Genomic DNA, 56,589 nt, shown 5'->3' with positions numbered 1-56,589 from the left:
ACACCGCCGCGCTCGCGGACGCCGTCGCGGCGGACCTGGTCGCGAACCCCGTGGTGCACGCGGTGCGGGTGGTCGTGGGGGGGGGCGCGCCCCCGCCGCGGGGGGCGCGCGCCCGGGGGGCGGGGGCCGCCGGCCGGTCGCGCTCGAGAACCCCTTCCGGGACATGGGCCTGCCCGAAAGCAGCTCGGGCTCCGCCGACGGCCGCGACCACGAGGTCCCGACCGAGGCCACCCAGGCCGTCGAGGCCCCGGACCCGGCGGCGGTCGACAAGGCCGTCCCCGATCTGCCGGGCGCCGTGCCGACCACGCCGGGCCTGGGCGACGTGAGACTCACCGACCCGCGGGCCTCGCTGGCCCCGTCCGCGCCGCCCAAGCCTGCCGTCGGCCCACCCGCCGCGGCGCGACCAGGAGGGGCGCTCCGCGCGGAGTTCGGGGAGTCCCGGATCGTCAAGCCCGATCCAGGCCCCGGGCGCCGTGACGGCAAACCGCAGGCGGGACGCACGGAGATCGTGCAGAAGCGTACGGAGAGCACCCGCGAGTTCCGAAACCCCGACGGGACGTTCACGACCGAGTCGACGACGGGCCCCGTCCGGTTCCAGGACGAGAAGGGCGCCTGGGTCGACATCGACACGGCGCTGGAGCAGGCGGAGCCGGGCCGGCTCCGCGCGGCCGAGACCGAGCACCCGGTCGAGGTCGCGCAGACTGCGACGGACCCTGAACTGGGGCGCGTCGAGCTCGGCGACGGCATGTCGCTGTCCTTCGGCCTGGCGGACTCCGCGCCCGCCACGGCGCGGGTCGACGGCTCGAAGGCGACGTTCGCCGGCGTGCGTGAGTCGGCCGACCTGGAGCTCGGCCCGTACCCGAACGGCCTGAAGGAGGTCATCGTCCTCCGGTCACCGGAGGCACCGACCACGTGGGAGTTCTCGCTCGCGCTGGAGGGCCTGACCGCCAGGGTCGACGACCGGCAGGTCGTCCTGGAGGACAAGGCCGGCGAGCCGCGCGCGGTGATCCCACCGGGGTGGATGGAGGACTCACGCACGGAGGGCGGCATGCCCGCCACCTCCACCGGCGTGACCTACAGCCTGGCCGAGGGCGAGGACGGCGCCCAGATCCTCCGGGTGGACCTCGACCGGGAATGGCTGTCGGATCCCGCCCGGGTCTTCCCCGTCCGGGTGGACCCCACCTTCAACGTCGTCGGCCAGACGATACGGGCCAACACCGACGACACGTACATCTCCTCCCTGCAGCCCAACACCAACTTTGCCGATCTCCCCGGATGTACGCGGGCAAATACCAGACAGACGTGGTGCGGGGCTATCTGAACTTCCCCGGGGAGGACGGTTTCACGGGCGTCCACGTCACCAATGCGCAGGTGCGGCTCGTCAACTACCAGTCGGCTGGTGGCTGTACACCGTATCCGGTCAGTCTGCGCCGGGTGATGATCCCCTGGGTCGGCACCACGATGACCTGGCCCGGCGCGACCCTGGGCCCGGTTGTCGCCGAGTCGACTTTTGCTCATAACCAGGGCAGCAGTGCTTGTCTTCCCGCAGAGGAGTTCATCGGCTTCGGTGACGACAGGCTGCGTGATCTGGTCCATGTCTGGACGCACGACAAATACGCCAACTTCGGTATCGCCATCACGGCGTCGGAGACGAACGACGCGGCACGCAAGGCGTTCTACACGAGTGACTGCTGGTGTAACCCGGCGGTCCCGTCGACCGACTACCGTCCGATGCTGCAGTTCAACTGGTCCTCGTCCGGTGCGCAGTACTCGTACCCCAACGGGGCGGCACAGTGGGCGACGCAGCCAACGGCGACCACGCCGGGAACCGTCGTCGTCCGGGTGAAGAACTCCGGTCAGACGGCGTGGCCGGCGAATGGCAACTTCAAACTCTCCTACCACGTCTACCAGAACGGTGTTCTCTACGACCAGGAGGGCGCCGAGACCAACATGCCGGTCACGGTGAACCCGGGCCAGACGATTGATCTGACCGCGACGGTCGACCCGCTCCCGGCCGGGGTCTACGAAATTCGCTGGGACATGAAGGAATCGGGCGTCACCTGGTTCTCCACGGTTGGCGTCGATTACATGTCCACCCCGGTGACCCTTACGGGAGCCGAGCCCATCGTCACCGGAGTCGCCCCGCCGAGCGGTACCGAGGTCGCCTCGTTGCGGCCCACGCTGACCCTCGCCGGCTCGGATCCGGACAACGCCCCGAACCCGCTGACCTACCAGTTCCAGCTCTGTACCGGTACGGACGCGGCGTCGGGCCAGTGCTGGGATTCCGGCTGGCAGGCGGGGACGACCTGGCAACCGCCCGCCGGGGCGCTCAACTGGGGTACCTCGTACTACTGGCGGGGCCGGGTCACCGACGGTGCCTACCAGAGCGCCTGGATCGGTCCGATCCTGATCCGGCCCGCCCTCGTCCAACCCGCCGCCGAGGCGACACTCGGACGAGATCCCTACGTGCCCCCGGTCTCGCACGTCCACCCGCTGGCGCAGAACTACAGTTCCACGGTCACCGACGCCTCGGTGTCGGGCGCCGGCCCCGCGCTCTCACTGTCACGCACCTACAACAGCCTGAGCGCTGCCGACGGCCTGTTCGGAGCCGGGTGGACCTCCGAGTTCGACATGGCCGCCAGTCCGGACACGGCCGGCGACGGCACCATCCTGGTTCGCCATCCCGACGGCCGACTCCAGCGGTTCGGCCGGAACGGCGACGGCTCCTTCGAACCGCCGTACGGCGTCTTCTCGCTCCTCCAGGCGCCGTCACCGAAGGTGGCTTCCTTCACGGCCCCGAACTCGACGACGTCGCTGGGTCTCGCCGACACGGGCGAGAGCTGGCAGGTGCTCGACGGGACCTGGGGAATCTCGAACAACGACGCCTACCTGATATCCGGTTCGATCTGGCAGCGCAACGCCGCCGTCATGCCCGCCGCCGCGGACGGCACCATCCGCTTCACCGCCCCGGTCGCGCAGGACGGGATCGGTGTCGCGTTCCGCGTTCAGGACATCGACAACATGTGGATGCTGTACGTCCAGCCATCCACCAACTCGCTCGTCCTGGCGAAACGTGTCGGTGGTAGCGAGACGCAGGTGACCACGGTCGCGAACGCGTGCTGTTCGGCCACCGACACGTATGCCGTCACGACGTCGGGCAGCCTGATCTCGATCCTGCGCAACAACCAGGTCGTCGGCTCGGCAAGCGACAGCGCGTTCAGCACGGTCACCCGCGCCGGCCTCTACGTCGCGAGTGCCGGCTCGGGGCGCATCGGCTCGATCACCATGATCGACGACCAGCACCGTGACTCCGTCACCCGAGGGAACTCGACGGCCACGCTCGGAACCACGGACAACGGCGAGAAATGGCAGCCGGCCGGTGGGTCCGTGTGGGGAGTGAACGGAAACGCCGCCTATCTCGCGACGGCATCGGGAAACCGCAACGTGGCCACGGTGTCCGGCGCCTCCGACGGGGCTTTCTCGTTCACGATGCCGGTCGCCCAGGCCGGGCTGGGGCTCGCGTTCCGGTACGCCGACCCCAACAACTACTGGCGGCTCGTGGCGCAGCCCGGCGCCGGTACCTGGCAGCTGATCAAACGCGATGACGGTGTGGAGACGACCGTCGTCACCTCGCCGGCCGGCAGCTGCTGCACCGCCGCGGACGTGCTGCGCGTCGAGACCAACGGCCCGCAGATCCGGGTGCTGCGCAACGGCGTCCAGTTCATGTCGGCGAACGACCCCGCCGTGTACTACGGCAGCCGGGTCGGGCCCTTCGCCGAGGCCACCGGCTCCGGGCGTCTCGACAACATCATCTCCACCGCGGGGACGACCCTCACCGAGAAGGGCGGCACCTCGTACTCCTTCCGTTCCGACGGGCGGCTGACGAAGGTCACGGACGTCGCGGGACGCCAGCTCCTGGTGAACTACGACGGCAGCGCCCACCTCACCTCCGCGGTGAACCCGACCAGCGGCCGGTCGCTGACGTTCGGCTGGTCCGCGGGGCACGTCAACTCCGTCTCGACGCCCTCCGTCGCGGCTCACGGCGGAGCCCTCACCTGGTCCTACGGCTACACGTCCGGGAAGCTCACCAGCGTCACGGCGCCGCACACATCGACGGCGACGACCTACGGCTACGCCGCGAACGGCAAGCTGAACCAGATCACCCTGCCCCGGGGCAACATCGACACGAAGGTCGGCTACAACACCGACGGGACCGTGGCCTGGCGTGAGGACGGCCTCGCCCAGCGCACGTCCTTCGCCGTCCAGGCGACCGGCGCGACCACCACCATCCGCATCACCGACCCGCGTAACCACACCACGGACTGGGAGTACAAGAACGGCCAGCTGATCTCCCGGCGCGACGGCGCCGACGAGCGGACGTTCAGCTACAACGACCGCGGGTTCCTGACCCAGGTCAAGGACGAGAACGGCAACCTGCTCAAGCTGCAGGTCGACACCCGTGGCAACGTCCTGGGCCGCACCACGGTCCGGGCGATGATGGGCACCACCCCGATCCAGTTCACGGAGTACTACAGCTACTTCGTCGGCGCCCCCGGCGACCCGCGTAACGACCTGATCACCGCCGTGCGGGATGCCCGCTCCGCCTCCCCGACCGACGACACCTACCGGACGAGCTACACCTACAACGCGTCCGGTGACCTGATCCAGACGCGAACACCGTCCACCCCCGACTTCCCGACCGGACGGACGACCAGCTCGGCGTTCACCACCGGCGTCGAGACCGCGATCGGCGGCGGCACCATCCCGCGGGGCCTGCTCGCGAGCCAGACCGACGCCCGCGGCAAGGTCACGACCTTCGGCTACGACTCGAAGGGCGACCTGCGCCGCGACCAGGACCCCGCCGGGCTGGTGCACGAGTTCACCTATGACGAGATCGGCCGCCGGCTGACGTCGAAGGAGATCTCGGACACCTACCCGTCGGGCCTGACCACCACGACGACGTACGACAAACTCTCCCGGGTCGCGACGGTCACCGCGCCCGGGGTCACGAACCCGATCAACTCGGTGGTCCACACCGCGGTCACGACGAACAGCTACAACCTGAACGGCAACATCACCCAGACCGTCGTCTCCGACTCGACCGGCGGCGACCAGGCCCGGACCACCACCTACGCCTACGACAACGCCGACCAGCAGACGTCACAGACCGTCGGCTCGGGCAGCTCCGCGGCGGCCACCACCTCGGTCACCTACGACGCCAACGGCAACATCGCGACGAGGACCGACGGGAACGGCACCGTCACCTCGTACACGTACACGGCGAAGAACCTGCTCGCGACGACGACCGTCGAGGACTTCGTCGACGACCCGGTCGCCGGCTCGACCCCCCGTGACCTGCTGGCCGAGTCGCGCGCCTACGACCCGGCGGGCCGGCTCGCCTCGGTGACCGACGCCGAGGGCCGCACCACCGACCACACCTACTGGCTGGACGACCTGCCCCGGCAGGAGATCCGCCGCGGCTACCGGCCGCCGGACCTGACCAACGGCGTGCTCTCCAGCTCCGGCGCCTACGACGTCACCGTCGTCGACCGGTCCTACGACCCGGCGGGCAACCCGACCTCGACGTCCGCCGGCGGCGGGCTGCGGACCGCGCAGACCGCCTACGACGCCGCCGGGCGGGTCACGTCGAACACCGTGGCCCCCGGTTCGGTGGTCCGCACGTCCACCTACACCTACGACGCGAACAGCAACGTGACCTCGACCGTGTTCGGCGCCGCGGGGACGACGGCGACCGAGCGGGTCGACGTCGCCTACGACGACGCGTCCCGGCCGACGTCCGAAACGGTCTTCGGAGACGGTACCGCCACGTTCGTCACCAACTACCAGCACGACCAGCGGGGCTTCGTCACCGCGGTCACCGACCCCCGCGGCTATGTGGCGGGCGGGCCGCCGAACGCGGCGTTCACGACCACCGTGGCGACCAACCAGATCGGGCTGACGTCGCGGACGACGTCGCCGCCGGTGGCCGTCGAGGAGTGGGGCGCCGCACCCACCGACCAGCAGCAGACCTCCGACGGGATCCTGAACACCTTCGGCGAGGTCACGCGCAGCCGCGACGCCCGCGGCAACGTGACGGCCATCGTCTACAACGCCGTCGGCCAGCCGACGCAGCGTTCCGGGCAGCCGTACACGCCGCCGGGCGGCTCGGCGATCACGCCCACGGAGTCGTGGACGTACGACGACAACGGCAACGTGCTGACGCACACCGACCGCCGCGGCGAGACGACCACGGCGGTGTACGACAAGCTCAACCGTCCAGTGGCGATCACCGACCCGCAGGTCGGCACGGCCACGGCCGGTGTTCGCCGGATCAACTACGACGACGTCGGCAACGTGCTGTCGACCGTCGACCAGCTGGGCGCGTGGACGTTCTTCGCCTACGACGACCTGGACCGGGTGTGGGCGACGACGGACACCGAGCGGACGCCGGCGGCGACGTTCACCACCTACACCGTGCACAACGACGCCGGTGACGTCGTCCGGGTCCGCATGCCGGCGAACGCGACCGGCGGCCAGACCCACACCGCCGTCTACAACCAGGCCGGCGACCTGACCGAGAGCCGGGACGAGGGCAACAACCTCACCACCTACAGCTACGACCTCGCCGGCCGGCTCGCGGAGGTCACCGACCCGCTCGGCCGCTCCACCCACACCACCTACGACCGCGCCGGCCGGCCCGTGCGCGCCGCGCAGCTCTCGCCGACCGACGTCGAGCTGCGCGCGGCGTCCACGGCGTACGACGCGGCGGGCAACCCGGTGTCGGAGACCGACGCGCTGGGCTGGACGACGACGTCCACCTACGACGCGCTCAACCAGCTCCGCACCGTGGTCGAGCCGGTGGACGCCTCGACGTCCATCACGACGGCCTTCGGCTACGCGAAGGCCGGTGTGCTCACCCGGATGACCGACGGCCGGGGTAACCGGGTCGTCTACACCTACAACCCGATGAACCTGCGGGAGTCGGTGATCGAGGCGTCGACGACGGCGCACCCGAACACCGCCGACCGGGAGTGGAAGGTCTCCTACGACGCCGGTGGCCTGCCGGTCAGCGAGACGGCCCCTGGCGGGGTCGTGCGGACACGCACGTTCGACGAGCTGGGCCGTCTGACGGCGGAGACCGGTTCAGGTGGCGGGTCGGTGGCCGCGGCGCGGTCGTTGACCTACGACCTGGCTGGCCGGGTCACGTCGATGTCGCATCCGCAGGGCACGCAGAACGTCACCTACAACGACCGCGACCTCGTCACCGGCGCGTCCGGCAACGGTGGGACGACCACGTTCACCTACGACACGAACGGCCGGATGGCCTCCCGCGGTGACCCCGGTTCCTTCAGCTCGTTCGGCTACAACTCCCGCGGTGACCTGAACCTCGTCACGGGGACGGCGACGGGTGGGTCGCGGAGCCTGAACTACGACCCGGCGCGGCAACTCACCTCGGTCACCTACACCAACCCGGGTGCGACCCGCACGTTCGGTTATGACGACCTGGGTCGGACGACGTCGGACACGTTGGCTGGGCCGGGTGGGACGTTGCGGGCGCAGACGTACGCCTATGACCTGAACGACAACCGGCTGTCGACGGTGATCAGTCCGGGGACGGTGGCGTCGGCGGGGACGCAGTCGTACACCTACGACCGGGCGGACCGGTTGACGTCGTGGACGGATCCGGCGTCGGTGACGACGACCTACGGCTGGGACGCGGCGGGTAACCGGACCTCGATCAACGGGGTGGCGGCGACGTTCGACCAGCGGAACCGGCTGCTTTCGGATGGCACGGCGACGTACTCGTACACGCCGCGGGGGACGTTGGCGACGCGGGTCGAGGGGTCGACGACGACCACGTCGGTGTTCGACGCCTTCGATCATCTGGTGTCGGATGACACGGGTGCGGCGACGACGTATGGCTATGACGGGCTGGGTCGGTTGGCGGCGCGTAACGGCACCCGGTTGATCTACGCGGGTCTGGAACGCGAGCCGGTGACGGACGGGGCCTCGGCGTATTCCCGTGATCCGGACGGGGATGTCATCTCGGTCGGGACGTCGGCGGGGAACTGGGCGACGCTCACCGATATTCATGGTGATCTGGTGGGTGCGTTCACGACGAGTGGTGCGTCGTTGACGGACAGCCGGTCGTATGACCCGTTCGGTAAGCCGGTGGTCGCGGGTGCGGCGAGTGTGCGGGTGGGTTATCAGGGTTCGTGGACGGACCCGACGACGGCGAAGGTGTCCGCGCAGGCCCGCTGGTACACCCCCGGCACCGGCACGTTCATCTCCCGAGACCCGATGGACGTCCCCTTCGCCGGTTCGGTAACTGCCAACAGATACACCTACGCAAATGCAAACCCGTTGGCCTACAACGACCCCACCGGATCCTGTCCTTTCTGTGTCGTTTTCGCCGCACCGCTTCTCGCGCAGGTCGTTGTCGACGGGGTTGGCCTGGCTGCGGTCGGGTTGTGCGCAGCATTCTGTGACGACGCGGTCGATGCTGTGAAGTCGGATAACCCGAAGCCTGTCGCCGAGCCGGATCAGAGTTTTGATGAATTCTGGTATCTCTACGACCTGTATCCAGCCGTCCCGGACCCTGGGCTGGATCCGGAACCTCCAGCGACTCCCGCGACCGTCGCTGATCCTGCGCCGGTCTACAACCCACCGCCTCCTCCGGCATCAAATCCTCGCTACGACCCCGCCCCTGCAATCGTGCCGAGAACGACTCCGAAACCCGCCACCGCGCCGGAAACAGGAGGGAGCCCGGCGGCGGCTGCGCAGGGTCCGGATCTCAGCTGGCTTCTTGTTCCTCTGGTGATGGCGACTGATCCGGGTACTGCTGCTGAGCGGGATCGTCCTGCCCGGCCGAATTCGAGCAGTGGTGGTCCGGGACTCTTCGCTGATCTCGACTGTGATGCTCCCGCGGCTCCGTTCCGGGTCCCTGTATGTGGTCCTCCTCTGCGGTGTGTCGGGGATCCGCTTCCTGCCGTCCAGGGGGATGCGGGGAATGCTGCTCCCGCGGTGGGTGCTGATGGTTCGGCGGATCCGGTGGGGCGGGATGCTTTCGAGAATCCGTGTGCTTCGGTGCCGGGTGGTGGTGGCCTGGTGGAGACGTGCCGGCCGGCGATGCCGGACGAGACGTGCTCGCAGGTCGGGAATCCGTTCTCGGATCGGTATTCCCTTGGTGGGAGTCGTGTCTGTCAGCGTGGTGTGGACTCTCTTGCTGACGAGTTGGCGGAGCAGCTCGGTATCCGTTCCTCGGAGGGTGGGAGCTGCGAGCCGAACAGTTTCGATGGTGACACCGAGGTCCTGATGGCTGACGGGTCCCGGAAGAAGATCCGCGACATCCGGGCCGGCGACCAGGTCCTGGCTACCGACCCGCAGACCGGCCAGACCGGCCCACGCACCGTGACCGCGCTCATCGTCGGCCACGGCATGAAGGATCTTGTCGACATCACCGTCACCACCCCCGACGGCCCCGCGGTCCTGACCGCCACCGACGGCTACCCCTTCTGGGACCAGACCGACCACGCCTGGGTCGACGCTGGCGACCTCACCGCAGCCGATAGAATTCGTACCCCTGCCGGGCAGCTGATGCCTATCGCAGGAGAGAACGAGTACCAGCGGGTCGACACCGTCTCGGAGGGCACGGTCGAATCCTCCTCGGGAATTTTTCTGGCTCGCGCTCGGCAATTGGATTGACGGTCTTTGTCGAAGATGGTGGGCTTTCTGTGAAATGGTTGTCGAGGAGCGTGAATGGTCGCAATTTCGGGGACCCGATGGTGCCGGTCGGGTCGAGATCTGAAACCCTAGAGGCGATTGAGCCTGCAATCGGAAGGAAGGCGTGGGCCCGGTGGGTGAAACTGGACCGACTGTAATTCGCGGGTTTCCTCTTCCGGTCGTACTTGTTGCGGCAATTTCTAGAGGGAGATGGAGTGTTCCTTCTCTGGATATCCTGAAGAGGGTATTCTATGAAGATCCCGTTAGGCTGGAATTCTATGGTGTCGACTCGATCAGGGCTCATAGTGAGACGTGGCGGAGCGGGTACCCGGGTCCGGCGTTCCAAGTAGAGTATCTGGGGTTGGCTAGCTTGGAGAAGCCTCCGGGGAACCTAGCGCCTGGCCGTTCGCTGTTCATTGGCTGCCTTGGTCCTGGCATGCCGATAGCGCTCGATTATAGGGATTCCATGATGCGACCTACCGTAGTTGAACTGACGATCTACGATAACTGGCGTGTGGTTGCGCGAGACATTGAATCATTGCTCGTAGCTCTTGGCTTGGATGATTGAGGCGGTCGCAGCGTTCAGGCAACCGGAGCGGTCATGGTTCCGGTGACGGTCATGGGAGAGCCGGTCTTGTCGGCGAATCCGACGAAACAGGTGGTGCGGCGACTCCCCGCGCGCCAGCTTTCCGGGGCGATGAGATTGAACCGCGGCTCCACGAGCGCGCCGCCGAAATGGCCGATCGCCAGGTATGGATCGGCGAGGTTGTCGCACCGCGTTCCGAGCTGCTCGTTGAGCCATGCGTCGGACGGCACCGCGCCGTCCGGGGTCTCCGGCGCGCTCACCACTCCTATGCTCTGTACGTGGTGGGGGGTGTCGCAGGGAGCCTCGACGAACCCGTCCTCGCCGGCATCGGGAAGGCAGGTTCCGGCGGCGTGCGTCACGGACGGGTCGGCGCCGCGGGCGCTGCCTTCGAACGGGCGGAACGCGGGCGGATCAAATTCGATCATGCCGGCGGTGATGCCACAGGTGACCGTGCGTTGGCCGATATTCCAGCCGGGTTCCTGAGGCCGGATCAGACCGGCGGAGAAGCGCCCGGTGGGGTCGAGCGGGTGGCCCAGAAATTTCTCGATCATGGGTAGGCAGTACTTCTCAGTGACGGCGTCCCACTCCTCGGGAGTGGGATAGGCACCGGCGCTCGGGTGATCCGACCGGATATTGATGTCGCCGACCGCCTCGAAGTAGTGGACACCCGCGCAGGGAACGTCCTGGGTTGAGGTCGAGTCGACATGCTGTTGCCAGGAGTAGCACCGGCCGGGCTGGTAGTGCTGCTGCGGGAACTCGACGACGGCGTCGGCGTTCGGGGATGCCGTCGTCGACGGCCCGACCGGGGCGATGGTTGCTGATGCGGCCTGCTCTGCCTCGGCGGCCTCACGGTCCGCGGTACGGTTTCCGAGGACCACGACAAGCCCGCAGATCACGGCGCCGAGGAGAACGACGTTGATCGCGATGGTGGTGAGGTGATCGCGCCACTCGGCGGCCCGCGGCCGTCGGAGCCGCCGGATGAACCGGGCCGCTCGGTTGGCCACCGAGGTGAACCTGCTGCGGTTGTTGCTTCCGGGCACGCCGGCTACTCCTTTGCGCACACAGGATCAGAATGCGTCGCGACTGGTCGCGGACGTCCGCAGCAGGCCCAGAGGCTCAGGCCAACGTCTGCGCGATGCGATGAACCGGCTACTGATGGGTGCGTGGCCGGCCCGTCACACGTCTACGTGGTGAACGTCCCCGAGTGGTCCGTGGGGCTGAGGGGGCCGGTCGTCTCGAGTCTGTTGCCTGCCTGGTCGACGAGGCTGACCGTGCAGGTGGTGGATCGTGTTCCCGCATTCCAGCTCTCGGGGCGGATCAGATGCCATCCGGTCTGCACGGTTGCCCCGTCGACGCCCTGGGTGCGGTAGGGGGCGACCTGGGGCGCGCACGCGGCTTCCACAAGGTCTTCGAGTACTTCGGACGAGGGCGGGGCGCCGTCGGCGGTGTCGGGCAGGGTGATCGTGCCGACCGTCTGCGCGTGGTGCGGCTCCTGGCATGAGACCTGCTCCTGGCTGTCGTCGGCCGCGTCGCGGAAGCAGGTACCCGGTTGGTAGGTCATGGCCTGGTCCGCGCCTCGAACGCCGCCGGAGAAGGTGCTCATGAGCCATGGCGTGTCGCGGGGGGCGTCGCTCCGAATGATCAGTCCGCAGACGACGTCTCTGTCGCCGGTCTCCCATTCCGGTCGTTGCGGATGGATGGTGCTTGCCGCGTAGCGCCCGAATGGGTCGACCGGGTGGCCGAGATACTGATCGGCCGGCGGGCCGCAATGACGTGCTCCGATATCATCCCATTGGGACCCCGACGGGTACGGGGCGTCCCGTGGGTAGGCGGGGCTCAGGTCGAGTGGACCGACCGCTTCGAAAAGGTGTGGTTCGGCGCAGGGAACGTCGTCGACGGGGACGTCCGTGTTCACCTGGGGCCAGCTGTAGCAACGCCCGGACTTCCAGTCCCACCGGCGTAGGTCCGGACTGTGGTCGTCGTACGCGTCGGGGCCGCCGGCCGGATCGCCGGGGGCGGAGCCGGGCGCGTCGGCGGACACGGTGGTCGGCGGCGCATCGTTGATCTTCGACATGACGAACGGGTAGACCACGCTGCCAAGCAGGACGAGACTGATCAGTGCCAGGACGATCCGGCCGCGCGACCCTGTTCGGGGCGCGGCGTCCGGAAACGGCCGGGTGGACCGCAGCCGTGACCGCCGGGCTCGTGGATGCGGTCGCCAGGCGGTCCTGCCGTCCTCGACCGGTCCGAAGCGCGCGATGGCGGCCCGGGTGCGGGCGGGTGCCTCGTATCTGGTGGCCCCGGCGACGAAGCTCTCGTCGAGGACGAGACCGGCGAACGGGTCCGGCTGGTCGATGTCGTTCTTGCGGCGGTCGCCGCCGTCGCTGCTGCGGTTGTCGCTGTCGTCGTTCTTCGGCGCGGGCGGCGCGCTGTCCCCGGGCATGCCGGCGTCTCCTCGGGAGCTGGGATTTTCGGTGGTTTCGCGATCAGAGGAGCTGGGGGCGTCGCGACTGGTGGCCGACGACCGCAACAACCACCGTCGTCCAGATCGGCTGATGCCCAACGCGATGATCTGAGTACTGGCGGCCGTGCAGCCGACCATATTAGGGCAGGGTGCGAAGAAGTCCCCCGCGGGTCCGCTCCGCGGTCCAGGCGCTGTGGGGTGGATGGTCTGCTTTCTCTTTGCTTGGACAAGAGTTGAGAGTGTCCGGGGCCCAAAGACCCCTGCTCTCGGCTATCCGAGAGCCTGTGCTGGAACAGCACCGACTATTCTGCTGAGCTTTCCGTCCTCTTCGTGCGGATCACCGCTGGAAGCCGGAAGCCACCGTTCACGGCGTAGCTGACCAGGTGATTCCTGGTACGGAGAAAGGGTGCTGGTGCAGGTGTTCTCCTTCGGCGCGTCCCCGCTACGGGCCGATTCGCTCGCGCAACGTTCGCCCAGATCGTGCTCGTCCACTCCTCGCCGGCTCGGCCGAGGTCGTGCCGGGCTCATCGCCGCCGGGCTCGGGCTTGCCGGGCTCGCGTTGAGCGGCTGTCAGCCCGCGTCGGGTGGCCCCGGTGGCCCGGCGCAGACCAGCGCACCGCCAGTCACGGCGACTCCGGAGACACCGACTCCGACCGCGCCACCCGCCACGGCGACCCCGACCCCCGGGGATCCCGAGCCCACACCGAGTGCCGACTCCACCTCGACACCCACACCGCCGGCGGACGAACGTCTCAGCCCGATGGGAATGATCACCCCGGTCCAGGAGCGCGAGGGTGAACCGGTATCAGTTCACATCGCTCTCAGCATGGTCGGGTCGCGCCGTCCGACCATGTCCGGGACGGTCGAGATCGTCATCAACGACACCCTCCGCAACACCGTGACGTTGAAGCCCGGCCCCGGCTCCGCCACGGGCGAATGGGTGGTCCGGCTCGAACCCGGAGTCCAGCGCATGTCCGCCACCTACAGCGGCAACGAGTTCTACCAGCCGATCAGCTTCAAGGGCGGGACGACGATCCAGAACGGCCGGATCGAGGTCACGCCACCGGACCGGATCGTGGCCGGTCAGCCCTACACCGTCCGGGTGAGGATCGTCCCGATCAACGGAGCCACCGGAACGCCGGCCGGCACAGTGGTCATCTCCCACGGATTCTGGCCCGACCAGGCAACAGTGACCCTGGACGAGACCGGAAGCGCCTCCGCCACCATCACGGCGTCGTTCCCCTCGGGAAACGTGCCATCCGCGCTCATGATGTACGTCGAGTACAAGGGTGACGGCACCTTCCTACCGACCACCTGGACCGCCGTGCCCGCCATTCCGTACTCACTGCCGGACGCCGACCCGGCCGAAGGGCCGCAGCCAGCCTCGACGGCTACGACGGCCGCCAGCGGGGCCTGAGCGGGCAGCGGGTCGGTGAGGCCTGCGGTCCCGGGGTCGGCGGTCAGCACGTAGTCCTCGAGGCGGAGCGGTTTCGCCGTCGCCGTCGCTGACGGCCTGGGTGAGCTCGTGATATCCGCGCCGCCCGGGGTCGCGTCGGCCTCGGAGCCCGATCCACAACCGGCGAGGAGCGGGAGCGTCGCCGCGAGGAGGACGGATCCGGCGAGGCCGCCGATCCGCGTTCGGCGACAGCCCGATGTAGCCATGAAAAGTCTTTCAGTTTTCGGCGTCTCATCCGGAGGTGATTCGCGACGCTGGACAGATGCGCCGCCGGGGCTGGCCCGCCACGGGACCGCGCCGGCTGAAAAGGACGTGAGCTCCGTCGTCACGTCCGCGCCTGATCGGCTCCGCGGACCTGCCCTTCCAGGTCGGGCACCTCGTTCGGCGTCTCGGGTGCGGGGCGGAGCGACAGGCCGCAGACGATGTCCCGCTCGCCGGCGTTCCACTCGGGTTCCCCGGGGTGCAGGATGTTCATGGCGAAGCGCCCGGACGGGTCGAGCCCGTAGCCGAGATACGCGGTGACGAGCGGTTCGCAGTGCCATTCGCCGAGCGCGTACCACTCCGCGGGTGACGGGTACGGCTCCCCGCCGGGGTACGTGGATTCGACGTCGAGCGGGCCGACCACCTCGAACAGATGCCGACCGGCGCAGGGGACGTCGTCGACCGCGCTCCCGGCGTCCCGCTGGAGCCAGGTGTAACAGTGGCCGGCCGTCCAGTCCCGCCGGTGGAGATCCGGCAGGGATTCGGCGGCGGCGTCGCGGCCGGGATCATTCCCGGCCGCGGGCGGCGGGCCCGCCGAGAGTGTGGTGGACGGTGGACTGTCGCCGGCCGAGGCCACGAACCCGTAGACGGTGGTCACGAACAGGACGGCGCTGAGCAGCGCCAGTACGATCCGCGCCCGGGACCGCGGCGGGGGCGAGAACTCTGGGAACGGCCGGAACATCCGCCCGTGGGCCAGCGGCTGACCGGAGGTACCACCAGCCCGCCTCGGCCGGCCGGCGCCGGACGAGCACCAGGGCGTCGAACCGTCCTCGAGCGGCCCGAAGCGGGCGAGGGCGGCTCTCGTCCGGGCCGGGGCCTCGTAGCGGGTGGCTCCGGCGATGAAGGCCTCGTCGAGGACCAGATCGGCGAACGGATCGGGTCTGCCGTCTTTCGGTATGTATGCGCTGTTTCCGGGCACGCCGACTGCCCCCTCGGGCACGCAGGATCAGGACGCGTCGCGAGTGGTCGCCGACGTCCGCGACAGCCGACGGTCGGTAGATCAATATGCGCGCAACGCGATGATCCGGACACCGAGGGATGTGCAGCCGGCCATATTAGGGCAAGCTGTGAAGAAGTTGTCACCTGGGTCGGGTCGGCGGCGTGCCGAAAAACCCGGTCGCTGGAGCGCCGTGACGGAAGGCGATGGCGTGCCGCGCGCGCCCGCTCCGTCCTGCCACGTCAGGGTTCCGGGGCCTGAATGAAAACCAGCCGGCCGCGGGCGACGTCGTTACTGACAGTCGTCACCCACGGCCGGCTGGCCTAGGTCCACCTGGCTGCTGTTCACCTGGCGCGCCGCCGGCTGGCGCGCGGCCGGCGGTGGCTCAGGAGCGGCGGTAGTGCTTCAGGAGCGCAGGCGCCGCGCCGGCTCGGGCTCCCCGTTCACCGTGAGGGGCTGGGTGGTGGCGAGCAGCGGTTCGGTGGACGGCGCGACGATCGGCGTCCGAGCGCGCCGCGGCGCGGTGCCGCGGGCGTTCACCCACGCCGGCCGGCGGCGCTGCACGGGCCGCTCGACGAAGTAGTAGGACGCCGACGCCAGCCCGAGGCTGACGACGAGCGCGGCCCCGGCTGATGGGACGCGGCCGAACCGGGGGACGAGCGAGTCGTTGGCGACCCCGGTGACGGGGAAGTGCCACAGGTACAGGCTGTACGAGATCCGCCCGACCCAGGCGGCTGGACGGGCGCTGAGCACCCGGTCGTACCAGCCGGGCCGGTGCTGGTCGGCCCCCAGGACCGCGACCGCGGCGAGGACGGCGACGAGCAGGTAGCCGCCGCGGGCCATCCAGTTCGGGTCGCCTTTGAGGCCGGGGCCGGTGAAGAAGAGGATCACCAGGCCCAGTAGGCCCACCGGGCCGAACGACGCGGCGCGGGCCAGGAGCTGTGCGGTGCGGCCCGTGGCACGGGAAAGGTCGCCGTCCAGGACGCGGCTGCCCGCCGACGACCGCAGCGCCTCATAACGCCAGGTGGCGAGCAGGCAGCCGACGAGCAGCGAGTCGCAGCGGGTGTCCGGCGCGTAGTAGATGCGGAAGTTCGCCACGCCGCTGCCGATCAGGATCTCCCGCCAGATCAACACCAGGATCACGGCGCTGATGAGGATCTCCGGCAGGCGCCGCCGCCAGCGCTCGCTGCGGCAGATCAGTACCAGGGCGATCGGCCAGAGCAGGTAGAACTGCTCCTCGAGGGAGAGTGTCCACACGTGCCCGAACCATGCGCCGCTGTCCGGAGGATTCAGTGTGCGCTGGATGTTGGCGACGTAGAAGACCGCGGCGAGACCGTTGCGTAGGAACTGCCACTGGTCGTCGGTGTCCTTGACGAGAAGGACGAGCGGAATGCCGGCTGCTACAAAGATGTAGAAGGCGGGAAGGAGCCGGAAACCACGGCGGGCCCAGAAGGCGCGCAGCGAGATCCAGCCCTCCCGGTCGCGCTCGGCCAGCAGCAGGCCCGTGATGAGGAACCCGCTGAGTACCAGGAAGAGATCGACGCCCAGGTAGCCGCCCGGCACCAGGTCCATGTGGTGGAAGAGCACCGTCAGGACGGCCAGGGCACGCAGTCCGTCGAGCGCCGGGTTATGGCCGCCGATGGTTGCTCGTCGAACCTTCCGTGCCGGCGGCGCCGGTTCGCGGCTCGCATCTTCGGTCAGCTTATCCACGATGGTTCCCCCCACAGGTCCCAGTAGTACGGGTAGCACTGACTGGAAACGATAGACGGGTCTTTTTCGATCAGTGGTGCCCACCTCGCCGGGGGTACCGGAAGGTGCTGCGCAATAGCCGGCGCAATGTCGTCGCAGATAACCTGGTCCGCCGCGTGCGCGAACCGAGTCGTGACACGCCATGCGAGCCGTCGAGCCCTCGGCGCGTCGAGCCGGCGGGGTGGCGGCACGTCGAGCCGGCGGGGTGGCGGGGCGGCGGTGGCCGGCACCCGGCCCGCCCGCGTCCCCGGGATGTCGCATCAACCGCCCTGGTGACAGGCCTGCCGCGCCGCCGCGAGCGGTGGGTGGTCTGCGGAATGCGGAGATTCGGCGTTGTCCGGCGCGACAATCCCTGCATGAGGTTCAGCGTGGAACGCGACGTACTCGCCGACGCGACGGGCTGGGCCGCCCGGTACGTGCCGAAGCCCACCGCCGGCGCCCAGCAGGTGCTGACGGGCCTGCTGCTGGAAGCCACCATGCCGACCCCGGACCAGGCCCCGGACCAGGCCGGGGATCAGGCCGGGGATCAGACCCAGGCGCGGGGCCGGGCGCCGGGCCCGGCGCTCACCGTCTCCGCGTTCGACTCCGAGGTCGCCGCGCGGGCCCCTGTCGAGGCCGTCGTCACCGAGCCCGGCCGGGTCGTCGTGCCCGGGCGGCTGCTGGCGGACGTCGTGCGCAACCTGCCCGACGCGCCGGTGGTCGTCGAGGCCACTGAGACCAGGGTGATCATCGAGTGCGGGGCGGCCCGGTTCCGCATCCCGGCGCTCGCCGCCGAGGACTACCCGGTGCTGCCCGCGTTCCCGCCGCCGGTCGGCGAGGTGGACACGCTCGGCTTCGCCGCGGCGGTCGCGCAGGTGGCCCCGGCCGCCGGCCGGGACGACGCGCTGCCGGTGCTCACCGCCGTCCGGCTCGAGATCGCCCGGGGCGGGCTGACGATGGTCGCCACCGACCGGTACCGGCTCGCCGTCCGGACGATCCCGTGGCAGCCCACCGTCGACGAGCCGGACGCGGTCGCGCACGTGCCGGCCCGGCTGCTCGCCGACATGGCGAAGCTGCCGACCACCGCGTCCCGGGTCGCGCTCGGGATGGGCGTCGACGAGGCCGGGGTCCTGCGCTTCGGGCTGTCCGTGAATGGCCGGCAGACGATCGTCCGACTGCTGGAGGGAAGCTTCCCGAACTACCGCCGGCTGCTGCCGGAGACGTCGGAGCTCACCGTCACGGCGCCGACGGCGGTGCTCGCGGCGGCCGTCCGCCGGGTCGCGCTGGTGGCGACGCGCACGGCGCCGCTGCGGTTCACGTTCTCCGCCGGCCAGGTCGTGGCCGAGGCGGGGGACGGCGGGGGTGCCCAGGCGTCCGAGCTGGTGCCGGTGGAGTACGACGGCCCGGAGTTGTCGGTGCTGTTCAACCCCGCGTTCCTGCTGGACGGCCTGGCGGCGGTCGAGGGCGACGAGGCCATCATCGGGTTCGCCACCGCCGACCCGGAGATCGCCTCGAGCAAGCCGGCGGTCCTCACCGGCAAGGACGACGGTGAGGACTACCGCTACCTGCTCATGCCGATCCGCACCGGCACCGCCTGACCGCTCCGGCGCGCCCCCGAGCGCGCCGGAGCACCGCTCAGGGCGCGGTCGGGGCCTGGGTCATCGTGCCGGCGCCGGGAACCACCCCGCCGGCGGCCGCGGCCGCCGGGTCGATCGGGCCGTCCTCGGTGACGTTCAGAGTCCCACCCGCGGCCCCGGATTCCGCCGCGGTCGGCGAGTCCCAGGTCACGCCGTCGAGCGGCGGGTTCGCCCACTTCTTGACGAACTCCTTCACCACGTCGGCGGAGACGGTGCCGCAGCGCTGGGTGCGGTCCCAGCCGGTCAGCACGAAGTGCTGGTCGCCCGCGAAGTCGTTGCGCGTCCACGGCACCGCGATGAAGCGGTTCCCGGCGTCGGCCGCGACCGTGCGCAGCTTCTCGACCTGGTCGGTGGGCAGCTTCGCGTCGTACCAGCCGACCACGAAGCCGTGCTCCAGGTTGTGTACCGCCCGCTCGACGCGGATGCCCGAGTCCGGGTTGTAGAACCGGATGGCGTCGGGCAGCGGGTCGGACTCGTGGTTGCCCGACGACGGCGGGGAGTCCTTGTACTCGACCGTGTCGGTGGCTCCCACATGCTGGTTGCCGTACGACTGGTCGTTGCGGATCCCGGTGCAGTTCGCGGTGACCGCGGCCGGGGAGGCGGCGGCGACGTAGCCGACGCTGCGCTCCTTGTTCTTCGACCGATTGTCGAAGACGCTGTAGACGATGATCCCGGCAAGGAGGGCGAGCGCGACGAAGCCGGAGGTGCCGTAGATCAGCAGTGCCCGCCGGCGCTCCTTCCGCTTCTGCTCGCGGCGGAGCTCCTCCAGGCGGGCGTTACGCGCGACGCTCTTCTTCCCCACGGGGCCCGATCCTACGAAGTGTCGAACACGCCTGAGCCGCCGCGGTCCGCCCGACCCGCCGCCGACCGCCACTATCGGCGAGATCGGGGCCTGTCCGCCGACAGGCGGAGATCGCGCGAACCGGACGTCCTATGAACCGGACGGTAGCCGTACGTAGTTCAACATGACCATTAAGTGAATGCCATCGTAGCCTTCCGGCCGGCGAGCGGAAGACCCCCGCGCCGTTGACCACGGCCCCAGCCGCTCCGCGCCGGCGGACGCCGGCGGACGCCGGCGGACGCCGGTGGACGTCGGCGCGGTCGTACCGCGACGCCGGCCCCGGCTCAGCGCTCCACGACGAACGCCGCGATGTCACGGGCCGGCCGCGGGTGCGCCGGTGCGGCCGGGTGCCCCACACCCACGACGCCCATCGGCGTCCAGGTGCGCGGCAGGTCCAGCGTGTCGGTCACGACCTCCCCGCAGAACAGCGCGGACGACACCCAGCACGAGCCCAGGCCCTCGGCCGCGAGCGCGACCAGCAGGTTCTGCACGGCGGCGCCGAGCGCCACGGTGAACATCCGCTCCTCGGCCCGCACCCGACGCTCGTCCGGGTAGGGATGCGCGCCGTCGGTCACCATCATCGGGACGATCAGCACCGGCGCCCGGCGCAGCACGTCGCCGCGGCGCAGCCGCCTGCTCACCGAGTCCTCGTCGAACCCGTCGCGGCGCAGGTCGTCCGTCCAGGCCATCGCCATCGCGTCGAGCAGGGCGTGCCGGCGCGCCTCGACCAGCACGAACCGCCACGGAGTGGTGTGGTGCGGGGCGGGCGCGGTGATCGCCGCGGCGATCGCCTGGTGCACCGCCGCCGGGTCGACCGGGAGGTCGGCGAACTCCCGCACCGTGCGCCGCGCGAACGGGGCCGAGCGGCGTGCCTCGACCGTGCCGAGCTGGAACATGTCCTCGTCCCAGGGCCGCAGCAGCGTGCGTGACCCGCTCCCGTCGTCGGGCCGGCGCGCGAACCCGCGGACGATCGCCACCGGCGTGGCGCCGAGCTTGCCCTTCACCAGGTCCGCCGCGCCGGCCAGCTCGTCGGCCTCGGCGATCTCGGTCATCCCGAGCTCGTTGCCGTAGGAGTCGACGTCGCCGATGTGGCTGCGCAGCGCCGCCATCCCGGCGACGCCGATCGCCATGTCGGTCAGCCCGCGCCGCCAGGGCCGCCCGGCCGTGTCGCTGATGATCACCGCGACGTCGACGCCGAGCCGGTCGCGCAGGCCGTCCCGCAGCGTGCGGGCACTGGCATCGGGGTCGACCGGTAGCAGCGCGATCGAGTCCTTCGCGATGTTGGACGCGTCCACCCCCGCGCTCGCCAGCACGAGGCCGTGGTGCGTCTCGACGATGCGGGTCGGGCCGCGGCGCGCGACCTCGCGCACGGACTCGGCGTCGATGGCGGCCTGGCGCGTGGCCTCTCTGTCGCCTTCGATCTGAATCAGCCGGTCCTCGGCCTTCGACACAATCTTGGACGTCACGACGAGGACGTCACCGTCACGCAGCCCGGGGCCGCCTCCGGGCCCGGCGCCCGTGGCCGCGGCCGCGGCGATCAGCGCGGCGAGGTCGTCGCCCGGCCGCACCTCGCCGATCCCGCCCAGCGGCAGAATCCGCAGCTCCCGCTCCGCCAGCGGCTCCTCGCCGACCTGCTCCGCCGCGCCCGTGCCCACCTGCTCGTCGGACTTCTCGAAGTTCTCGAACTTCTCAGACTTCTCAGTCTGCTCGGCCGGCAGCGCGTCCTCCGCCGCCGGAGGTTCCCCGACCGGGGCTTCGCCGCCGACCGGGGGCGGGCCTTCCACCTCGGGCGCGGCGACGCCCGGGAACGACGCCTCCGCGGGTTCCGGTCCGTCCTTCGTCATGGATGTCCCCACCGGGGACAGGTCAGACACCGGCGAGCTCCAGCGCCGCCTCCACGATCGCCACAGTGGCCTCCAGATCGGTCATGAGAAGCGGTACGGCTTTCACGGTAGCTCCGGGTACGGCGTCGGGGTCCGTCGCGATCGCCGCGTCCACGACGTCCACCAGCCACCCGTCCAGCAGACCGTGACCAAGCTCTTCGGTCGTTCCCCCGGAGGTGGCACCGCCGGCGCCTGCCTGCTCCGCCGACGAACCCGCCTCCCGCGACGGGGCGGCCACGCCGTCGGCCGCGCCGGGGGGCCGGCCGGTCCGGTGCCGGCCGCCGTAGTGCGCGCCGACCGCGCGCGCCGACGTCTCGACACCGATCGCCTTCAGGCACGCGTCGGCCATCCCGCGGACCGCCGACCCCCCGATGATCGGTGAGACACCGATGACCGGGGCCAGGGTGACCCGCAGCGCGTCCGAGACACCCGGCACCGACAGGATCGTCCCGATCGAGACCACCGGGTTGGACGGCCCGATCAGCACGACGTCGGCGTCCGCGATCGCGTCCAGCACACCCGGCGCCGGCTTCGACTCGGCGGCACCGACGGACAGGATCGCCTCGGCGGGCACCTGCGCCCGCATCCGCAGCCACCACTCCTGGAAGTGGACGGCCCGACGTCCCTCGTCATCAGTGATGATCACATGGGTCTCGACCCGGTCGTTCGACATCGGCAGCAGGCGCACCCCCGGCTTCCACCGGTCGCACAGCGCCGTCACGACGTCGGAGAGCGGGTAACCGGCCTCGATCATCTGGGTGCGGACGAGGTGGGTGGCGAGATCGCGGTCGCCGAGCCCGAACCAGCTCGGACCCACCCCGTAGGCCGCCAGCTCGGCCGAGACGACGAACGTCTCGTCCTCCCGGCCCCAGCCGCGCTCGGCCGAGATCCCGCCGCCCAGGGTGTACATCACGGTGTCCAGGTCTGGGCAGATGCGCAGGCCGTGCAGCGTGATGTCATCACCCGTGTTGCCGATCACGGTGATCTCGGCGTCGGGGCGGGCAGCCCGAACACCCTGCAGAAAACGCGCGCCGCCGATGCCGCCGGCCAATGCGGTGACCTTCACGTCGCATCATCCTGGCACCCGCACCACCCCGACACCCCGGCACCCCGCCCGGCAACCCCGGGCCTCGCGGGCACCGACTCGGCGGCCGGGGCCCCCGGCCCCGCCCTCGGATGTCGTGGTTCAGCTGGTGGTGGTGACCTCGGTGGCCGGAGCGTTCGGGGAGTGTTCGACCGCGGCGAGTGACGCCAGCAGGTAGCGGACGAGATGGCTGGTGGGCCGGCTCGGCGCCGGGTTGGCCAGGCCGCCCTCGATCGTGGCGACCACGGCGTCGGCGGCGATCTCGTGGTCGGGCTGGGGGACCAGGTCGGCCACGGCGCTCAGCGCCAGGCCGTGCAGCCACTCGTGCAGCCGCTCGTGGTACTCCATGATCGGCGGGGCGTGCGGGGCGCGCTCGGCGACGCAGGGGTGCAGCGTGCGGCGTCGCTCGACCGAGTCCAGCGCGGCGAAGAGCTTCTGTGCCGCCTCGCCGGGCAGCTCCGCGATGCGGTCCACCTCGCCGTCGAGCAGGCGGTTCAGGACGGCGGCGAACGCGTGGTCCTTGGACCGGAAGTACCAGTACACCGAGCCGGGCTCGATGCCGGCGGCGCGGGCGATCTCGGCGATGGAGGTACCGGCGAACCCGCGGGCGAGGAACTGCTGCTCGGCGACCGCGAGCAGCGCGTCGATCCGTTCCTCGCGCGGGACCTCCTGGCGGTTGCGTGGCACCTGATCAGCGTAACGACCCTGGCGGGGGGCAGGAGGGGATTGTCCGGTACCCGTGTCGCCCCGCCCGCTCCGTCCACATCGCTCCCCGCCTCGCCGTGCCGCCCTTCTTGCGTCGATACGCGGTCGTGTCGTTGCTCTGAGTTACGCCCGTCCCGGCGTGCCGCCGGGCGCCGGGGCGTGACGTGCTCGGCGGCGGGATGCGGCTCCCGTGTCGCGGGGAGGGGACGGACGGTAGTCGGGCGTGACGATCCGCGCCGGTAGGAGCCATCTCTTGATTCTGGTTAGAGAGAGCTGTGAGATGGACCTAGCTCTCCACGTCGCTGGAAGGACCGCCATGTCCGCGATCAGGACCCCCCGGACTACCAGGAGCCCCCGCACGACCAAGAGCCTCGAAGCCCTCTCCGCCACCCTCAACCGAGCCCTCGCCGGGGCCCGCGCGCCACAGGTCGCGGCCGCCCGGCACGCGGACCTGCGCGGCGGCGCGTCCGCGCCGGGAGCCGCGCGAACCGACACGCTGGCCGCCCGCAGGCGGACGAACCTGCTCATCGGCACCCTCGAGCGGCTGCGGAACCCGGCGGCCGGCCCCCGGGCCACCCGCGGCACCGGCACAGTCTGACCCAGACCCGCGCCGACCCGCCCTGACGGCGACCCGGCCCCGCGGGACATCCACCTACGATCATCCATCGACTACCCAGGGTGAACGCATGACGAGTACGGCGGCGGTACCGGACGGATCACGACCCGGGCAGGCGGTGGCCCCGGAACAGGGGAGCCGGCACCGCCCGGAACCGCCGCCGTCCGCCGCAGCCATGCGCCGCGCCCTGCGCCGCGCGCGCGACGGCGTCACCCTGGACGTCACCGAGGCCGCGATCCTGCTCGCGGCGCGCGGCGAGGATCTCGCCGACCTGTGCGCCTCCGCGGCGCGCGTGCGTGACGCCGGGCTCGCCTCCCTGGGACGGCCCGGCGTCGTCACCTACTCGCCGAAGGTCTTCATCCCGCTCACCCGGCTGTGTCGGGACCGCTGCCACTACTGCACGTTCGCGACCGTCCCGCACCGGCTGCCCGCGCCCTACCTGACGGTGGACGAGGTGCTCGACATCGCCCGCGCGGGGGCGGCGGCGGGGTGCGCCGAGGCGCTGTTCACCCTCGGCGACCGCCCGGAGGACCGCTGGCCGGCCGCCCGGGAGTGGCTCGACGCCCACGGCTACGACTCGACGCTGGGCTACCTGCGCGCCGTCGCGATCGCGGTGCTGGAGGAGACCGGCCTGCTGCCGCATCTCAATCCCGGCGTGCTGAGCTGGTCGGAGCTCGCGCGGCTCAAGCCGGTCGCGCCGTCGATGGGCATGATGCTGGAGACGACCGCGACGCGGCTGTGGTCGACGCCCGGCGGCGCCCACTACGGCTCGCCCGACAAGGAGCCCGCCGTCCGGCTGCGGGTGCTGGCCGACGCCGGGCGGCTCTCCATCCCCTTCACGACCGGCCTGCTGCTCGGCATCGGCGAGACGGCCGTCGAGCGCGCCGAGACGATCTTCGCGCTGCGTGGGCTGGCCCGCGAGTACGGGTCCGTCCAGGAGGTCATCGTCCAGAACTTCCGGGCCAAGGATGACACCGCGATGCGCGGTGAGCCGGACGTCGGCGCCGAGGAGCTCGCGGCAGCCGTGGCGGTGACCCGCCTGGTGCTCGGCCCGCGGATGCGGGTGCAGGCGCCGCCGAACCTCGTCGACACCGCCGAGTGCGCGCTGCTGCTCTCCGCCGGCCTCGACGACTGGGGCGGTGTCTCGCCGGTGACTCCGGACCACGTCAACCCGGAGCGGCCCTGGCCTGATCTGGACGTCCTGCGGGAGGTGACCGAGGCGGCGGGCTTCACGCTGCGGCCGCGGCTGACCGTCCACCCGACACACCTGGACGAGCCGTGGATCGACCCGCGGCTGTCCGGGCACGTGGCGGCGCTGGCTGGTCCGGACGGGCTGCTCGCCGAGGACGCTCGGGCGGCGGGGCTGCCGTGGCAGGAGCCCGACGGCGGCCTGGGGAACAGCGGCCGCACCGACCTGCACACCGCGGTGGACACCGAGGGACGACACTCCGCCACCCGTTCCGACTTCGACTCCGTCTACGGCGACTGGGCCGGCCTGCGCGAGCAGGTGCGCGCCGCCGGCACCGGGGTGGACGGGATCTACGGCACAGGCACCCGGGCGGGCGCCGGTGCCGCGGAAGCCGTGGCACCCGCCGCGGGGGAGGAGACCACCGAGGACACGGCTCCGGCCGGCACGGTGGTCCCGGCCGGCACGGCGGCCGGTGGCGGCGTCCCGTCCGAGGACGGGTCCGAAGAGACCACAGCCACCACAGCCACCACAGCCACCACAGGAACCACCGGCGGCGCCCGCGGCGCGATCATCCGGGCGGAGCCGGAGGTGCTCGCGGCGCTGCGGCGGGCCAGCACCGACCCGGCCGGACTCACCGACGCCGAGGCGCTGACCCTGTTCGGGGCGACGGGCGCCGCGCTGGAAGAGCTGTGCGGCCTCGCCGACGCCCTGCGCGCCCAGACCGTGGGCGACGACGTGACCTACGTGGTGAACCGCAACATCAACTTCACCAACGTCTGCTACACCGGCTGCCGCTTCTGCGCCTTCGCCCAGCGCCGCGCGGACGCCGACGCCTACACGCTCTCCCTGGACGAGGTCGGCTCCCGCGCGCGGGACGCGTGGTCTGTCGGCGCGACGGAGGTCTGCGTCCAGGGCGGCATCCACCCGGACCTGCCGGGCACCGCCTACTTCGAGCTCGCCCGCGAGATCAAGAAGCAGGCGCCCGGGCTGCACCTGCACGCCTTCTCGCCGATGGAGGTGGCCAACGGGGTCGCCCGCACCGGGCTGTCGACGCTGGAGTGGCTCACGGCGGCCCGGGAGGCAGGGGTGGACACCATCCCCGGCACCGCCGCTGAGATCCTCGACGACGAGGTCCGCTGGGTGCTGACCAAGGGCAAGCTGCCCACCGCCGCCTGGGTCGAGGTGGTCACCACCGCGCACCGCGTCGGCCTGCGCTCCTCGGCGACGATGATGTACGGCCACGTGGACACCCCGGCGCACTGGGTGGCCCACCTGCGCCTGCTGCGCCGCATCCAGGAGGAGACGGGCGGGTTCACCGAGTTCGTCGCGCTGCCCTTCGTGCACCACAGCTCCCCGATCTATCTAGCCGGGGTTGCCCGACCGGGCCCCACCGTTCAGGAGAACCGGGCGGTGCACGCCATGGCCCGGATCCTGTTGCACGGAGCGATCGACAACATCCAGTGCTCGTGGGTGAAGCTCGGTACGGAGGGCTGCGTCCAGGTGCTCGCCGGTGGGGTCAACGACCTCGGAGGCACACTGATGGAGGAGACGATCAGCCGGATGGCGGGCTCGCAACACGGCTCACGGCGCTCCATAGCCGAGCTGGAGGAGGTCGCGCAGGCCGCGGGCCGTCCCGCTCGGCAACGGACCACTACATATGGCGTGGTCTCCGCGGAGCGTCTCGGTACCGCACGTGGTGACGCTGCGCGCACCATGCTGACTGTCGTGACCTGAGGGCTCGTCACAGCTCGTTTATGTGGTGACGGTCTGTGACCGGTGTCTCGGTGGCCTGCTGCCGGCGCTGGTGATCGGTGTAGGTTCGGGTGAGATGTCCGAGAATCTCGGCGTCCGGTATGGGGCGTTCATCCGATCCTGTGCGACCGGAGAGCCCCCGGTTCGTCCGCCCGATCGTCACTCTCCGTATTGGTGGGTGCGACCACGGGGACCCTCCGTGACGAGCCCCAGTGACTGTGAGCTATGGTCTCATCGCTGGTTGTAGAAGATGTTGCGTCGGTGGGGTTGACGCGGCCAAGTCTGGCGCGTGTAATTACCGGCGTGTCATTCCCCCCGTCGACGGGACTCGTGCGGTAGGGCGACGTCCGGTCGGAATGGATCCCAGGCGTCGTGCGCCGGCGTCCGGGGGGGTGGCCGACCGCACCGCGACGGGTCTGGAGGAGTCCATATGGAGCACACCGACGCGGGCGTCCACACCGTCCTGGCGGACGTCGAGCGTCCCGCTGAGCACGACACGGGTCCGGTCGGGGAGTCAGGGCCCGTGGCACGTCCGCTGCCCGTTCCCGTTCCCGGGCCGCCGGCACTCGCGGCCGGAGCGGTGCACCCGCGCCCGGCCGCGGCGTCCGCCCTGGCGGTCGCGCCGCCGGTCATGCCCGGGCGGGGCCGGCCCGAGCTCGTCGAGACCGGATACGACTCCGCGACCGACGACCTCGACGACGATGTGGACGACGAGGGCGACGAGGACGAGGACGAGGCGCGGGACGGCGCGTTGGTCGGCCCCGGGGGCGTCACCCTGCCCCGCGGCGACGGCTCGCTGTCCGACTCCCTCGCCCAGGTGATCGACATCGGCTTCGGCGACCTGCTCGGCGAGACGATGGAATGGCAGGAACGGGCGCTGTGCGCGCAGACCGACCCGGAGGCGTTCTTCCCTGAGAAGGGCGGGTCGACCCGGGAGGCGAAGCGCATCTGTTCGGGCTGCGAGGTGCGGGTCGAGTGCCTCGAGTACGCACTGGAGAACGACGAGCGGTTCGGGATCTGGGGCGGCATGTCCGAGCGGGAACGGCGCAAGCAGCGCCGCCGGGCAGTCTGACGGCGGATCCACCAGGCGGCGCCCGCGATGACGAGACCAACGCGGGACGCCGACCACCACCGGTGGGCGGTTCGTTCCCAAGGAGCCGTTCGTCCCGGTCAGCGGGTCGTAGCGGTCGTCGTGACGCGGCGGGATCAGCCCGCGGCGCCCGGCGGCCACGACCCGCGACGAAACGGTCTCGGCAGTACTGGCACCGCTGCGGCGGTCGATGCGGGCCCGGTGGGCCCGGTGGCCGCGCTGACCGCGTCGACCCGCCCGCCCGAGCGGATCGTGGTCGTCCGTCTCGGCGGCCCCGCGATCCCGGCGCAGCGAACCCCGGCGCAGTGGGTTCCGGCGGCGGACGGCCCCACGCAGCCGAGCCCGGACCCTGACGTCCCGAGCCTTCCCGCCCGAGACGTCCCGGGCCTGCCCGCTGGGGACGTCCTGAGCCTGCCTGCCGGGACGTCCTTCGGTGTCGCGGTCGCGGCCGGTATCCGGCACGGTGGGCTGGGCGGCGCGCCCGACACCTTCTACTGGCTGATCCACGACGGCGTCCTGCCACGGCCCGACGCCCTGGAACGACTGCTCACCTACGCCCGCGTCGACCCGGGCGCGGCGGTCCTCGGTCCCAAGGTGCTCGACGCCGCCCGACCGGAATTCCTGCTCGAGGCGGGTGTGACGGTCGACCGGGCCGGCCGGCGGATCACCGGTGTCGTCCCGGGCGTGCCCGACCACGGTCAGCATGACGCCGTGCGGGACGTGCTGGCTGTCTCCTGCACGGGGATGCTCGTGCGAGCCTCGGCCTGGGAGCGGCTCGGCGGCCTGGCCGCGGACATGACCGCCGGCCTCGATCTGGATCTCGGCGCCCGCGCGGCGCGGGCGGGCCTGCGGGTCGTCGTCGTGCCCCCGGCGGCGGTGCTGCTCGCACCGCCCGCACGCACCGACGTGCCTCTCGCTGACAGGCCTCTCGTGTCCGGCGCGTCCCGCGCGGGCGACCGTGTCGGGAGGGTCGCGGGAGCGCGGGTGCGGCTCGCGCTGACGGCGGCGCCCTTCCTCGTACCGGCCGTGCTCGCGTTGGTGGTCGCGGGCGCGGCGCGGGCCGGTGCCCGCCTGCTCCTCCCGGCCCGGGACAGCGGTGATCTGAGCGGCCCGCGTTCCCGCGGCCGGTGGCGCGACGCGTTGACCGAGCTGTGGATTGCCGGCGCCGTCCTCGCCGGCCCGCGGCCCCTGTTCCGGATGCGCGTGCGGTTCGGCCGGTGCGTGGCGGTGCCGCGCCGCGCCGTGCGCGAGCTGCTGTCGGCCCGACCCCGCGCGGTCGCCGACCGGGCGCCGCGTGGCCCCCGCGCGGCCGCCCCGCCGCGGGCGCTCGCGGTGGTGATGGCCCTGTTCCTCGGGGCGGCTGGCCTGGCCGTCCGCCGGTTGCCGCCGGACGCCGTCGGCGGTGGCGTGCCGATGCCCGAGTACGCCGGTGATCTGTGGTCCGTGGTGTGGTCCGGTTGGCAGGGCTCCGTGGGCGGCGTGCTCGGCTGGCCGGGCTCCGCGCCGCCCTGGACGGCTCTGCTCGCCGCGCTGTCGTCCGTCGCCGCCCCGGTCGGTCTCAGCGTGGCCGCGACCTGCTCGGTCGTGCTCGCCGTCGCTCCGGCCGCGGCGACCTACCTCGCGTACCGGGCCTCGGGACGGCTCGTCGGCTCGCGCGGCCCGAGGCTCGGCCTGGCGGCCCTGTACGGGGTGTCCCCGCCGGTCACGGGATCAGTGCTGGCCGGCCGGATCGAGACCGCCGTCGCCCTGGCGGTGCTGCCCGCCGTTCTCGCGGCGGGGGACGAGTTCCTTTGTGGCCGGACGGTCCGGGCCGGAGCGAGCGGTTCCGGAACCGGAACCGGCCTCGATGCCGATGCCGACGCCGACGCCGACGCCGGTGGGCGCGGGCGCGCGGGCTGGCGGCTCACGGTCTCCCTGGCCCTCGTCGTCGCGTGCGCACCGGTGCTGGCACCGATCGCGCTGGTCGGCCTGCCCACGGCGGCCTGGGCCGTCCGGAGATCACGGCCGCCGGGCACGCAACCGCCGCCGGTCGGGCCGGTGCCGGTACTTGGTGTGCTGATCGCGGGAGCCGTCCCCCTGCTGCCCGGCCTCGTCACGGGGGGCGTCGGGTGGTGGCCCGCCACTGTGTCGCCCCTGTCGGGCTCGGAGCTGACCGGCCTGGTGGACGGCGCTCCCGGTGACGAGGGGCGGGCCGCGGCGCTGTGCCTCTTCGTGGCACTGTGCCTCTTCGTGGCGCTGTGCCTGCTGCTCACCGCCTGCCCCCGCCTGCTCGGCCGTCGGGCGTCCTCCGGGGCCGGTGGTGTGGCCACCGGCTGGGCGCCGGCCACGGCCCGGGTCGGGGCGATCCTGCTCGGCGGATGCGTGCTGGCGTTCGCCGCCGGCCTGGCCACCGCGACGCCGATCCCGGGTCCCGCGCAGGAGGAGAGCCCGGCCCGCGCGGTCGCCGCGCTGAGCCGGACGGGCGGACCAGGCGCGCGCGTCCTGGTGCTGCGCCGGTCCGGGCCGTCGGGGCCGGTCGCGTACAGCCTGGCCGCCCAGGGCGGGCCTAGGTTCCCCGCCGCCGCCCCGCACCGGCCGTCCTCCGCTGCCGACCGGGTGCTCGCGACGCTCGTGGCGGACATCTCCGCCGGTCTCCCGGACGCCGCCGACGCGCTGCCGGCGTTCGGTGTGGCCGCGGTCGTCGTCCCGGCGGGTTCGGCCGACCCGGCGCTGGTGGCCGCGCTCGACGCGGTGGACGGCCTCTCCCGGGAGAAGCGCGGCCCCGACGTGCTGCTGTGGCGCCCGGTCCCCGCCCCCGGCGCCGGGGAAGGCACGACCCTGCTCCGGCTCGGCTCGCCCGGTCCGGCCGGATCGACCCGGCTGCCCGGCGGTGCCGCGGGGCGCCGGGTGGTGCTCGCCGAACCCGCCGATTCCGGCTGGCGGGCGACCCTGGACGGCGCGCCACTGCCCGCGGCGGTCGCGGACGGCTGGGCGCAGGCGTTCGTCCTGCCGGCCGAGGGCGGCCTGCTCGAGGTCTCCTACGATCACCACCGCCACCGCGCCGCCGTGCTGGCGACCGCCGCAGCCGGGGCGCTCCTGCTGGCCACGGGCCTCTTGGCCGCCGTCCCGCGCCGGCGCCGCGGCCGCCGCGCGGCGGCCACGCGGGCGGAGACCACGTGAAGCGGATCGTGGTGCCGGTCGGGGTGGCGTGCCTGGTCGGGGTGGTCGCGGCCCTGCTCACCACGGCGGGGCCTCGCCCGCCCGCAGCCGTCCCCAGGCCGGTCACCGCGGCCACCCTGGACTGCCCGGATCTCGGTCTGAGGGGGCAGGTGCCCCAGCTGCTGGACGTCGTGCGCGGCTCGGGGCCCGACGGGGTGGTCCGGTCGTCCGGTGGCGGCGCGCTGCTCGGCGGCGACCGCCAGCACGACGAGCTGCTCTACCTGCCGCGTCCAGACTCGGGTGGCCCGGACCTGGGCCACCCGGACCTGGGCGGGCCGGACAGCGGCCAGTCGGTGGCGCGGGGGCCTGCCGGCGGTCCGTTGCGGCTTGTCGCGACCGGGTCCGCCGCGGCCGGCCTCACCGCGACCGTGACCTCCCCCGGGTCGGGAGCGGGACCGTTGCGAGCCCGCTGCGAGCAGTCCCGCGCGCGGACGTGGTTCGCCGGCCCGGCCACCGTCGCCGGCCGCGATCCCATCCTGTACTGGACGAACACCGGTCCGCGGCCGGCCCGGGTCAGTGTGGGCGCCGTGTCGTCGGGCCAGACTGCGCCCCGGGTGGAGGTGACCGTTCCGGTCGGGCGCACGGTCAGCCGGCGCCTGGCCGAGCTCGCCCCCGAGGCGACCGTGACCACCGTCGACGTCGACGTGCACACCGGCCGGGTCCTGAGCTGGCTGGTCGACCGCGCGAGCGGCTCCGGGCCGGCGGCGGCCACGCCTGTGCCGCCGACCGCCGGTCCGGCTACCCGGGTCCTGCTCGGCGGGTTCCTCACCCCTGCCGGGTCCGACGGTGCGGGGGCACCGGCTGCCGGCCCGCCAACGGCCGATCTCGTGCTCTCCGCTCCCGGAGCGGCGGCGATCGTACGCGTCAGTGTGATCACGGCCTCGGGTCGCCACACCCCGGTCGGCCTGGAGGCCGTACGGATCCCGGCCGGCGCGGCGCTGCGCCGGCCGGTCACGCTGACTCCGGCGAGTCCGTCCGCCCTGCTGGTCGAGTCGACGGACGGGGGCGGGATCGTCGCGGCGCTCGGCCTGCCCACCGGCGTGGCCGCGGCGGCCCCCGCGGCGCCGGGCGGCGGTCCGCCGAACGGGCGTACCTGGGTCGCCGGGGTCGTTCCGGAGCGGCCCCGCTGGGCGGGCGTCGTCGTCGGTGACCCGGGCGCGGCCGGGCCGACGCCGCCGGGTCTGGTCGTCGCGTCGGCGCCGGTACCGGCCTGGACGGCCGGCGCGCTCGTCCTGGTCGCGCCCGGGCGGGCCGCCACCGTCTGGGTCGACGGCCGCCGGTTCGAGGTTGGCGCGGGCCGCGCGGTGCTGGCGCCGCTGCCGGCGGGCCGCGTCGGTGCGCGTGTCGTCGGCACCGGCGGCCCGCTCGTCGCGAGCCAGGTCCTCGGCACCGCGCCGCCGTCCGCGGGAGCGCCGTCCGCGGGAGTGGCGACCGCGCTGGTGCCGCGGACCGTCTCGGCCGTCGTGCCGCTTACCGGCACGTGGCGCCTCCGGTACGGTCCGGCGTCGCTGGCCGATCCGCGCGTCGCCTGGTGAGCGGCACCCGCCCCGGCCGGACGAAGGTGTAGTGGTCTGCGTGTGCTCTCTGTCTGGCCGGGCTCAGACGCGGGAGCCCGCGGCGAAGACCCGTCCCGTGCCGGTGAGTGTCAGGGCTGCCGGGCCGGTCACCAGGGCCGAGCCGCCGCGGCGCAGGGTCATCGGCGCCAGCGGCGAGCCCGCCAGGTCCGTGCCCGCGACCTCGACGCTGCCCTCCACCGCCAGCAGCACGGACGTGTCGGGCACCGCCACGCTGCCCCCGGCGCAGACAGCCTCGCGCAGGACGAAGTCGTCCACCGGCACATCCCAGGCCCGCAGCTGGCCGCCGGGGCCGGTCGCCAGCGGGCGCGGGGTGAGTACCGGCGCGCCGGTGGGGCGCGGGTCGAGGATCCGCAGCAGCTCGTCGACGTCGATGTGCTTCGGGGTGAGCCCGCCACGCAGGACGTTGTCCGACGTGGCCATGATCTCGATCCCGACGCCCTGGACGTAGGCGTGCAGCAGCCGCGCCGGCTGGAACAGGCCCTCGCCGGGGCGCAGCGTGACGTCGTTGAGCAGCAGCGCCGCGGCGATGCCGACGTCCCCGGGGTGGGTCTCGGCGAGCAGCAGGACGAGCTCGGCCGCGCGACGCAACTGCTCGTCCGCGTCGGGGGAGACCCGCCCGGCGGCTGCGACCACCCCGGCGGCCAGCTCCTCGCCGGCCTGCGGGGGGAGTGTCAGCAGGCTGCGTAGCACCTGGGTGGCGCCGCCGGCCGGATCGGTCGCCAGGGGCGCGAACGCGGCGATCAGGCCGGGATGGCCGAGCCCGCGCGCGACCGCGAGGGTGGCGCCGGGCGCCCGGATGCCGGCGAGGGCCCGGAACGGCGTCAGGGCCACGATCAGCTCGGGTTTGTGGTTGCGGTCCCGGTAGCGGCGGCGCGGGTCGTCGGGAGCGATCCCGGCGGCCTGCTCGGCGTCGAAGCCGGCGCGTGCCTGCTCCGCGTTCGGGTGGACCTGCAGCGACAGGGCCTTGTCCGCGGCCAGCACCTTCAGCAGGAAGGGCAGCTCACCGACGAGGTCGGCGGCCGCCCGCCGGCCTGAGGTTCCGGTGTCCACGACCTCGGCCGGGGCCTGGGGGTGGGTGCCCAGCCACAGCTCGGCGACGGGCTCCCCGTCGGACGGGATGTCCAGCAGGTCGGGGATCGCGGTCGGCGAGCCCCAGGCGTAGCGCTGTGCCCGGCCGTGCAGCTCCAGGACGCGGACCGGGGCACGCGGCGGTGGTGGTGCCCCGCGTGGCGCGCCCGCCGGTCGGCCGGTCCGCGCGTCCCACCTCCGAACGGACGTCCCGGTGTTGGCTGGTGTGGTCTCCCCGATGGTCACACGTGTCTCCGTCCCCGCGTCGGCGGTCGTGAGCGGCTCTGAGCCCGTCGGGTGGCTCTCGTGGTGGGCCCTACTCCTCGTCGTCGCCCCAGCCATGGCCTTCGGGGTCGATCACGGCCGGGTCGACGTCCATCATCTCGGCGACCTCGTGGATGATCGCGTCGAGGACCAGCTCGGCGAGGTCCTCGTTGTCGACGGCGCGCGCTTCGAGCGGGCGCCGGTAGATGACGATCCGCCGCGGCGTGGCCGAGCGGCCCTTTCCGGTGGCCGGCTGGTAGTGCGCCAGCGGGATGCTGTCGTCGGTCACCGTGATCGGCGGTACATCCTCGACGGCGAACTCGACGTCGGCGAGCTCGGCGGACCACCGGTGGTCCAGGTGCTCGACCGCGTCCAGGACGAGGTCGTCGAAACGCTCACCGCGGGTGGCGTAGGCGGGCACGTCCGGGGGTAGGAGCGTGCCACGCATGCCGCGGCCGCGCCTGTCCCGCCGTCGACGAGCGGGGATCGGGCGTCCGGCCGCGGGGAAGCGCACCCTGGGCGTGCTGGCTGGTTCGGCCATCGTGCCAGGGTAACGCCGGGTCCGTCCGGCGATCACCGCGGCGGCGTGGCGAACCGGGCAAGTCGGCTCCGGACCCCCGCCACACCCCCACCTAGGGGGGCCCGACCAGGATCGACACGGCGTCAGAAGGCGGTTTTGGTCGAAGCGTGTGCGACGTTCTGGTGTAATTGTGTGCGTGGAGCAACCGGGCGATAACCACTGCGTCACAGTGACCTCTGTCGGTGCGCGACACGGCGGGCGGTGGTGGCCGTCGCCCGTTCCGGGGTCTACCGTCCGGAACGTGAAGCCTCGGCGCTGCTCCCGCTCGGCCTGTTCCGCGGCCGCGATCGCCACGCTCACCTACGCCTACGCGGAGTCCACCGCCGTACTCGGTCCGCTGTCGCCGTTCGTCGAGCCGCACTCGTATGACCTGTGTGGGGTCCACGCCGACCGGCTGACCGTGCCGCTCGGCTGGGCCGTGGTCCGGATCGAGGCCGAGCAGGCCGAACACCAACAGGCCGGCCAGGAGCCGACGTCCGACGACATCGAGGCGCTCGCCGACGCCGTGCGTGACTCCGCCCCGCGCCGTGGGCCGGAGCCGCCCACCGGTCCGGCCGGTCCCGCTGGTCCCGGTGCGGTGCCGCCCGGCGGTCCCGGCGGTCCCGGTGGCCGTGGCCGCGGCCACCTGCGTGCGGTGCCGAGCCCGTCGTGACGTCCGAGCCCGTCGTGACGTCCGCCTGACCCGCCCGCGTCTGACCCGCCCGCCGCCGCGGTACCTCGCACCGGCGCACCGGCGCCGGCCTGCCATGCCTCGTGACGCCGTCCCGCGCCGAACCCGTCCCGCGCCGAAGCCGCCCCGCGCGGCAAGGCGCTGACGGAGATGTCACCCCGGCCGGATAAGGTCAACCCGGTCGATCGACGCCGGTCAGGGAAGGTGGTTACGGGGTGCACGACCTCTCACGGATCTTCAAGGCATACGACGTGCGAGGTGTGGTGCCGTCCGAGTTCGACGCGGAGGTGGCTCGGGCCACCGGCGCGGCGTTCGTCCGCCTGCTCGGAGCCGACCGGATCGTCACCGCCCACGACATGCGCGAGTCCTCCGTCCCGCTGGCGGCCGCCTTCGCGGACGGCGCCACCAGCCAGGGCGCGGACGTCATCGCCGCCGGTCTCGGGTCGACCGACCTGCTCTACTTCGCGGCCGGCTCGCTGGACCTGCCCGGTGCCATGTTCACCGCCTCGCACAACCCGGCGAAGTACAACGGCATGAAGCTGTGCCGGGCCGGCGCGGCGCCGATCGGGCAGCAGACCGGCCTGGCGGAGATCCGGGCGCTGATCGAGGCCGGCGTGCCGGAGTACACCGGCCGGCCGGGCACCGTCACCACCCGCGACCTGCGTGACGACTACGCGCGTCACCTGCGCTCCCTCGTCGACCTGAGCCGGATCCGCCCGCTGAAGGTCGTCGTGGACGCCGGCAACGGCATGGCCGGTCTGACCGTCCCGGCGGTGTTCGACGGGCTGCCGCTGACCGTCACCCCGATGTACTTCGAGCTCGACGGCTCCTTCCCGAACCACGAGGCCAACCCGATCGAGCCGGAGAACCTGCGCGACCTGCAGGCCGCCGTGCGCTCCTCGGGCGCGGACATCGGGCTCGCCTTCGACGGCGACGCCGACCGCTGCTTCGTCGTCGACGAGCGCGGCGAGATCGTCTCCCCGTCGGTCATCACCGCCCTGGTCGCCGAGCGCGAGCTGCGCCGCGAGCCGGGCGCGACCATCATCCACAACGTGATCGTCAGCCGGGCCGTCCCCGAGCTGGTGACCGAGCGCGGCGGCGCGCCGGTGCGCACCCGCGTCGGCCACTCGTTCATCAAGGCCGAGATGGCCCGCACCGGCGCGGTGTTCGGCGGCGAGCACTCCGGTCACTTCTACTTCCGGGACTTCTGGCGCGCGGACTCCGGCATGCTCGCGGCCCTGCACGTGCTGGCCGCGCTGGGCGGGCAGGGCGGCCCGCTGTCCGGCCTGCTCGGCGGCTACGCCCGCTACGCGGCCTCCGGGGAGATCAACTCCGAGGTCGCGGACGCCGACGTGGCGATGAACGAGGTCGAGAAGGCCTACGCCGCCCGGGCGGTCGACATCGACCGCATGGACGGGCTGACCGTGTCGCTGGCCGACGGGTCGTGGTTCAACCTCCGGCCGTCCAATACCGAGCCACTGCTGCGCCTGAACGTCGAAGGGCGCGATGATGCCACGATGTGCCGGCTGCGCGACGACATCCTCGTCTGCATCCGCGGTGGAAGGGAGAACTCCTGATGAGCCTCGACCCCCTGTTGCTGGAGATCCTCGCCTGCCCGTGCCCGGAGCATGCTCCGCTGCGGCAGGAGACGCTGGACGGCGCTCCCGTGCTGGTCTGCGAGTCGTGCGGTCTGGCCTTCCCGGTCCGCGACGACATCCCGGTGATGCTGCTCGACGAGGCGAAGCCGTTCCCGGCCGCGGCCGGATCCTCGTCCTGACCGGCGCCGCGCGGCCCGCGTGAACGTCGACGAGCACATCCTGGACGACGCGCGCAGGCTCGAGGCTGCGGACACGCTCAACCTGCTCCCGAACACGGCCTCGGCTGCGCGCCAGGTCCGGGAGAGCTGGCGCCTGGCGCAGGAGGCCGGTGTCGGGTCGCTCGCGGCCGACGGCCGGCCCCGCGCGGTCGTGGTCGTCGGGGTGGGCGCCTCGGCGCTCGCCGGGGACGTGCTCGACGCCGTCGCCGGGCAGGCCGCACCGGTGCCCGTGATCGCGCACCATCGGCACGGGCTTCCCGGCTGGGCCGGGGTGGCCGACGTGGTCCTCGCCGTGTCCGTGTCCGGTACCTCCGCGGAGACCCTCTCGGCCGTCGAGGAGGCGCACCGGCGGGGCTGCCGGCTGGCCGTCGTCGGCCCCGCGGAGTCTCCGTTGTCCCACCTCGCGGAGCTGGCCAGGGCGCCGTTCGTGGCGCTGCCCGACGCCCGGCCGGCGTACACCGGACTGTGGTCGCTGGCCGTCCCGCTGCTCGCGGCCGCGGCGGCGCTCGGAGTGCACCGCGAGGGCGAGGCCGCGATCGAGGCCGCCGCCGTGCGCCTGGAGGCGATGGCCACCAGGTGCCGGCCGACGAGCGAGTCGTTCGTCAACCCGGCGAAGACGCTGGCCCTCGAGCTGGCCGGCGCCCTGCCACTGTGGTGGGGGACGACCCGGCTGACCGAGGTCGCCGCCACCCGGGCCGCGGGTGTGCTCGCGGTGAGCGCCGGTTATCCCGCGCTGGTCGGGGCGCTGCCGCATCCGGCCGAGGACCAGGTCGCCCTGTTCAGCGGAGCCTTCGGATCCGGCAACGGCGGGGCCGCCCCGGACGGCGGCGAAGGCGGCGACGCCGACGACCTGGCCGACTTCTTCCGCGACCGGGTCGATGACGAGGCCGTCGTGCGGCTTCGGCTGATCCTGCTGCGTGATCCCGCCGGTGAGCATCCCGAGATCGCCCGCGCGGCGGAGCGGGCTGTCGTCCTCGCGGGTGAGCACGGCGTCGGCGTCACCGAGCTGCGGGCGGAGGGCACGGCGCCGCTGGAGCGCCTGGCCTCCCTGATCGGCCTGATTGACTTCGCGGGCAGCTACGTGGGACTCGCACTCGGGGTCGACCCCGGCGCCGCGCTGCGGCTGCGGGAGATCGGCACCCCCCGCTGAACCGCTGGCTGCTGGACGGCTGACTGCCGCACCGCTGACCGGCTGACCGCCGGGCCCCCGGACCGCCGGACGTGAGTGAGGCCTGGCCGGCCGGGTCGGGTGACGCGGCCGGCCGGCGTGCCCCGCAGGGACGTCCTCGGGACCGGTTCGGCCGTGCAGGCTGCGGCGGTCCGGTGACTCCCTCGTCAGGGCAGGGGGTGATCAGGAGAAACTAAGGTCCATGACCTGATAGAAGGCATTTCCGGTGTCGGCTACCTCCCACACGGCCAGCATCGCGTGATAGCCGCGTCGGGTGGGCAGCGTAAACGTGTGCACGGTCGGATCCGGCGGGATGAGGTCATCAGCCGACCAGTAGGGCTGTCCCGAGTTCTCGACCCGGTAGAAGGGCTCTGGTTCGAACTGGGCGCGGGTGAGCGGGGCATTCGGATCCCACCCGTCCCGGGTGATGAAATAGTTCCACCGCCGGGTCTTGTGTGCGGCGTGGTAATGCCAGGTGACGGTTAGTTCCTGGCCCGCCTTCACCGGGTTCTTCGCCCAGTTGCGGCTCGGATCGTCCAATACGGAGGCGAAATCATGGCCCGCGCTGGCGATTTTGCCGTCCGCGGGCGGTTGGTTGCTTGATATGTCGTCCGGGGCGTACGGGTCCCGGAGTCCGGCCTCCGTGGCAGGAAAGAACTTCCCGGATTCCAGTCCGGCTGCCTGCCACGCCTCCAGGATCTGGGAACGGCAGGGCGGGTCGGTAATCAGGCCATGGCGCGTACCGCGCTCTACTTCGGTCATGAATCGAGCGTAGTTCGGAAATCAATGTTTCGCCGTTCGATAGGTCGTTATCGGCCGGTCGGCGTCTGTTATTCCCGACGGCCCGGTTGGGGTCGGTGTTCGAGAATTGCCGCCAGCGCGCGCAGCTGGAGCTCCCACCGATCACCGGCCGCCTGCGCGGACATCGCCCGGACGAGGGCCGGCGCCCGCGGGGCGGCCTCGGCGAGCGGTCGGTGCAACAGGCGCAGCACCGCGCTGTCCCAGACGGTGGTCTGCACCCGCCCCCGCTCGCCGAGGGCCACGACCCTGTCCCCGGCGGGCGAGACGGCCAGCGTGATCAGGAACTCCGGCCCGCTGAGAAAGCCGACCAGTGCGCGGTCCGGCCAGGTGTGGACCTCGATCGACCCGCTCGCGTGCGCGACCAGCACATGCTCGCCATCCGGGAGGAAGAGCACACGCTGGGCGGGCCCGACGGGCCAGTCCGCGACCGGCGCGCTCCCGCCGAGGAACGACACGGTGCTCCCCGCGCGGGACGCGGCCGTCTCGCCGTCGGGGAGGAAGGAGACCTCCGCCACGGCGGACTCGATCGTGGCGGCGGCGAGCTCCTTTCCCGTCCGCCGATCGGCGACAGTGACCTGACGCGACGTTCCGGGGCGCCGTCGGGTGACAAGGCAGATCCGTTCGCCGTCCGCGGAGACGGCCAGGTTGGCGTCGGGGCGCAGTCCGACGTCCAGCTCGTGGCCGGCCGGTACGGGCAGGCGGACGGACGGCGGCCGCGGGTGGCCGGGCGCGCCGTCCGGCACCGCCGGCCACACCGTCATTTCACCGTCCGCGCGCACGGCGCAGACCGCCTCGTCCGGTCCGGCGGGCATGGGTGCCAGCGCGTAGAAGCCCGAAGGGGCGGAGTCCAGCTCGCGGACGACCAACGAGCCGGCGTCGTAGCCGAACACGAGCAGGCGCTCGGGCTCGCGCGGGAACCGGTCCGGCCGGTGGCAGGCGAAGATCTGGCCGTCGGCGGCGAACAGCAGCCGGGTGAACCGGCCGCCACCGAGCCCGCGGGGCAGCGGATGCCACCACACCCGCCGGCAGCTCCACGGATCCCAGATCGTCAGGTGGTCGACCCGGAACGACCCGTCCCGGTGGACGAGGGCGATCAGGCCTGTATCGGGCGCCAGTGACGGTTGTGCCGCGGTGGCGATCCCGAGCCCGGTCAGCCCGCGGGCGACGGGTGGGAACCTGAAAGCGGAGGCCGCATCTCGGCCGCTCCGGCCCAGGCCCACCTGCTGGTTCGTGTGCACCAGCAGATCGAACAGCGCCGCGCTCCGTCTCGCGTGGGTGTCACCGTGCCCGTCGCCCCGGCCGCCGGGGCGCCAGCCGGTTCGGTGCAGAAGCGAGGCCACCCGCAGCGCGTCACCGAAGGTCAGGCTCGGAAGCAGCTCCCACACCCGCTCCGGGTGGCCGGCCGCGAGCAGCGACGCGACCGGCTCGGGTGGTAGATCCTCGGTCACGTCACCGCCCCGCGCCGTGTTCATCTACCCGGGTTACGCCAGCGCCGGCCGAAACCCGCCAGCGCCCAGCCAACGCCGCCAGTGGGTCCACTGTCCCGGTCCGGCCCGCCCGCCGCCACCGGTTTTCCCGGACGGGCCACCTGGGGGTCACCCGGCCCGGGACCTGTCGGCGGGATTCCGCTCGGGCCCCGGGCCGGGCGACGCCTAGCGGCCCTGGTCGTTGCGGCCGGGGCGGCCCTGCTGTTGTTGCCCCTGGTTGGTCTGCGGCACGATGACCTGGCCCTGCCCCTGACCACCGCCCTGCCCGACCCCGGGCAGCCCCGGGGTCGGGCCGGTGCCCGCACCCGGCAGCAGATCGCCCAGGTTCGGCAGCGTCGGGGTCGGTGCGGGTGGTGGGGTGTTCATGAGCCGGCCACCCTTGGTTCCGCGGGCCACGGCCGGGTCCGCGGCGGGCAGGGCCTGCACGGGCTGCCCGGCCAGCGCGCCCCGCATCGAGGCGCCCCAGATCATCGCCGGCAGGTCGCCGCCGAACACGTGCGGCCAGGTGCGGCCGTTCACGACGACGTTGCGCAGCGGGTGCGCGACCGCGCCGTTCGGGTCGCCGACCGCCACCGCCGCCGCGATCTGCGGTGTGTAGCCGACGAACCAGGCGCTGGAGAAGCCGTCGTTGGTGCCGGTCTTGCCCGCGGCGGGGTGGTCGAACCGGGCGTTGCCGCCGGTGCCCCTGGTCAGCACGCCGGCCAGGATGCTCGTCGTGGTGTCCGCGACGCCCTGGGCCAGCACCCGCTCGCACTTCGGCGTGTTGCCCACGTCGATCTGCTGCCCGCCGGAGTCGACCACCGAGGTGGCGAAACGCGGCTCACACCGGACGCCGCCGGCCGCCAGCGTGGAGTAGGCGAGCGCCATGTCCATCGGGCTCACGTACTCGCCACCGATGGTGACGTCGCCCTTGGTGGCCGGGATGTCCTTGAGGTGGTCGGCGGACACGCCGAGCCGGGTCGCCATCTCGACGACCGCCGGCACCCCGACCTTCTCCTCGAGCTGGATGAAGTAGGTGTTGACCGAGTCCCAGGTCGCGTCGTCCATCCGGTAGATGCCGGCCTCGGCCGGGTCGGAGTTCTGGTAGCCCTTGGGGCAGTCGCCCTCGCCGCGGTCGAGCGGGAACGCGTCGGTCGAGTAGCAGGCGGGGGAGTACCACGCCGTGTTCACGCCGTAGCCCTGTTCGAGCGCGGCCGCCACGGTGAACGTCTTGAAGGTCGACCCGGGCTGGAACGTGTCTTTGGTCGGCAGCGGGACCTTCGTCTGGTTCGCCGCCTCGTCGGTCCCGTAGACGCGGTTGACCGCCATCCCGAGGATCGCGCCGGTGCCCGGCTGGATGACGACCTCGGTCGCGGACACCCGGTTGTCCGGCGGGACGGTGGAGTTGACGGCCATCTGCGCCGCCTGCTGCACCTGCGGGTTCAGCGTGGTCTTGATGACGAGGCCACCCTCGTGGATCCGCCGGTCACGCTCCTCCTTGGTGGCGCCCAGCGCGGGGTTGGCGCTCAGCTGGGTCCGGATGTAGTCGCAGAAGAACGGCGCCGACGAGGTCTCGCAGGAGTCCTGCGTGGTCGGCTGGTCGGTGAGGACGTCGATCGGCATCTGCCGGGCGGCGTCCGCCTGGGTGCGGCTGACGTAGTTCTCGTCGGCCATCCGGGTGAGCACCATGTTCCGGCGCTCGAGCGCGGCCTGCGGGTGGTTCACCGGGTCGTAGCGCGACGGGCTCTGGACGAGCCCGGCGAGCAGGGCGGCCTGCTCGAGGGTGACCTCGGAGATGGGAACGCCGAAGTAGTGCTCGGCCGCCGTCCCCACGCCGTACGCGCCGTCGCCGAAGTAGGCGATGTTCAGGTACCGGGTGAGGATCTCGTCCTTGCTGAACCGCTGCTCGATCGCGACGGCGTAGCGGAGCTCGCGCAGCTTGCGGTCGAGCGAGTCGCCGGCGACCGCGTCGCGCTCCTCGGGAGTGCTGGCGTCCTGCAGCAGGACGTTCTTCACGTACTGCTGGGTCAGAGTGGAGCCACCCTGGGTGGTCGAGCCGGCCTCGCTGTTGCGCGCCGCGGCCCGCAGCACCCCCTGCGGGTCGACGCCGTTGTGGGAGTAGAAACGGGCGTCCTCGATCGCGACGATCGCCTCGCGCATGATCTTCGGGATCTGGTCGCCCTGGACGACCTGCCGGTCCTCCGCCCCGGTCAGCGTGGCGATCACGGATCCGTCCGCCGCCAGGATCGTGGATCTCTGTGGCAGCGGCGGGGTCACGAGGTCCGAGGGAAGCTCGAGGAAGTGGTCGGCGGACGCCTTCGCGAACAGCCCCGCGGCGCTCAGGAACGGCAGCGCCATGAGCCCGACCGCGACACCCATGGCGGTGGCGACGAGCCCCATCCGGGTGAGGTGCCGCCGCCGGTCGACCGGACGGCGGATTCCGCCGGTCGGTGGCCCGAACGGCAGGTCGTCGGCGCTGCCGAGCGGCGCCGGCGTGCCGCGCGGGCGCGTGCCCGGGGGACGCGGCACCGACCTCCCGAGCCGCCCGGGCCCGTCAGGCCCACCGCGGGACCGCCGGGCGGGCCCACTCGTCTCGCCGGCGGGACCACCCGTCTCGTCCGGATGGGTGATGCCTCCCCGCGGCCTGCCCGCCATACGGACCTGCGGGCCTCTCCTGCGTCCGGCACGACCGGACGCGGCGTCACCGCGGACCGGGGATGCCGACTCCTGTCCCTGTACCGTCGCTGTCACCCCCAACCCTCGCGGGCCCGGCTGTGCGTGCCGGAGCCCTGCCCTACCGGACCCGTCAAGCATGCGTGACGCCGCGCAAGGTCGCTCATCCGACCCGAGAAGGTCATCGGATGCGCACCGCCACGCGGCCCAGGGGTAACGGATCCGGTTCGTCACGGTCCACCCCGGTGGATCCCACTCCCAAGAACGCTAGACGAGCGAGCCGGGCCGCGCCCATCCGGCCCGCGCTGCCCCACGCCGCCGCTGCGCTCACCCACCCCGGTCACCCTGCGCGCCCACCGGTGTCACCCGTCCGCCCCACCGAGTTCCCGGAACGCTCGGCCGGCCTGGCCCATCCGCCTCCTCCCTGGCTCGAGCTGCCCGAGTTGGCACCAAAGTGGGATGGGCTGGATGTGCGGCGGCTGACGGGGTCCAGGGACTCATTGAGCCGCCACACTTCAGCGCCCCGCCCCAGTTCAGCGAGCCGCCACACTTCAGTGAGCCGCCGCACTCAGCCGCAGCCCGGGCCGCAGCCTCGTTCGCGTCACCGAGGGTGTGTGGGGGGTGGCGGTGGGGTGTTAGGGGGCTGGGGAGTAGCTGGGACGGGTGCCTCCGGGTAGGCCGCGGTCGGGGACGCCGCGTCCGGCTGGGGCCCGGCAGGGACCTGTGCGCCCGGGTAGTGCGCGGCTGGGAAAGATGCGCCTGGGTGTCGCGTCGCCGGGAACGGGGAGCCCGGGTAGGCCGCCGCTGGGAACGGGGCGCTGCCTGAGTGCTGCGCCGCCGGGAACGGTGCGCCTGGGTGCTGCGCCGCCGGGAACGGGGCGCTCGGGTAGGGCACGGCGTGGAAGGGCGGGTATGCCGCCGCTCCTGGATTCGGACCGCCGGGGGACCAGCCCGCCGGTCCGCCGGGTGGATATCCCGTGACCCCGGCATGGGGCTGGCGGCCTGCCGTCAGCCGTACGTACGCGCGGCGAGTTCGTTCGGCGAGCACGGCGGACACGACGGCCCAGCCGGGCGCGTCCGAAGGGGGTTGTGGTGCTACCGCCGCGCGGATCTCGTGCAGCAGGGCACCGCCGATCCGCTCCCGGGAATCGTCCGAGAGCTCGTGTGCCCGGGCCAGGAAGCGGCGGGCGCGCACGGCGAGCTCGTCGTCCACACCGGTCAGGTCGAGGGTGCTGACCCAGCCGACCAGCGGCGGCGGGACGGTCGGGAGCGCGCCGATGGTACGCGGCACGTTCGCCTGCAGGACGACGGTGCCGGCGAAGACGTCACCGAGGCGCTTGGAGCGGCTCGAGCAGAGCATGCAGATCACGGCGGGCAGGCCGAGCAACAGCCCTGGCCGCTCGGCGACCGTGCCGATCAGCCCCCTGGTGAGCGCGTGCCGGAAGCGGATCGGACCACCGTCGTCACGGACGACCCGCAGGCCCAGCACCATCTTCCCGACCGTGCGGCCCCGCATGAAGGTCTCGCACGCGACGGGATACCCGAGGACGACACCCACATAGATGACGAGGAAGAGGGCGGCCGTCAGGGCCTCGTCGCCCGGCTGGACCACGATGAAGCCCACGATGGCGATCGTGTACAGGGCATAGCCCTGGATGGCGAGGTCGATGAGCCCGGCGATCATGCGGGAGCCCAGCCGGGCGACCCGCAGGTCGATGGCGACGGCCTCACCCGTGACCACCTGGTTCATCCGCCGCTCCCCGCTCCCCGCGCGCCTGCCGCCGTTCCGGTCACGACCGATCATGCCCGGCACGCGCGGGGCGCGGACCGGTCTGGAAGAGTAAGCGTCCCATGGACCTCGATGCGTACGTCGCCGTCCACCGTCCGGAATGGATTCGGCTGGGCCAGCTGGTCGATCGGGCCGGCCGGCCGCGGCGGATGTCCGCCGACGAGCTCGACGAGATGGTCGAGCTGTACCAGCGCGCCGCCACCCACCTGTCGGTGATCCGCGGCCGATCCCACGACCCCAACCTGGTCGACGATCTGGCGAGTCTGGTCACCCGGGGCCGGGCCGCGGTCGTCGGTGCGCCGGACCAGGGCTGGCATGTCGTGGGCAGGTTCTTCGCCGTCACGTTCCCCGCCGCGGTCTACGTGCGCCGTTACTGGGTGATCGCGACCACGGTGCTGTCGCTGCTGGTCGCGCTCGCGTTCGCACTCTGGATCATGAACAATGGGGACGCCCGGGCGAACCTCGTCCCGCCCGACGAGGTGGCCGACCTGTGCCGGTCGGATTTCGCCAGCTACTACACCGAGAACCCGGCCTCGTCGTTCGCCAGCCAGGTCTGGACCAACAACGCCTGGGTGGCGGCACAGGCGGTGGCGTTCGGTGTCCTGTTCGGCATCCCGACGCTTCTCGTCCTGCTGCTGAACTCGGTGAACCTGGGCATCGTCGGCGGCTACATGGGCAGCTGCGGGGAGGGCGGGCAGTTCTTCTCCCTCATCCTGCCGCACGGGATGCTGGAGCTCACCGTGGTCTTCGTGGCCGGCGCGGTCGGCCTGCGGCTGGGATGGTCGATCATTGCTCCGGGGCCTCGGCGCCGGGTGGAGGCGCTGGCGGCCGAGGGGAGGGCCGCGATCGGGATTGTCCTGGGGATGGCGGTCGTGCTCGCCATCTCCGGGGTCATCGAGGCGTTCGTGACACCGTCGTCCCTGCCCACCGCGATCCGGATCGGGATCGGTGCGCTGGCCTGGGCGGGTTTCGTCGCCTACGTGTGGATCTACGGGAGCCGTGCGGTCGCCGCCGGAGAACGCGGCGATCTCGACGAGTCCCTGGCCGCGGATCTCGTGCCCGTAGCGTCGTAACCGCAACGCCTGTTGTCGTACGGCAGCGGCCGGCCAGCTCGGTCGGCCGTCCTAGCCGATCAGGAGTTCCTCGCCCCGGTACATCTCGGAGAGGAAATAGTCCGGACGGCGGAGCAGCTCGAGCGCCAGCGCCAGCCGGCGGCCGAGGGCCAGCAGCTCGATGAGGTCCGCGGTCGCGCCGTGGGGCGGCAGGGACCCGTCCGCGCGGGCCGTGCCCTGCTCCAGGCCGTGGTTGAGATCGAGGGCGACGGCGAGCGCGGCGCACTGCGCGTCCGAAAGGGCGGGGAGCCCGGCGAGACCGGCGAGCGAGGGCCCCGCGGGGCGTGGCGGGGCGGCGGGCGCCCGGGCCGGGAGCGTGCCGGCGGCGAGCGGCTCGTCCGGAAGCGTCGGGCTGGGGATCATCGTGCCGGATCGCGTGCTGCCCGCGCCGTTCGCGAGAGCGTGCATGATCCGGGTGCTGGAGCAGACCAGTGGATTGCCGCGCAGCAGCCAGTGCAGGGCTCGGGCGAGGTCGCGCGCGTCGCGCCGCCCGTACCCGGCGGCGAACAGCGCGCACGCCTCGCGCCCTACGCCGTCGGCATCCGCGGCGCCGAGCGCGCCGATGCGTGCCGCAAGATCCGGATCAAGGATGTCCACCCGCCTATCGTGCCGGCCGTCCTCGACCGTGAGCAAGAGCAGCTTTATTTCCGTACCCACAGAACTTGCGCTGCTCTGAGGCACACAAAATCTTCTGAGCTGTGCCAAGCTCAGCTTGTGCCTCAGCACGAGCGCGGACGCGGTCCCGACCCCCGGATCACCCTTGCCAGGTTGCGGGTCTTCGTCTCGGTCGCGGAGCTCGACTGCTCGGTCAGCCGGGCCGCGGACGAGCTCCGCCAGACCCCGAACGCCGTCCGGCAGAACCTCGACCTGCTCCAGTCGGCCTTCGCCGGCCGCAGCCTCTTCGCCCAGGACCGGCGTGGCCTCTCGGTGTTCGGGACGGAGGTGTACCGCCAGGCACGGGAGATGATGGACCGCTGGGGTGCGTTGTCGGACGCCGGCTCGTCGACGCTGCGCATCACGTTCCTCCCGCAGCACGCGCACCTGGTCTCCGCGGTGATGCGTCGGCTGCGCGTGACGGTCGCCGACGAACGTCCCGGCGGTGACGCCGGCGGGCGTGACGGCCGGTCGGATGACCACATCGAGTGCACCACCAACGTGCTGGGCGAGCAGGACCGGTCGATGGTCGTGTTCGAGGAGAACGTCATCGGGTCGCTCCTGCACGGCGCGACGGACCTCGTCATCGGCCCGCCGCCCAGGCGGGTGGGCGATCCGCCCGCCCTCGACCGGCACCGGCTCTACACATCCAGGCTCGAGGCGATGATCGACTCCGCCGAGGTTGAGGCCGAGGCCGAAAACGAGGCCGAGCACGGCATCGAGCTTCGGGATCTGGTCCGGCGCCGGCTGCTGGTGCCGCCGCTGCCCGCACGCTCCCGTCAGATGCTCGAGCGGGAGATCGCCGAGCACATTGCGGACGATCCGGGGATCGCGGCCCGGGTCGCGCACGAGGCGTATGGCACCAAGGTGCTCGTCGCGTTCGGCCAGGACGGTCACGGCACCGTCGTCGTCCCGTCCGACATCGCGTTGCCGTTCAAGAGCGGCAGCTCGTTCGCGGGCACGCGGGCGGGCTCGTTCCGCTGGGTCCCGGTCCGCCGCGACGGCGTCGACCTGACCCAGGAGGTCTACGCGACCACGCGCGTCGATCCGGGGGAGCGGGCGCTGCGCGTCGTCCGGGAGCTGCGTGCCGTCGTGCGTGAGACGGGCCTGGACGCCGCCGCGGAGCCCCGGGAGCGTCCGGGCACCCCGGATCTCGCGCGGGGGGCCGCCGCGCGGGCCGCGGTCACAGGCGCCCGCGGGCCTTCAGCGTGAGGTAGGTGTCGGTGACCAGAGCCGCGTAGTGCGCCGGTGCCACGTCCACCACCTCGACGCCGCGGCGGCGCAGTGCCTCGGTCAGCTCGCGCCGCCGCAGCAGCGTCTGCTCGGCCGCCGCCGCCGCGTACACCTGGTGGACGTCGCTGTGCCCGGCTGTGAGCTCGTCAAGCCGGGGGTCGCGCAGCGCGGCCACGAGCACCGTGTGCCGGGAGGTCAGCGTGGGCAGCGCCGGCAGCAGGCCGTCCTCGATCACCGCCGGGACAAGCTCGGTGAAGATGACGACGAGGGCACGCCGGGAGGCGTTGCGCAGCACCGCCGAGGCCATCCCGGCGTGGTCGGCCTCGACGAGGGCCGGTTCCAGGGTGGCCATCGCATCGCTCATCCGGGCCAGCAGGCCGTTGTCCCGTGAGGTCGGCAGGGAGATCCGGCTGGTGCTGTCGTGGGCGACCAGCCCGACCCGGTCCCCGGCCCGCAGGGCGACGGCGGTGAGCAGCAGTGCGGCGTCCAACGCGTGGTCCAGCCGGGGGACGTCGCCGACCCGGCCGGCTGACGTCCGGCCGGTGTCGAGGACGCAGATGACCCGGCGGTCCCGTTCGGGCCGGAAGGTGCGGACGACCACCGAGCCGTGGTGGCGGGCGGTGGCCCGCCAGTCGATCGTCCGCACGTCGTCGCCGACGACGTACTCCCGCAGGCTGTCGAACTCCGAGCCGGCGCCGCCGCCGCGGATCGCGACCTCGCCCTCCACCTCGCGCAGCCGGGCCAGCGCGGCCGGCAGGTGCCGGCGGGACGAGAACGGCGGCAGCACCCGCACCCGCCACGGGCAGTGGTGCCGGCCCTGCCGCCCGGCCAGGCCCAGCGGGCCCAGCGAGCGCACGGTGATGCGGACGGGCATCCGGTCACCGCGCCGAGTCGGGTTCAGCGTGGTCTCCAGGAACCGGCGCTCGCCCGCCGGCACCGTCACCCGGTGCACCCGCGGTCGGGCGCCGGCGGACGGCGGCCAGCCGTCGCGGATGCGGGCCCGCACGGTGCGGGTTCCGTCGTTGGTGACGGTCAGCACGAGCTGAACCGGCTGACCCAGCCGGGCCGCGGTCGGCCCGGAGCGGGCGAACGTGCACGCACGCACCTGCCCCGCCAGCCACACGTCGACGCAGATCAGCGCGACGACCAGCAGGTTCACCAGCACGAAGGTCGCGCCCGGCGCCGGGGAGAGAGCCACCACGACGATGCCGAGCGCGACCAGCGCCACGGCGCGGCCGGTGATCGCCACAGCTGCCCGTTACCGGGGGACGGGCACGACGGCGAGCACCTGGTCGAGCACGGTGTCGGCGGTGACGCCGTCCTGCTCGGCCTCCGGCCGCAGGCTGATCCGGTGGCGCAGGGTCGCCCGGGCCAGCGCCTTGACGTCGTCCGGCGTGGCGTACGTGCGCCCGGACAGCCAGGCCCACGCGCGGGTGGTCGCCAGCAGTGCGGTCGCCCCGCGCGGCGACACCCCGAGCTGCACCGACGGAGCCGCCCGGGTGGCCCGAGCCAGGTCCACGATGTACGCGAGCACCTCGGGGTGGATCTGCACCCGGGACACGGCCGCCCGCGCGGCCGCCAGATCGGCCGGGCCGGCCACCGGCGACACCCCGGCGGCGGCCAGGTTGCCCGGGTCGAACCCGCCGGCATGGTGGGCGAGGATCCGCACCTCGTCGTCGCGGGGCGGCAGCGGCAGCGTCACCTTGATCAGGAAACGGTCCAGCTGCGCCTCGGGAAGGGGGTAGGTCCCCTCGTGCTCGATGGGGTTCTGGGTCGCCAGGACGGCGAAGGGCGCCGGGAGCGGGCGTGGCACGCCCTCGACGGTGACCTGTCGTTCCTCCATGACCTCGAGCAGCGCCGCCTGGGTCTTCGGTGGCGTCCGATTGATCTCGTCCGCGAGCAGCAGGTTGGTGAAGACCGGCCCCTCACGGAACGTGAACTCGCTGGTTCGGCTGTCGTAGACGAGCGAACCCGTGACGTCACCCGGCATCAGGTCCGGGGTGAACTGCAGCCGCTTGGTGTCGAGCGACAACGCGGCCGCCAGCGTTCGCACGAGCAGAGTCTTCGCGACCCCGGGGACGCCTTCGAGCAGCGCGTGGCCGCGGCACAGCAGTGCCACGACGAGGCCGCTGACGGCGGCGTCCTGGCCCACGACGGCCTTCGCGACCTCGTCGCGCAGCGTCACCAGCGCGCGGCGGGCGGCCTCGGCGTCGGCGGGGGGAGGCGCCTGCGGAGCGGCCAGCGGCTTGCGCAGCGTCTCCGATCCGGGCGGGGGAGCGCCGAGGTTCGGGGATGTCACCTTCTGCCCACCTGTCGATCGAGTTCGTGCAGTGCGCGGGCCAGCCGGACGAGCGCGACGTCACCCTCGGCATCCCGCCTCGTCCTGGCAGCCTGGACGTCGACCGGGCTCGGCGGGATCGGTGATGCCCATGAGGCGGGCGGGCCCTGGTGGGCCGGCCAGGGTGGTTGGGAATAGCCCGTGGGCGCCATGTCCGAACCGTACAGGAGTGGCCCGATCTCCATGGGTGACCGTCCGGTCTGTTCGGCGACGGAGGCCACGAGGACGGTCGGATCCGGGCCACGGGTGTGCCACGGCGAGCCGGCCGCGGCGGTACCGATGCCGAGCCGGTCGGCGAGCCGGGCCCGCAGCCCCGCCCGCAGCGCCGCGGCGGCCCGTTCGCGGGCGTGCGCCGCGGCGTAGAGCCGGCCCCGGCCCTCGACGGTCTCGGTGGAGCGCACCACGACGGGCAGCGGCTCCTCGATCGGTGGCCCGAGCCGCCGTCCCTGCCACAGGGCGAGGAAGACCAGGACGAGCAGGAGTTGCAGGGAGCCGAACCAGAAACCGTCGGGGAGCAGCTCCGACAGGCCTTTCGTGCCCACGGCGTCCTCGGCCCCGACGACCGGGGTCACCCACTCCAGCCGGGGGGCGCGGGCGAGTAGCCCGAGGGCCAGCGCCGCGTTCCCGGTCTCGTCCAGGCGTTCGTTGGTGAGGAAGCCGCCGCCGCCCAGGAGCACCAGGCGCCCGGTCGGCCCGCTGCCGACGTCCGACCGGGTGGGGGTGAGCACCGCCAGCCGGGCCGCGCCGGGGTCGCCGTAGCAGAGCTCGACGCGGGTGGCGCCGCTCCGGCCGCCCTGGCCGTTCTGGCTGTCCTGGCCGTTGGCGCGGGCGAACGTCACCGAGTCGCCGACCGTGGTCGACCCGGCCGCGCCTGCCTCGGGGAGCGTGCACCCCGGGGGGGATTCGTCACCGTGGTCACCTTCGCCCGGCTGCCCGGTCGTGACCGGCAGGCCCAGCGCGACCACCACGCTGGGATCCGGGGCGACGAGAACGACGTCCGAGCCGGCGCGGGTGCTGGTCACCAGCGCGTCGAGCTCGGCCTGGGACAGCAGGTCGGGGTTGGTGACGACCACCGTCCGCCCTGTGGACGTACCCGCGGGGCCGGGTGCCGGGGCTGCCGTCGGCACCTGCTCGCCGGCCGTCACCGTCACCCCGCGGGCGCGCAGGATCTCCGCGACCGCCCGGGTGCCGTATCCGTCCGCGGAGGTGATGTCCAGGTAGCCGTGGCCGGCCGGGCGGCTGACCAGGGCGGTGATCACCGCGTACGCGATCACCAGTGCGCCGAGGACGGCGCCGAGCCGCACCGCGCGCCGGACGGCCGGCGGCCGTGGACCGCTGCGGACGTGGGTCGAGCCACCCCCGCCACGGCCCACGCCTGCGCCCGGGCGCGGTCCCGCTGGAGTGCCGAAGGGCCCGGAGGCCGGTGTCGCCGGGCGCGGGCGGTCAGTCGGTGGAGCGGTCATGCCGGGACCGGGCGGGATCCGTCGTCGGACCGGCCGTCGGACCGGCCGTCGGACCGGCCGTCGGACCGGCCGTCGGACCGGCCGTCGGACCGGCCGTGGCCCGGGCGGCCTCGCACGCCCGTGAGCTGCTCGTCCGCCCGCACCAGAACCTCGTAGGCCCGCTCGGTGGCCGGCCCACCGCCGTACCAGATCTCGCTGAACACCTCGACGGCCGCGACCAGCGCACCGATCGCATCGCTGTCGCGGTCGATGGCCGCGCGGACGGCGTCGACGAGCTCGCCGGCCGTGCGTCCAGGTCTCGGGTCCAGCACTCCACGCTCCTCCAGCATCCGCACGATCGCCCGCAGCCGGGACCGCACCGCCTCGGCGTACGCGCCCTGGCCGGCCTGATCCCGGGCCAGCACGCGGAGCTGGTCGGCGGTGAGGGGACTGGACAGGTCGGTCTCCTCCGCCTGGTCCCGCGCGGTCCGCCGGACGGGGCCCAGCCACAGCCGGATCACAACGGCGAGCGCGACGAGCACGAGGACCACGGCGAGGACACCGAGTCCGTTGAAACCGCCCACGCCGGCACCGGTGTCCGGGGTCAGCCAGTTCCACAGGTCGGCGAGGCGGTCGTTGATCCAGGTGATGGCCCGGGTGAACCAGTCGGGCTGGGCGTCCTGGTAGACGCTCTTGGACAGTTCGCGCCGAGCCTCGTCCTGCGCCCCCTCGCGCGTCACCGGCCCCCCGAGCGGGCCGCCAGCCACCGCCGGGGCGACGGCCGGAGCGACGATGGAGGGGAGGAACGAGGGCAGGAAGGGGGCGGACAGGTGGCCGGTGATCACGGAGTGGCCGCGCGCTGGCGGGCCGCCTCGGTGAGGGTGACGTCCAGCCCCTCGCGGCGGATGCGCCGATCGATGTAGAGGAGGACGACGGTCCCGGAGAGCACCGGAGTCGCGACCGTCGTGGCGAGCAGGCTGCCGATCGCGTTGACGATGTGCCCGGCCACGGTCAGGTCTCCCTCGACCAGGCTGCCGAACGTCTGCTCGGACGACATGAGGATCACGCTGGTCGGGATCGCGAAGATCAACATCAGGACCCCGCCGACCGCCGCGGAGAGGAGGAGAACGCCGAGCGTCCGCCACCACGATCCCTTGACCAGCCGCCACGAGCGCCGAAGCGCGTCGCCGGTCGACTGCGCCTCGAGCACGTAGGCCGGTGTGGCCAGACTCAGGTAGACGGCGACCACGACCGCCCCCACGATCAGCGCGACCAGGCCGAGCGCGCTCAACAGCGTGACCGCCAGGGTCAGCATCAGCAGACCGCCCAGCCGGGGGGTGACCCGGCGGACGGCGTCGCCCGCGGTGATCCGCCCGCCGAGCGTCGCCTCGCTCACCACCACCGCGAGCACCCCGGAGAGGAAGATCCCGAGCGCCGCGTTCAGGCCGAAGAGCAGCAGCGTCAGTACTGTTGCCGCCGTATTGGACATCTCCTCGGCGGCGATCGCGGCGACCGTGCTGATCGTCTCGACCACGGCGGTGGCGCCGAGGGTAAGGCCGAGGGTGGCGCCGGGGTTTGACCGGATCGTCGCGAAGGTCCCGTCGAGGATCTCGCCGACCGCCAGCGGGCGCAGCGGGATCACACCGGGCTTGGGTGCGATCGGCGGACCGCCCCACCCGTTCGGGCCCCACGCGCCGTAGCCCCGGGCCGGGCCGGGTTGCTGGCCGTAGCCACCGTGCGGCCCGTACCCGCTGTTCGGGCTGTTCGGGACGTAGCCGGGGGGAGTGCCCTGCCCGGGGACCGGCGCCGCCGCGGGGTCGCTGCCGGGGGCCTGCCAGCCGCCGGGCGCAGGCCATTCGCCGGGCGCGGGCGCGCCGCTTCCGGGGCCGGGTGGTGGCTGATCCCACGAACCGGGGGGTGGGTGCTGCGGGCCCGGGGAGGGCGCACCCCACGAGCCGGGCTGTTCCGGTCCGGGCGTGCCGGGAGGGGTCTGGCCGGCTCCGTCCGTCATCGTGGTCTCCCTGTACTAGTTGCCGTCCCGTGTCGACCAACGTTCCTGGCGACCGCATCGTTGCAGACCGAGTACGGACACCTCCCGACCGGGCGCCCTGTCGACGCGGGGCGATCGCCCGCCGCCGGCCCGGCGACGGGCCACCGCCGTGCCGGGCGGACGCGCAGGTCTGGCAGACGGTCCGGTCCGGATGCGCCGGGCGTCGTCGATGTGCGCCGGGTGCCGCTGATGCCGGCGTGGCCGGTGCGGCACAGCGGGCAGTTCATGGCCCCGTGCTGGGTGCTGGGTTCTGGGTTCTGGGTTCTGGGTTCTGGTCTGGCCGGGTCCGGCCCGCGTCGTCCACAGCCGCCGCGTGCGGTGCTGTCTGTCCACAACTCGGGTCCGGCGATGGCGAAGCCGGTCGATCACCGGTCATTCTCGTCCGGTGACCCGCTTCCGCCACCTCGCCGAGGCCCTGACGATCCTCGCGGATCTCGTGCTGCCGCGCGCCTGCGCGGGCTGCGGCCGGCCCGGCGAGGCCGCCTGTGCGCGTTGCGCGGCGGCCCTGGCGGGTCCCCCAGTTCTCGCCGCCCCGGGTCCCACGGCCAGCCCGGGGCGGCGAGGCCACCATCCGGCCAGCCACTCCCAGTGGCGCGGCCGGCCACGTGGTCCCTCGCTCCGGCCGGCGATGCCCCCAGCCTTCGCGGCGGCCTCGTACACCGGTGCCGCCCGGGTCCTTCTGCTCTCCTACAAGGAGCGTGGGCGGGTCGACCTCGCTGCCGTGCTGGGCCAGGCGCTCGCGCGGGCGGTGGCGACCGCGCTGGTGGCGGGGGGGGGGGGGGGGGCGCGGGGGCCCGGCGGGCCGCGCCGGGGGGGCGCGGGGCGCGGCCGGTACTTCTCGTCCCGGTCCCGACGACGGCCGCGGCGCGGCGGCGCCGAGGGGTCGACCACGTCGCCCGGCTCGCGGCGGTCGCGGCCCGGTCCCTCGCCCACCGCGGGCTCCGGGCGCGGGTCAGCGCGGCGCTACGGGTGTCGCGGCCCGGAGTCGACCAGGCCGGCCTCGGGGCGGCGGCACGGTCACGCAACCGTTCGGGGGCGTTCGTGCTGCGCACCGGCGTGCCTTCGCCGCGTCCCGGGGAGATCACGGTCGTCGTGGACGACATCGTCACCACCGGTGCGACTGTCCGGGAGGCGGTGCGCGCGCTGCGCGCGGGCGGCTGGGCGCCGGCGGCCGGCGCGGCGGTGGCCGCCACACCGCTCCAGCACGGGCGCGACGCGCCATCCTTCGGGATTGCCCGCCGTCCGGGCGGTGGAAGGGGGACACTGGGCGCGAGCGCTCCGCCCCCGGAGCCGACGGCGACAAGCTGATGCCGGCAATGACCGTCACTGCTCGGCGCGGTGCCGTCGTCTTGGACGAGGTCGGCGTGCGGCCCACCGTCGCGACGCGACGGATGCGGCGCACGGCCCCCCGTCCCGGGCCGCCGTCCCGGGGCTGCCGGCCCGGTCGAGGAGCGCGCGAGGCGGGGCCTTCGGAACGCGCCGACCGGCTTCACGGCGCGGCCGGCCGTTCCCAGGATGCCGGTCCGGAATCTCCCGATATTGGTAGGGCCGTTCCGGCATAGACCCGACCGGCGAGGGGAAGGAGCCGAGCGAGGCGGGTCGGTGGAAACACCGCCGATGCCGTGGTCACCGGACAGCGAGGCGCGCCCATGGAAGGAGCCGTCCGGCAGCGCCAGAAGTCAGCACCAGCTGATTTGCAACCAGGTACTGCACCAGGAACGTTGACAACCTACGGCGGCACACGAGGTGACCTCGGCACGCCGAGGTCAGCCATCGACGGCCGCCCGAGGTACCGACTCGCCGGTCGCGTCGATCCCGCACGGATCGGCCGGCCGGGCCAGGTGAACGGGAGGTGGATCGCGTGGACATCGTGGTCAAGGGCAGGCACACCGCGGTTCCGGAACGGTTCCGCAGGCATGTCCAGGCCAAACTCGCGAAGCTCGAGCGGCTCGACTCCAAGGTCATGCTGGTCGACGTCGAACTCTCCAAGGAACACAACCCTCGGCTGTCGGACACCTGCGACCGTGTCGAGCTCACCGTGTATTCGCGGGGCCCGGTGATCCGTGCGGAGGCCGCCGCGGCCGACGCCTACGCCGCGCTCGACCGCGCTACCGCCAAGCTGGCGGAGCGCCTGCGCCGCGCTTCGGACCGGCGGGTCCGCCACCACGCCAACCACGCGGGTGCGAACCACCCGGTTCCCGGCCGGGCGGGTGCCGTCCCGGACATCCCCGTCGTCCCGACCGGCCGCCAGCCGGAGACGGACACCGCCGGCCCGCCGGTCCCGGGAGCCGAGGACGACGCGGCGGGCCTCGCCGCCGTCGGATCCGAGACCCGCGCGAAGCGGCCGAGCTGGTCGACGGGCGACGACGACGATTCCGACTACTCGCCGATGGTGGTACGCGAGAAGACCCACGCGGCCGCGCCCATGACGCTCGACGACGCCCTGTCGAACATGGAGCTCGTGGGGCACGACTTCTACCTTTTCCTCGATGCCGCTAGCGGCCTGCCCAGCGTCGTGTACCGCCGATGCGGCTACGACTACGGCGTCATCCGGCTCGAGGGAGCGGCCGGAGACAGCATGATCGGCGCCCGGGAACGAACGGCGGCGGTCATTTCCGCCGTGTGACGGTCGATCCCCCCTGCCGGCGTGGGACCATTTGCCTTGGGTGTCGGACTCCCGGCATCGGTGCACACGGCACGTTCCACGGGTTGTGCCCCCGGCGTCGCGACGCCGGGGG

The 56,589-nt window shown here is 72.7% G+C and carries 37 protein-coding genes and 1 pseudogene; 17 read left to right on the top strand and 21 right to left on the bottom strand.

Annotation, left to right across the window (positions count from 1 at the left end; all coding sequences use genetic code 11):
• The first annotated feature begins 163 nt into the window (after positions 1–163).
• A complete protein-coding gene (locus tag MXD62_RS25045; protein WP_248831901.1) occupies positions 164–1,321 on the top strand; it encodes a hypothetical protein in 1,158 nt (385 codons plus the stop codon).
• Positions 1,276–9,705 carry an RHS repeat-associated core domain-containing protein gene (locus tag MXD62_RS25040; RefSeq protein WP_248831900.1) on the top strand — a complete coding sequence of 2,810 codons (8,430 nt, stop codon included), beginning with the start codon at positions 1,276–1,278 and terminating at the stop codon, positions 9,703–9,705. The genes MXD62_RS25045 and MXD62_RS25040 overlap by 46 nt, the downstream gene beginning before the upstream one ends.
• A gap of 600 nt (positions 9,706–10,305) precedes the next feature.
• Here the strand turns inward: MXD62_RS25040 and MXD62_RS38880 are convergent.
• Complete coding sequence (locus tag MXD62_RS38880) at positions 10,306–11,349, bottom strand: septum formation family protein (RefSeq protein ID WP_248831899.1); 1,044 nt, start codon at positions 11,347–11,349, stop codon at positions 10,306–10,308.
• Between the two features lie 143 nt (positions 11,350–11,492).
• Complete coding sequence (locus tag MXD62_RS25030) at positions 11,493–12,752, bottom strand: septum formation family protein (protein ID WP_248831898.1); 1,260 nt, start codon at positions 12,750–12,752, stop codon at positions 11,493–11,495.
• Positions 12,753–13,179: 427 nt separating this feature from the next.
• On the opposite strand from MXD62_RS25030, the gene MXD62_RS25025 reads away from it, so the two are divergent.
• On the top strand, positions 13,180–14,190 hold the full coding sequence (locus tag MXD62_RS25025; protein WP_248831897.1) for a hypothetical protein: 1,011 nt from the start codon (positions 13,180–13,182) through the stop codon (positions 14,188–14,190).
• A gap of 364 nt (positions 14,191–14,554) precedes the next feature.
• On the opposite strand, the gene MXD62_RS25020 is transcribed toward MXD62_RS25025, so the two are convergent.
• Positions 14,555–15,409: a septum formation family protein gene (locus MXD62_RS25020; protein ID WP_248831896.1), complete on the bottom strand. Its 855-nt coding sequence runs from the start codon at positions 15,407–15,409 to the stop codon at positions 14,555–14,557.
• A gap of 423 nt (positions 15,410–15,832) precedes the next feature.
• Positions 15,833–17,137: an acyltransferase gene (locus MXD62_RS25015; RefSeq protein WP_248831895.1), complete on the bottom strand. Its 1,305-nt coding sequence runs from the start codon at positions 17,135–17,137 to the stop codon at positions 15,833–15,835.
• A gap of 395 nt (positions 17,138–17,532) precedes the next feature.
• Here MXD62_RS25015 and dnaN point away from each other — a divergent pair, with 395 nt between their 5' ends.
• Positions 17,533–18,753: a DNA polymerase III subunit beta gene (dnaN, locus tag MXD62_RS25010; protein WP_248831894.1), complete on the top strand. Its 1,221-nt coding sequence runs from the start codon at positions 17,533–17,535 to the stop codon at positions 18,751–18,753.
• A gap of 37 nt (positions 18,754–18,790) precedes the next feature.
• Here the strand turns inward: dnaN and MXD62_RS25005 are convergent, their stop codons facing one another.
• The 4 genes from MXD62_RS25005 to MXD62_RS24990 form a co-directional block, all read right to left on the bottom strand.
• A complete protein-coding gene (locus MXD62_RS25005) occupies positions 18,791–19,594 on the bottom strand; it encodes a DUF3105 domain-containing protein (protein ID WP_248831893.1) in 804 nt (267 codons plus the stop codon).
• Positions 19,595–19,917: 323 nt separating this feature from the next.
• Positions 19,918–21,477 (bottom strand): coenzyme F420-0:L-glutamate ligase, encoded by a 1,560-nt coding sequence (locus MXD62_RS25000; RefSeq protein WP_248831892.1) that lies wholly within the window; start codon positions 21,475–21,477, stop codon positions 19,918–19,920.
• Positions 21,478–21,499: 22 nt separating this feature from the next.
• Entirely contained in the window at positions 21,500–22,582 is a 1,083-nt protein-coding gene (gene cofD, locus MXD62_RS24995; RefSeq protein ID WP_248831891.1) for a 2-phospho-L-lactate transferase, read from the bottom strand.
• Positions 22,583–22,702: 120 nt separating this feature from the next.
• Positions 22,703–23,287 carry a TetR/AcrR family transcriptional regulator gene (locus MXD62_RS24990; RefSeq protein ID WP_071064544.1) on the bottom strand — a complete coding sequence of 195 codons (585 nt, stop codon included), beginning with the start codon at positions 23,285–23,287 and terminating at the stop codon, positions 22,703–22,705.
• A gap of 334 nt (positions 23,288–23,621) precedes the next feature.
• Here MXD62_RS24990 and MXD62_RS24985 point away from each other — a divergent pair, with 334 nt between their 5' ends.
• From MXD62_RS24985 to MXD62_RS24965, 5 genes are all read left to right on the top strand, one after another.
• Positions 23,622–23,903: a hypothetical protein gene (locus tag MXD62_RS24985; RefSeq protein WP_248831890.1), complete on the top strand. Its 282-nt coding sequence runs from the start codon at positions 23,622–23,624 to the stop codon at positions 23,901–23,903.
• A gap of 88 nt (positions 23,904–23,991) precedes the next feature.
• Positions 23,992–26,844 (top strand): bifunctional FO biosynthesis protein CofGH, encoded by a 2,853-nt coding sequence (locus tag MXD62_RS24980; RefSeq protein ID WP_248831889.1) that lies wholly within the window; start codon positions 23,992–23,994, stop codon positions 26,842–26,844.
• A gap of 448 nt (positions 26,845–27,292) precedes the next feature.
• Positions 27,293–27,934 (top strand): WhiB family transcriptional regulator, encoded by a 642-nt coding sequence (locus MXD62_RS40890; protein WP_285224173.1) that lies wholly within the window; start codon positions 27,293–27,295, stop codon positions 27,932–27,934.
• A 120-nt stretch (positions 27,935–28,054) separates the two neighbouring features.
• A complete protein-coding gene (locus MXD62_RS24970; protein WP_248831888.1) occupies positions 28,055–31,111 on the top strand; it encodes a glycosyltransferase in 3,057 nt (1,018 codons plus the stop codon).
• Complete coding sequence (locus MXD62_RS24965; RefSeq protein WP_248831887.1) at positions 31,108–32,685, top strand: DUF5719 family protein; 1,578 nt, start codon at positions 31,108–31,110, stop codon at positions 32,683–32,685. Before MXD62_RS24970 ends, MXD62_RS24965 begins: the two co-directional genes overlap by 4 nt.
• Before the next feature lie 63 nt (positions 32,686–32,748).
• On the opposite strand, the gene manA is transcribed toward MXD62_RS24965, so the two are convergent.
• The gene (gene manA, locus MXD62_RS24960) at positions 32,749–34,041 is read right to left on the bottom strand and encodes a mannose-6-phosphate isomerase, class I (protein ID WP_248831886.1); all 1,293 of its coding nucleotides are present in this window, start codon (positions 34,039–34,041) and stop codon (positions 32,749–32,751) included.
• 70 nt (positions 34,042–34,111) lie between these two features.
• Positions 34,112–34,507, bottom strand: coding sequence for a metallopeptidase family protein (locus tag MXD62_RS24955; protein ID WP_041254899.1), 396 nt, complete (start codon positions 34,505–34,507; stop codon positions 34,112–34,114).
• A 373-nt stretch (positions 34,508–34,880) separates the two neighbouring features.
• Between MXD62_RS24955 and MXD62_RS24950 the strand changes: the two genes are divergently transcribed.
• The 4 genes from MXD62_RS24950 (at position 34,881) to MXD62_RS24935 (ending at position 38,275) form a co-directional block, all read left to right on the top strand.
• The gene (locus MXD62_RS24950; RefSeq protein ID WP_248831885.1) at positions 34,881–35,291 is read left to right on the top strand and encodes a DUF3499 domain-containing protein; all 411 of its coding nucleotides are present in this window, start codon (positions 34,881–34,883) and stop codon (positions 35,289–35,291) included.
• A gap of 233 nt (positions 35,292–35,524) precedes the next feature.
• Positions 35,525–36,886 (top strand): phosphomannomutase/phosphoglucomutase, encoded by a 1,362-nt coding sequence (locus MXD62_RS24945; RefSeq protein WP_248831884.1) that lies wholly within the window; start codon positions 35,525–35,527, stop codon positions 36,884–36,886.
• Positions 36,886–37,086, top strand: coding sequence for a Trm112 family protein (locus MXD62_RS24940; RefSeq protein ID WP_018501528.1), 201 nt, complete (start codon positions 36,886–36,888; stop codon positions 37,084–37,086). The genes MXD62_RS24945 and MXD62_RS24940 overlap by 1 nt, the downstream gene beginning before the upstream one ends.
• A 19-nt stretch (positions 37,087–37,105) precedes the next feature.
• Positions 37,106–38,275 (top strand): SIS domain-containing protein, encoded by a 1,170-nt coding sequence (locus tag MXD62_RS24935; protein WP_248831883.1) that lies wholly within the window; start codon positions 37,106–37,108, stop codon positions 38,273–38,275.
• Positions 38,276–38,476: 201 nt separating this feature from the next.
• On the opposite strand, the gene MXD62_RS24930 is transcribed toward MXD62_RS24935, so the two are convergent.
• The 4 genes from MXD62_RS24930 to MXD62_RS24915 all read right to left on the bottom strand — a co-directional run bounded on the left by MXD62_RS24930 (position 38,477) and on the right by MXD62_RS24915 (position 44,983).
• Positions 38,477–39,055: a lytic polysaccharide monooxygenase auxiliary activity family 9 protein gene (locus tag MXD62_RS24930; RefSeq protein WP_248831882.1), complete on the bottom strand. Its 579-nt coding sequence runs from the start codon at positions 39,053–39,055 to the stop codon at positions 38,477–38,479.
• Positions 39,056–39,123: 68 nt separating this feature from the next.
• Positions 39,124–40,542 (bottom strand): WD40 repeat domain-containing protein, encoded by a 1,419-nt coding sequence (locus tag MXD62_RS24925; protein ID WP_248831881.1) that lies wholly within the window; start codon positions 40,540–40,542, stop codon positions 39,124–39,126.
• A 204-nt stretch (positions 40,543–40,746) separates the two neighbouring features.
• Entirely contained in the window at positions 40,747–43,215 is a 2,469-nt protein-coding gene (locus MXD62_RS24920) for a transglycosylase domain-containing protein (protein WP_248831880.1), read from the bottom strand.
• Positions 43,216–43,834: 619 nt separating this feature from the next.
• Positions 43,835–44,983 (bottom strand): RDD family protein, encoded by a 1,149-nt coding sequence (locus MXD62_RS24915; protein ID WP_248831879.1) that lies wholly within the window; start codon positions 44,981–44,983, stop codon positions 43,835–43,837.
• Positions 44,984–45,084: 101 nt separating this feature from the next.
• On the opposite strand from MXD62_RS24915, the gene MXD62_RS24910 reads away from it, so the two are divergent.
• On the top strand, positions 45,085–46,095 hold the full coding sequence (locus MXD62_RS24910) for a stage II sporulation protein M (protein ID WP_248831878.1): 1,011 nt from the start codon (positions 45,085–45,087) through the stop codon (positions 46,093–46,095).
• 51 nt (positions 46,096–46,146) lie between these two features.
• Here the strand turns inward: MXD62_RS24910 and MXD62_RS24905 are convergent, their stop codons facing one another.
• On the bottom strand, positions 46,147–46,767 hold the full coding sequence (locus MXD62_RS24905; protein WP_248831877.1) for a hypothetical protein: 621 nt from the start codon (positions 46,765–46,767) through the stop codon (positions 46,147–46,149).
• An 81-nt stretch (positions 46,768–46,848) separates the two neighbouring features.
• Here MXD62_RS24905 and MXD62_RS24900 point away from each other — a divergent pair, with 81 nt between their 5' ends.
• Positions 46,849–48,000 carry a hypothetical protein gene (locus MXD62_RS24900; protein WP_248831876.1) on the top strand — a complete coding sequence of 384 codons (1,152 nt, stop codon included), beginning with the start codon at positions 46,849–46,851 and terminating at the stop codon, positions 47,998–48,000.
• On the opposite strand, the gene MXD62_RS24895 is transcribed toward MXD62_RS24900, so the two are convergent.
• From MXD62_RS24895 to MXD62_RS24875, 6 genes and pseudogenes are all read right to left on the bottom strand, one after another.
• The gene (locus tag MXD62_RS24895; RefSeq protein WP_248831875.1) at positions 47,972–49,270 is read right to left on the bottom strand and encodes a DUF58 domain-containing protein; all 1,299 of its coding nucleotides are present in this window, start codon (positions 49,268–49,270) and stop codon (positions 47,972–47,974) included. The two genes, MXD62_RS24900 and MXD62_RS24895, sit on opposite strands and share 29 nt — an antisense overlap.
• 9 nt (positions 49,271–49,279) lie before the next feature.
• Complete coding sequence (locus tag MXD62_RS24890; RefSeq protein WP_285224174.1) at positions 49,280–50,275, bottom strand: AAA family ATPase; 996 nt, start codon at positions 50,273–50,275, stop codon at positions 49,280–49,282.
• Between the two features lie 41 nt (positions 50,276–50,316).
• Positions 50,317–51,732 carry a DUF4350 domain-containing protein gene (locus MXD62_RS24885; protein ID WP_248831874.1) on the bottom strand — a complete coding sequence of 472 codons (1,416 nt, stop codon included), beginning with the start codon at positions 51,730–51,732 and terminating at the stop codon, positions 50,317–50,319.
• A 70-nt stretch (positions 51,733–51,802) separates the two neighbouring features.
• Positions 51,803–52,000 carry a PT domain-containing protein gene (locus MXD62_RS40885; protein ID WP_368862449.1) on the bottom strand — a complete coding sequence of 66 codons (198 nt, stop codon included), beginning with the start codon at positions 51,998–52,000 and terminating at the stop codon, positions 51,803–51,805.
• Positions 51,918–52,646 (bottom strand): annotated as a pseudogene (locus MXD62_RS24880) (DUF4129 domain-containing protein); the annotation flags it as partial. The gene MXD62_RS40885 and the pseudogene MXD62_RS24880, both read right to left, overlap by 83 nt.
• Positions 52,643–53,812, bottom strand: a complete 1,170-nt coding sequence (locus MXD62_RS24875; protein WP_248831872.1) for a glycerophosphoryl diester phosphodiesterase membrane domain-containing protein — start codon at positions 53,810–53,812, stop codon at positions 52,643–52,645. The pseudogene MXD62_RS24880 and the gene MXD62_RS24875, both read right to left, overlap by 4 nt.
• A 1,008-nt stretch (positions 53,813–54,820) precedes the next feature.
• On the opposite strand from MXD62_RS24875, the gene MXD62_RS24870 reads away from it, so the two are divergent.
• Complete coding sequence (locus MXD62_RS24870) at positions 54,821–55,159, top strand: phosphoribosyltransferase family protein (RefSeq protein WP_248831871.1); 339 nt, start codon at positions 54,821–54,823, stop codon at positions 55,157–55,159.
• 553 nt (positions 55,160–55,712) lie between these two features.
• Positions 55,713–56,477: a ribosome-associated translation inhibitor RaiA gene (gene raiA / locus MXD62_RS24865; protein WP_248831870.1), complete on the top strand. Its 765-nt coding sequence runs from the start codon at positions 55,713–55,715 to the stop codon at positions 56,475–56,477.
• Positions 56,478–56,589: the final 112 nt, after the last annotated feature.

Source organism: Frankia sp. Mgl5, assembly GCF_023242985.1.
Lineage (GTDB): Bacteria > Actinomycetota > Actinomycetes > Frankiales > Frankiaceae > Parafrankia > Parafrankia soli.
Note: the sequence above shows the minus strand (reverse complement) of the source record. Positions and strands in the feature narration are given on the sequence as shown.

Coding starts and splice junctions, on each gene's coding strand:
- MXD62_RS25045 (WP_248831901.1), top strand. CDS start 164: ATGGGCCTGCCCGAAAGCAGCTCGGGCTCCGCCGACGGCCGCGACCAC.
- MXD62_RS25040 (WP_248831900.1), top strand. CDS start 1,276: ATGTACGCGGGCAAATACCAGACAGACGTGGTGCGGGGCTATCTGAAC.
- MXD62_RS25030 (WP_248831898.1), bottom strand. CDS start 12,752: ATGCCCGGGGACAGCGCGCCGCCCGCGCCGAAGAACGACGACAGCGAC.
- dnaN (WP_248831894.1), top strand. CDS start 17,533: ATGAGGTTCAGCGTGGAACGCGACGTACTCGCCGACGCGACGGGCTGG.
- MXD62_RS25000 (WP_248831892.1), bottom strand. CDS start 21,477: ATGACGAAGGACGGACCGGAACCCGCGGAGGCGTCGTTCCCGGGCGTC.
- MXD62_RS24985 (WP_248831890.1), top strand. CDS start 23,622: ATGTCCGCGATCAGGACCCCCCGGACTACCAGGAGCCCCCGCACGACC.
- MXD62_RS24980 (WP_248831889.1), top strand. CDS start 23,992: ATGACGAGTACGGCGGCGGTACCGGACGGATCACGACCCGGGCAGGCG.
- MXD62_RS40890 (WP_285224173.1), top strand. CDS start 27,293: ATGGAGCACACCGACGCGGGCGTCCACACCGTCCTGGCGGACGTCGAG.
- MXD62_RS24955 (WP_041254899.1), bottom strand. CDS start 34,507: ATGCGTGGCACGCTCCTACCCCCGGACGTGCCCGCCTACGCCACCCGC.
- MXD62_RS24940 (WP_018501528.1), top strand. CDS start 36,886: ATGAGCCTCGACCCCCTGTTGCTGGAGATCCTCGCCTGCCCGTGCCCG.
- MXD62_RS24930 (WP_248831882.1), bottom strand. CDS start 39,055: ATGACCGAAGTAGAGCGCGGTACGCGCCATGGCCTGATTACCGACCCG.
- MXD62_RS24920 (WP_248831880.1), bottom strand. CDS start 43,215: ATGGCGGGCAGGCCGCGGGGAGGCATCACCCATCCGGACGAGACGGGT.
- MXD62_RS24915 (WP_248831879.1), bottom strand. CDS start 44,983: ATGAACCAGGTGGTCACGGGTGAGGCCGTCGCCATCGACCTGCGGGTC.
- MXD62_RS24910 (WP_248831878.1), top strand. CDS start 45,085: ATGGACCTCGATGCGTACGTCGCCGTCCACCGTCCGGAATGGATTCGG.
- MXD62_RS24875 (WP_248831872.1), bottom strand. CDS start 53,812: ATGACGGACGGAGCCGGCCAGACCCCTCCCGGCACGCCCGGACCGGAA.